Origin of the sequence: Streptomyces sp. NPDC047315 (assembly GCF_040643215.1) — a bacterium.
GTDB lineage: Bacteria > Actinomycetota > Actinomycetes > Streptomycetales > Streptomycetaceae > Streptomyces.
This window is the reverse complement of record NZ_JBEYTZ010000014.1, coordinates 101756-159117: the sequence shown is the minus strand read 5'-3', so window position 1 is coordinate 159117 and position 57362 is coordinate 101756. Positions and strand designations below refer to the sequence as shown.

The 57362-nt window shown below is 72.0% G+C and carries 51 protein-coding genes (2 of these 51 running past the window's edge); 33 read left to right on the top strand and 18 right to left on the bottom strand.

Annotation, left to right across the window (positions count from 1 at the left end):
* The 9 genes from ABZ842_RS18640 to ABZ842_RS18600 form a co-directional block, all read left to right on the top strand.
* Nucleotides 1-2757 carry the 3' portion of a M14 family zinc carboxypeptidase gene (locus ABZ842_RS18640; RefSeq protein ID WP_361537783.1) on the top strand. Its footprint begins 198 nt before the window's first position, so the window shows 2757 of its 2955 coding nt (coding positions 199-2955); the start codon falls outside the window, past its left edge; its stop codon occupies nucleotides 2755-2757.
* A gap of 201 nt (nucleotides 2758-2958) precedes the next feature.
* Nucleotides 2959-3966, top strand: coding sequence for a type I glyceraldehyde-3-phosphate dehydrogenase (gap, locus tag ABZ842_RS18635; protein WP_361537782.1), 1008 nt, complete (start codon nucleotides 2959-2961; stop codon nucleotides 3964-3966).
* A gap of 160 nt (nucleotides 3967-4126) precedes the next feature.
* Nucleotides 4127-5338, top strand: coding sequence for a phosphoglycerate kinase (locus tag ABZ842_RS18630; protein ID WP_361537781.1), 1212 nt, complete (start codon nucleotides 4127-4129; stop codon nucleotides 5336-5338).
* 8 nt (nucleotides 5339-5346) lie between these two features.
* Nucleotides 5347-6123, top strand: coding sequence for a triose-phosphate isomerase (tpiA, locus tag ABZ842_RS18625; protein WP_361537780.1), 777 nt, complete (start codon nucleotides 5347-5349; stop codon nucleotides 6121-6123).
* Nucleotides 6124-6243: 120 nt separating this feature from the next.
* Nucleotides 6244-6480, top strand: a complete 237-nt coding sequence (gene secG / locus ABZ842_RS18620) for a preprotein translocase subunit SecG (RefSeq protein WP_361537779.1) — start codon at nucleotides 6244-6246, stop codon at nucleotides 6478-6480.
* 145 nt (nucleotides 6481-6625) lie between these two features.
* A complete protein-coding gene (locus ABZ842_RS18615) occupies nucleotides 6626-6961 on the top strand; it encodes an RNA polymerase-binding protein RbpA (protein WP_003957010.1) in 336 nt (111 codons plus the stop codon).
* Nucleotides 6962-7248: 287 nt separating this feature from the next.
* On the top strand, nucleotides 7249-8901 hold the full coding sequence (gene pgi, locus ABZ842_RS18610; protein WP_361537778.1) for a glucose-6-phosphate isomerase: 1653 nt from the start codon (nucleotides 7249-7251) through the stop codon (nucleotides 8899-8901).
* A 4-nt stretch (nucleotides 8902-8905) separates the two neighbouring features.
* Nucleotides 8906-9409, top strand: coding sequence for a PH domain-containing protein (locus ABZ842_RS18605; RefSeq protein ID WP_361537777.1), 504 nt, complete (start codon nucleotides 8906-8908; stop codon nucleotides 9407-9409).
* 107 nt (nucleotides 9410-9516) lie between these two features.
* Nucleotides 9517-11025 (top strand): PH domain-containing protein, encoded by a 1509-nt coding sequence (locus ABZ842_RS18600; RefSeq protein WP_361537823.1) that lies wholly within the window; start codon nucleotides 9517-9519, stop codon nucleotides 11023-11025.
* 429 nt (nucleotides 11026-11454) lie between these two features.
* On the opposite strand, the gene ABZ842_RS18595 is transcribed toward ABZ842_RS18600, so the two are convergent.
* The 6 genes from ABZ842_RS18595 to tkt form a co-directional block, all read right to left on the bottom strand.
* Nucleotides 11455-12225, bottom strand: coding sequence for a class I SAM-dependent methyltransferase (locus ABZ842_RS18595; RefSeq protein ID WP_361537776.1), 771 nt, complete (start codon nucleotides 12223-12225; stop codon nucleotides 11455-11457).
* A 239-nt stretch (nucleotides 12226-12464) separates the two neighbouring features.
* Nucleotides 12465-13247: a 6-phosphogluconolactonase gene (pgl, locus tag ABZ842_RS18590; protein ID WP_361537775.1), complete on the bottom strand. Its 783-nt coding sequence runs from the start codon at nucleotides 13245-13247 to the stop codon at nucleotides 12465-12467.
* The gene (gene opcA, locus ABZ842_RS18585) at nucleotides 13244-14305 is read right to left on the bottom strand and encodes a glucose-6-phosphate dehydrogenase assembly protein OpcA (RefSeq protein ID WP_361537774.1); all 1062 of its coding nucleotides are present in this window, start codon (nucleotides 14303-14305) and stop codon (nucleotides 13244-13246) included. Before opcA ends, pgl begins: the two co-directional genes overlap by 4 nt.
* Nucleotides 14302-15831 (bottom strand): glucose-6-phosphate dehydrogenase, encoded by a 1530-nt coding sequence (zwf, locus tag ABZ842_RS18580; protein ID WP_361537773.1) that lies wholly within the window; start codon nucleotides 15829-15831, stop codon nucleotides 14302-14304. The genes opcA and zwf overlap by 4 nt, the downstream gene beginning before the upstream one ends.
* A gap of 4 nt (nucleotides 15832-15835) precedes the next feature.
* Nucleotides 15836-16957: a transaldolase gene (gene tal, locus ABZ842_RS18575; protein WP_361537772.1), complete on the bottom strand. Its 1122-nt coding sequence runs from the start codon at nucleotides 16955-16957 to the stop codon at nucleotides 15836-15838.
* Nucleotides 16958-16992: 35 nt separating this feature from the next.
* Entirely contained in the window at nucleotides 16993-19080 is a 2088-nt protein-coding gene (gene tkt / locus ABZ842_RS18570) for a transketolase (RefSeq protein WP_361537771.1), read from the bottom strand.
* Nucleotides 19081-19503: 423 nt separating this feature from the next.
* On the opposite strand from tkt, the gene ABZ842_RS18565 reads away from it, so the two are divergent.
* Entirely contained in the window at nucleotides 19504-20421 is a 918-nt protein-coding gene (locus ABZ842_RS18565; RefSeq protein WP_361537770.1) for a heme o synthase, read from the top strand.
* A gap of 190 nt (nucleotides 20422-20611) precedes the next feature.
* Nucleotides 20612-20929, top strand: a complete 318-nt coding sequence (locus tag ABZ842_RS18560; RefSeq protein WP_361537769.1) for a hypothetical protein — start codon at nucleotides 20612-20614, stop codon at nucleotides 20927-20929.
* 148 nt (nucleotides 20930-21077) lie between these two features.
* Here the strand turns inward: ABZ842_RS18560 and ABZ842_RS18555 are convergent, their stop codons facing one another.
* The 4 genes from ABZ842_RS18555 to ABZ842_RS18540 all read right to left on the bottom strand — a co-directional run bounded on the left by ABZ842_RS18555 (nucleotide 21078) and on the right by ABZ842_RS18540 (nucleotide 25525).
* Nucleotides 21078-22049, bottom strand: a complete 972-nt coding sequence (locus ABZ842_RS18555) for a COX15/CtaA family protein (protein WP_361537768.1) — start codon at nucleotides 22047-22049, stop codon at nucleotides 21078-21080.
* 67 nt (nucleotides 22050-22116) lie between these two features.
* Complete coding sequence (locus ABZ842_RS18550; protein WP_361537767.1) at nucleotides 22117-23283, bottom strand: hypothetical protein; 1167 nt, start codon at nucleotides 23281-23283, stop codon at nucleotides 22117-22119.
* Between the two features lie 542 nt (nucleotides 23284-23825).
* Nucleotides 23826-24602: an ABC transporter permease gene (locus ABZ842_RS18545; protein ID WP_361537766.1), complete on the bottom strand. Its 777-nt coding sequence runs from the start codon at nucleotides 24600-24602 to the stop codon at nucleotides 23826-23828.
* Nucleotides 24602-25525 carry an ABC transporter ATP-binding protein gene (locus ABZ842_RS18540; RefSeq protein WP_361537765.1) on the bottom strand — a complete coding sequence of 308 codons (924 nt, stop codon included), beginning with the start codon at nucleotides 25523-25525 and terminating at the stop codon, nucleotides 24602-24604. The genes ABZ842_RS18545 and ABZ842_RS18540 overlap by 1 nt, the downstream gene beginning before the upstream one ends.
* Nucleotides 25526-25716: 191 nt before the next feature.
* Here ABZ842_RS18540 and ABZ842_RS18535 point away from each other — a divergent pair, with 191 nt between their 5' ends.
* From ABZ842_RS18535 to dapD, 11 genes are all read left to right on the top strand, one after another.
* Nucleotides 25717-26514: an ArsR family transcriptional regulator gene (locus ABZ842_RS18535; protein WP_361537764.1), complete on the top strand. Its 798-nt coding sequence runs from the start codon at nucleotides 25717-25719 to the stop codon at nucleotides 26512-26514.
* A complete protein-coding gene (gene sufB, locus ABZ842_RS18530; RefSeq protein ID WP_361537763.1) occupies nucleotides 26511-27932 on the top strand; it encodes a Fe-S cluster assembly protein SufB in 1422 nt (473 codons plus the stop codon). Before ABZ842_RS18535 ends, sufB begins: the two co-directional genes overlap by 4 nt.
* Before the next feature lie 94 nt (nucleotides 27933-28026).
* Entirely contained in the window at nucleotides 28027-29208 is a 1182-nt protein-coding gene (sufD, locus tag ABZ842_RS18525; protein ID WP_361537762.1) for a Fe-S cluster assembly protein SufD, read from the top strand.
* Nucleotides 29205-29522: a non-heme iron oxygenase ferredoxin subunit gene (locus ABZ842_RS18520; RefSeq protein WP_361537761.1), complete on the top strand. Its 318-nt coding sequence runs from the start codon at nucleotides 29205-29207 to the stop codon at nucleotides 29520-29522. The genes sufD and ABZ842_RS18520 overlap by 4 nt, the downstream gene beginning before the upstream one ends.
* A 7-nt stretch (nucleotides 29523-29529) precedes the next feature.
* A complete protein-coding gene (sufC, locus tag ABZ842_RS18515; protein WP_361537760.1) occupies nucleotides 29530-30294 on the top strand; it encodes a Fe-S cluster assembly ATPase SufC in 765 nt (254 codons plus the stop codon).
* 55 nt (nucleotides 30295-30349) lie between these two features.
* Nucleotides 30350-31609, top strand: a complete 1260-nt coding sequence (locus tag ABZ842_RS18510; RefSeq protein WP_361537759.1) for a cysteine desulfurase — start codon at nucleotides 30350-30352, stop codon at nucleotides 31607-31609.
* A 12-nt stretch (nucleotides 31610-31621) separates the two neighbouring features.
* A complete protein-coding gene (sufU, locus tag ABZ842_RS18505; RefSeq protein WP_361537758.1) occupies nucleotides 31622-32089 on the top strand; it encodes a Fe-S cluster assembly sulfur transfer protein SufU in 468 nt (155 codons plus the stop codon).
* A 20-nt stretch (nucleotides 32090-32109) separates the two neighbouring features.
* Nucleotides 32110-32448, top strand: a complete 339-nt coding sequence (locus tag ABZ842_RS18500) for a metal-sulfur cluster assembly factor (RefSeq protein ID WP_361537757.1) — start codon at nucleotides 32110-32112, stop codon at nucleotides 32446-32448.
* 150 nt (nucleotides 32449-32598) lie between these two features.
* Nucleotides 32599-32919 carry a multidrug efflux SMR transporter gene (locus tag ABZ842_RS18495; RefSeq protein ID WP_361537756.1) on the top strand — a complete coding sequence of 107 codons (321 nt, stop codon included), beginning with the start codon at nucleotides 32599-32601 and terminating at the stop codon, nucleotides 32917-32919.
* Nucleotides 32919-33506 carry a TetR family transcriptional regulator gene (locus tag ABZ842_RS18490; protein ID WP_361537755.1) on the top strand — a complete coding sequence of 196 codons (588 nt, stop codon included), beginning with the start codon at nucleotides 32919-32921 and terminating at the stop codon, nucleotides 33504-33506. The genes ABZ842_RS18495 and ABZ842_RS18490 overlap by 1 nt, the downstream gene beginning before the upstream one ends.
* 9 nt (nucleotides 33507-33515) lie before the next feature.
* Nucleotides 33516-34505: a 2,3,4,5-tetrahydropyridine-2,6-dicarboxylate N-succinyltransferase gene (gene dapD, locus ABZ842_RS18485; RefSeq protein ID WP_361537754.1), complete on the top strand. Its 990-nt coding sequence runs from the start codon at nucleotides 33516-33518 to the stop codon at nucleotides 34503-34505.
* 58 nt (nucleotides 34506-34563) lie between these two features.
* Here the strand turns inward: dapD and dapA are convergent, their stop codons facing one another.
* Nucleotides 34564-35445, bottom strand: coding sequence for a 4-hydroxy-tetrahydrodipicolinate synthase (dapA, locus tag ABZ842_RS18480; RefSeq protein ID WP_361537753.1), 882 nt, complete (start codon nucleotides 35443-35445; stop codon nucleotides 34564-34566).
* 200 nt (nucleotides 35446-35645) lie between these two features.
* Here dapA and ABZ842_RS18475 point away from each other — a divergent pair, with 200 nt between their 5' ends.
* The gene (locus ABZ842_RS18475) at nucleotides 35646-36398 is read left to right on the top strand and encodes an antibiotic biosynthesis monooxygenase (protein ID WP_361537752.1); all 753 of its coding nucleotides are present in this window, start codon (nucleotides 35646-35648) and stop codon (nucleotides 36396-36398) included.
* Between the two features lie 67 nt (nucleotides 36399-36465).
* Here ABZ842_RS18475 and ABZ842_RS18470 read toward each other — a convergent pair whose 3' ends face one another.
* The gene (locus ABZ842_RS18470) at nucleotides 36466-38337 is read right to left on the bottom strand and encodes an endonuclease/exonuclease/phosphatase family protein (RefSeq protein WP_361537751.1); all 1872 of its coding nucleotides are present in this window, start codon (nucleotides 38335-38337) and stop codon (nucleotides 36466-36468) included.
* 374 nt (nucleotides 38338-38711) lie between these two features.
* Here ABZ842_RS18470 and ABZ842_RS18465 point away from each other — a divergent pair, with 374 nt between their 5' ends.
* From ABZ842_RS18465 to ABZ842_RS18450, 4 genes are all read left to right on the top strand, one after another.
* On the top strand, nucleotides 38712-40187 hold the full coding sequence (locus tag ABZ842_RS18465) for a hypothetical protein (RefSeq protein WP_361537750.1): 1476 nt from the start codon (nucleotides 38712-38714) through the stop codon (nucleotides 40185-40187).
* A gap of 501 nt (nucleotides 40188-40688) precedes the next feature.
* Nucleotides 40689-42284, top strand: coding sequence for a TROVE domain-containing protein (locus ABZ842_RS18460; RefSeq protein ID WP_361537749.1), 1596 nt, complete (start codon nucleotides 40689-40691; stop codon nucleotides 42282-42284).
* 136 nt (nucleotides 42285-42420) lie between these two features.
* Nucleotides 42421-43074 (top strand): GntR family transcriptional regulator, encoded by a 654-nt coding sequence (locus tag ABZ842_RS18455; protein WP_361537748.1) that lies wholly within the window; start codon nucleotides 42421-42423, stop codon nucleotides 43072-43074.
* Nucleotides 43075-43124: 50 nt separating this feature from the next.
* Nucleotides 43125-44141: a 1-aminocyclopropane-1-carboxylate deaminase gene (locus tag ABZ842_RS18450; RefSeq protein ID WP_361537747.1), complete on the top strand. Its 1017-nt coding sequence runs from the start codon at nucleotides 43125-43127 to the stop codon at nucleotides 44139-44141.
* 9 nt (nucleotides 44142-44150) lie between these two features.
* Here ABZ842_RS18450 and ABZ842_RS18445 read toward each other — a convergent pair whose 3' ends face one another.
* The gene (locus tag ABZ842_RS18445) at nucleotides 44151-44831 is read right to left on the bottom strand and encodes a GNAT family N-acetyltransferase (RefSeq protein WP_361537746.1); all 681 of its coding nucleotides are present in this window, start codon (nucleotides 44829-44831) and stop codon (nucleotides 44151-44153) included.
* A gap of 209 nt (nucleotides 44832-45040) precedes the next feature.
* Here ABZ842_RS18445 and ABZ842_RS18440 point away from each other — a divergent pair, with 209 nt between their 5' ends.
* Complete coding sequence (locus tag ABZ842_RS18440; protein ID WP_361537745.1) at nucleotides 45041-45424, top strand: hypothetical protein; 384 nt, start codon at nucleotides 45041-45043, stop codon at nucleotides 45422-45424.
* 113 nt (nucleotides 45425-45537) lie between these two features.
* Here the strand turns inward: ABZ842_RS18440 and ABZ842_RS18435 are convergent, their stop codons facing one another.
* On the bottom strand, nucleotides 45538-46752 hold the full coding sequence (locus ABZ842_RS18435; protein WP_361537822.1) for a TerD family protein: 1215 nt from the start codon (nucleotides 46750-46752) through the stop codon (nucleotides 45538-45540).
* Between the two features lie 109 nt (nucleotides 46753-46861).
* Complete coding sequence (locus ABZ842_RS18430; protein ID WP_361537744.1) at nucleotides 46862-47686, bottom strand: NAD(P)-dependent oxidoreductase; 825 nt, start codon at nucleotides 47684-47686, stop codon at nucleotides 46862-46864.
* A 345-nt stretch (nucleotides 47687-48031) separates the two neighbouring features.
* Here ABZ842_RS18430 and ABZ842_RS18425 point away from each other — a divergent pair, with 345 nt between their 5' ends.
* Together ABZ842_RS18425 and ABZ842_RS18420 are read left to right on the top strand one after the other, a co-directional pair.
* The gene (locus tag ABZ842_RS18425) at nucleotides 48032-49054 is read left to right on the top strand and encodes a 5-dehydro-4-deoxyglucarate dehydratase (RefSeq protein ID WP_361537743.1); all 1023 of its coding nucleotides are present in this window, start codon (nucleotides 48032-48034) and stop codon (nucleotides 49052-49054) included.
* A complete protein-coding gene (locus ABZ842_RS18420) occupies nucleotides 49051-50214 on the top strand; it encodes a hypothetical protein (RefSeq protein ID WP_361537742.1) in 1164 nt (387 codons plus the stop codon). Before ABZ842_RS18425 ends, ABZ842_RS18420 begins: the two co-directional genes overlap by 4 nt.
* 67 nt (nucleotides 50215-50281) lie before the next feature.
* Here the strand turns inward: ABZ842_RS18420 and ABZ842_RS18415 are convergent, their stop codons facing one another.
* A complete protein-coding gene (locus tag ABZ842_RS18415) occupies nucleotides 50282-51481 on the bottom strand; it encodes an MFS transporter (protein ID WP_361537741.1) in 1200 nt (399 codons plus the stop codon).
* A 221-nt stretch (nucleotides 51482-51702) separates the two neighbouring features.
* Here ABZ842_RS18415 and ABZ842_RS18410 point away from each other — a divergent pair, with 221 nt between their 5' ends.
* From ABZ842_RS18410 to araD, 3 genes are all read left to right on the top strand, one after another.
* Entirely contained in the window at nucleotides 51703-52368 is a 666-nt protein-coding gene (locus ABZ842_RS18410) for a GntR family transcriptional regulator (protein ID WP_361537740.1), read from the top strand.
* A gap of 77 nt (nucleotides 52369-52445) precedes the next feature.
* Nucleotides 52446-53390, top strand: a complete 945-nt coding sequence (locus ABZ842_RS18405) for a dihydrodipicolinate synthase family protein (protein WP_361537739.1) — start codon at nucleotides 52446-52448, stop codon at nucleotides 53388-53390.
* Nucleotides 53387-55135: an L-arabinonate dehydratase gene (gene araD, locus ABZ842_RS18400; RefSeq protein WP_361537738.1), complete on the top strand. Its 1749-nt coding sequence runs from the start codon at nucleotides 53387-53389 to the stop codon at nucleotides 55133-55135. Before ABZ842_RS18405 ends, araD begins: the two co-directional genes overlap by 4 nt.
* Before the next feature lie 22 nt (nucleotides 55136-55157).
* On the opposite strand, the gene ABZ842_RS18395 is transcribed toward araD, so the two are convergent.
* The gene (locus ABZ842_RS18395) at nucleotides 55158-56606 is read right to left on the bottom strand and encodes a penicillin-binding transpeptidase domain-containing protein (protein ID WP_361537737.1); all 1449 of its coding nucleotides are present in this window, start codon (nucleotides 56604-56606) and stop codon (nucleotides 55158-55160) included.
* 159 nt (nucleotides 56607-56765) lie between these two features.
* Nucleotides 56766-57362, bottom strand: the 3' portion of a protein-coding gene (locus tag ABZ842_RS18390) for a response regulator transcription factor (protein ID WP_361537821.1). Its footprint extends 51 nt past the window's final position; the window shows 597 of its 648 coding nt (coding positions 52-648); the start codon falls outside the window, past its right edge; it ends in the stop codon at nucleotides 56766-56768.

Below are 57362 nucleotides of genomic sequence, written 5' to 3'. Positions count from 1 at the left end.
CGGATACCCGACGAGGGCACCGCCACGGTGGAGCTGTACCTCACCGACCGGCAGGCCGGTGAGCTGAAGGAAGCGGGCGTCGGCGTCAAGGAGCACACCGTCTCCGCCGCCGCCCGCAAGCGCACGGCCGCCGCGGGCGACGGGGTCTTCCGCCCGTACGGCGGCGACGGCGGCCTGAAGGGCGAGATCCTGGCCACCGCCGCGGCCAACCCCGAGCTCACCAAGGCCATCAGCATCGGCAAGACGGTCAAGGGCCAGGACATCCTCGCGCTCAAGATCAGCAAGGGCGCGAAGAAGACCCGCGACGGCGCCAAGCCCGCCACGCTCTACCTGTCCAACCAGCACGCCCGCGAGTGGATCACCCCGGAGATGAACCGGCGGCTGATGCACCACTACCTCGACAACTACGGCAAGGACCGGCGCATCACCCGGCTCGTGGACACCACCGAGCTGTGGTTCGTGCTCTCCGCCAACCCGGACGGCTACGACCACACCTTCACCGGCACCGCCGAGCGGCAGTGGCGCAAGAACATGCGCGACAACAACGGCGACGGCACCATATCCGCCGGCGACGGCGTCGACCTCAACCGGAACTTCCCGTACAAGTGGGGGTACGACAACGAGGGTTCGTCCCCCGACACCTTCGACGAGACCTACCGCGGCCCCGGACCCGGCTCCGAGCCCGAGACCCGCGCCATCGACGCCTTCCAAAAGCGCATCGGCTTCGAGTACGGCATCAACTACCACTCCGCGGCCGAACTGATCCTCTACGGCGTCGGCTGGCAGGTGGCCACCGGCACCCCCGACGACGTCGCGTACGCGGCGCTCGCCGGCACCCCCGCCAACCCCGCGATCCCCGGCTACCGCCCGCAGGTCTCGTCCGAGCTCTACATCACCAACGGCGAGGCGGACGGCCACGCGGCGAACGTCAACGGCATGTTGATGTTCACCCCCGAGATGTCGACCTGCGCCACCGCGTCCAGGGTCGACCCGAACGACGCCTGGAACGCCGCGGACTGCGCCTCCGTCTTCACCTTCCCGGACGACGAGAAGCTGATCCAGCAGGAGTTCGCCAAGAACGTGCCCTTCGCGCTCTCCGTCGCGGAGTCCTCGATCACCCCGGACCGGCCCGTCTCCTCGCTGGGGCTGGAGGCCGCGGACTTCACGCCCGACCCGTTCACCGTCTCGTACGCCCGCGGCGGCGACCAGGAGGTCTCCGTCGTCGCCCGCAAGTCCCTGCGCGACAAGGAGCTGAAGTACCGCGTCAACGGCGGCCGGGTCCAGTCCGAGGACCTGGAGCCGTGGAAGGGCGGCGAGACCTTCGGCGGCGACGACAACGTCCGCTTCGACGAGTACCGCGCCGAGGTCGAGGACGGCGGGGTCGGCGACCGCGTCGAGGTGTGGTTCACCGGCCGTACGCGGCAGGGCGAACGGGTCTCCAGCGAGCCCTTCACCTACACCGTCGCCGAACGGCCGCGCGCCGACGTGCTGGTGGTCGCCGAAGAGGGCGGCACCGCCCCGGCCGGCAACGTCGATGCCTACACCACCGCACTCGCCGACAACAAGAAGCGCTCCGCGGTCTGGGACGTCGCCACCCGCGGCGTGCCGCACCCGCTCGGTGTCCTCAGCCACTTCAAAACCGCCGTCTGGTACACCGGCGCAGCCGCCCCGTCCTGGGGCGTCACCCAGGCCGTGCGCGCCTTCGTCAACGAGGGCGGGAAGGTGATCACCGCCGGTGAGCGCGCCGGCGGCGACGTCGACCTCGGCGGCGCGGTCAGCGACGACTTCGCCCAGTACTACCTCGGTGCCTCCGGGCGAGCGTCCCTCGGTGGGGTGAACTCCTTCGCCGGGGCGGGCAGCCTCGCCGGCGCCGGCGCCCGGCTCGGCGACGCGCCCGGCAACCCGCTGGACGCGGCCGGTGCGTACACCGTCACCTCCGACTCGCTGCCGCCGGCGCAGTTCCCGCAGTTCCGCAGCGCGGCGGCGGGCGACTACCCGGGCGTACGGATGCCGTTCTCGCCGTACGAGGGCCAGTGGTACGCGGTGGCGGCGCACCGCAACGCCTCGTGGATGCGCCTCGGCCGCACCGTGGACCTCGGCGGCACCACCGCGGCCCAGCAGCCGCGGCTGGACATGCAGCTGAGCTTCAACACCGAACCCGGCTTCGACAACGCGATCGTCGAGGTCCGCACCGTCGGGCAGGACGACTGGACGACGCTCCCGGACCGCAACGGCGGCACCACGACCACCGTGCCCACCCAGTGCGACCGGGCCTTCTACGTCAACCAGCACCCCTTCCTGCGCCACTACCTCACCGTCGGCTCCAACGGCTGCACCGCGACGGGCAGTACGGGCGCCTGGCACGCCTTCACCGGGGCGTCCGACGGCTGGCGGGCCGCGTCCTTCGACCTGAGCGCCTACGCGGGCAAGCAGATCGAGGTCCACGTCTCGTACGTCACCGACCCCAGTGACGGCGGACGCGGCGTCTTCGTGGACGACACCCGGCTGGTCACCGGCGCGGGCGGAACGGGGGACGGCGGCTTCGAGACCACCCTCGGCCCGTGGGTCGCCGGCGGCTCGCCGGACGGCAGCCCGGCGCCGCGCGGCCAGTGGCAGCGCAGCCAGGACCTGTTCCCCTCGGCCAGCTCCGTGACCACCCGGGACAGCGTGCTGCTGGGCTTCGGAGTGGAGCACGCGACCGGCCGGGACGACCGTAAAAAGCTCATCGGAGCGGCACTGGGCGCACTTGGGCGCTAACGCATCGTAGCTGTTTGTGACCCTTTCGCCAGGGCTTGCGGCGGTCCGTACTCCCTACCGGGTGGTATGGACCGCCGTGGTCGCGTACCGGCCCTCCGATGTCACTTCGCGGCGTCCCGAGAGGTAGGGTCGTAAGCGGTCGGGGACATCCCAATACAGCTCGCCGGCATCGAGTCGGCGTACCAACGAGGAGATCGGTTCGTGACGATCCGCGTAGGCATCAACGGCTTTGGCCGCATCGGTCGTAACTACTTCCGCGCGCTGCTGGAGCAGGGTGCAGACATCGAGATCGTGGCTGTCAACGACCTGGGTGACACTGCGACCACGGCCCACCTGCTGAAGTACGACACCATCCTCGGCCGCCTCAAGGCCGAGGTGTCCCACACCGCCGACACGATCACCGTCGGTGGCCACACCATCAAGGTCCTCTCCGAGCGGAACCCGGCGGACATCCCCTGGGGCGACCTGGGCGTCGACATCGTCATCGAGTCGACCGGCATCTTCACCAAGAAGGCCGACGCCGAGAAGCACATCGCCGGCGGCGCCAAGAAGGTCCTCATCTCGGCTCCGGCCAGCGGCGAGGACATCACCATCGTCATGGGCGTCAACCAGGACAAGTACGACCCGGCGCAGCACCACGTCATCTCCAACGCCTCCTGCACCACCAACTGCGTGGCGCCGATGGCCAAGGTGCTCGACGAGAACTTCGGCATCGTCCGCGGTCTGATGACGACGGTCCACGCCTACACCAACGACCAGCGGATCCTGGACTTCCCGCACAAGGACCTGCGCCGCGCCCGCGCCGCCGCGGAGAACATCATCCCGACGACGACCGGCGCCGCCAAGGCCACCGCCCTGGTCCTGCCGCAGCTCAAGGGCAAGCTGGACGGCATCGCGATGCGCGTCCCGGTCCCCACCGGCTCCGCCACCGACCTGGTCGTCGAGCTCTCCCGCGAGGTCACCAAGGACGAGGTGAACGCCGCGTTCAAGAAGGCCGCCGAGGGCGAGCTCCAGGGCATCGTCGCCTACACCGAGGACCCCATCGTCTCCTCGGACATCGTCAGCGACCCGGCGTCCTGCACCTTCGACTCCTCCCTGACCATGGTCCAGGAGGGCAACTCGGTGAAGATCCTCGGCTGGTACGACAACGAGTGGGGTTACTCCAACCGCCTCGTGGACCTCACGGTCTTCGTCGGCAACCAGCTCTGAAAGCTCCGAACGCTCTGACGGCCCCGCCCGGCTCGGCCCCGCACAGCCCAGCACAGCAAGGCCATCAGAGCACCACGATGTGAGCGAACGGGCTCGGGCAGCGCAAGGTCGCGCGGCCCGGGCCCGGTCGCACGTCCAGCCCTCCCGAGGAGTTCTCAGCATGAAGACGATCGACCAGCTGCTGGCCGATGGGGTAGCCGGCAAGCGGGTATTCGTCCGCGCCGACCTCAACGTGCCGCTCGACGGCACCGCCATCACCGACGACGGCCGCATCCGCGCCGTCGTGCCGACGGTCGCCAAGCTCGCCGATGCGGGTGCGCGCGTGATCGTGGCCTCGCACCTGGGCCGCCCCAAGGGCGCCCCGGACCCGGCCTTCTCCCTGGCCCCGGCCGCCGCCCGGCTCGGCGAACTGCTGGGCCGGGAGGTCGCCTTCGCCACCGACACCGTCGGCGAGTCCGCGAAGTCCGTCGTCGCCGGGCTGGCCGACGGACAGGTCGCGGTGGTCGAGAACCTGCGCTTCAACCCCGGCGAGACCAGCAAGGACGACGCGGAGCGGGGCGCCTTCGCCGACCGGCTCGCCGACCTCGCAGACCTGTACGTGGGCGACGGCTTCGGCGCCGTCCACCGCAAGCACGCCTCGGTGTACGACCTGCCCGCCCGGCTGCCCCACGCGGCCGGGTACCTGATCGCCACCGAGGTCGGGGTCCTGAAGAAGCTCACCGAGGAGGTCCGGCGTCCGTACGCCGTCGTTCTCGGCGGCGCCAAGGTCTCCGACAAACTCGGAGTCATCGAGAACCTGCTGGAGAAGGCCGACCGGATCCTGATCGGCGGCGGCATGGCGTACACCTTCCTCAAGGCCGAAGGCCACGAGGTGGGCACCTCGCTGCTCCAGGAGGACCAGGTCCCGGTCGTCCAGGACTACCTCGCACGGGCGAAGGACAAGGGGGTGGAGTTCGTGCTCCCGGTCGACGTCCTGGTGGCCCCCGGGTTCCCGGACCTCAAGACCAAGGCCCCGGCCCACCCCACCACCGTCGCCGCGGACGCCATCCCGGCCGACCAGGAGGGGCTGGACATCGGCCCCGAGACCCGCAAGCTGTACGCAGCCAAGCTCGCCGACGCCGAGACCGTCTTCTGGAACGGCCCCATGGGCGTCTTCGAGCACCCCGACTACGCCGAGGGCACCAGGGCCGTCGCCCAGGCGCTCGTCGACTCCCCGGCGTTCTCCGTGGTCGGTGGCGGGGACTCCGCCGCCGCCGTGCGGACGCTGGGCTTCGACGAGAAGGCATTCGGCCACATTTCGACCGGCGGCGGCGCCAGCCTCGAATACCTCGAAGGCAAGACGCTTCCCGGCCTCGCCGCACTGGAGGACTGATCAACCACATGAGCAACCGCACCCCGCTGATGGCGGGCAACTGGAAGATGAACCTCAACCACCTCGAGGCCATCGCACACGTCCAGAAGCTCGCCTTCGCACTCGCCGACAAGGACTACGACGCCGTGGAGGTCGCGGTCCTGCCGCCCTTCACCGACCTGCGCTCCGTGCAGACCCTGGTCGACGGCGACAAGCTGAAGATCAAGTACGGCGCCCAGGACATCTCGGCGCACGACTCCGGCGCCTACACCGGTGAGATCTCCGGCACCATGCTCGCCAAGCTGAAGTGCGCGTACGTCGCCGTCGGTCACTCCGAGCGGCGCCAGTACCACGCCGAGACGGACGAGATCTGCAACGCCAAGGTGAAGGCCGCGTTCCGGCACGGCATCACCCCCATCCTCTGCATCGGGGAGCCGCTGGAGGTCCGCAAGGCCGGCCAGCAGGTGGCGCACACGCTGGGCCAGCTCGACGGCGGACTGAAGGACGTCCCCGCCGAGCAGGCCGAGCAGATCGTCATCGCGTACGAGCCCGTCTGGGCCATCGGCACCGGCGAGGTCGCCACCCCCGAGGACGCGCAGGAGGTCTGCGCAGCCATCCGCGGCCGGCTCGCCGAGCTGTACTCCCAGGAGCTGGCGGGCAAGGTCCGCATCCAGTACGGCGGCTCCGTGAAGTCCGGGAACGTGGCCGCGATCATGTCGCAGCCCGACGTGGACGGCGCCCTGGTGGGCGGGGCCGCGCTGGACACCGACGAGTTCGTCAAGATCGTTCGCTTCCGCGACCAGTGAGTATGCGGTAGCGCCGATCCGTCGTACCCTTGCGGGGACCCGGGGCCGCTCGCGGCCGGGGTCCCCGCAGTCGGTAGTCACCCAGTCACCTCAAGATTTGCCAGGAAGTAGGGTCCAGCCGTGGTTATGGGGTTCTCGATTGCCCTGATCGTCTTCAGCCTGCTGCTGATGCTGCTGGTGCTGATGCACAAGGGGAAGGGCGGCGGCCTCTCCGACATGTTCGGCGGCGGCATGCAGTCCTCCGTCGGCGGCTCGTCGGTCGCCGAGCGCAACCTCGACCGCATCACGCTCATCGTCGGCGTGCTGTGGTTCGCCTGCATCGTCGCCCTCGGCCTGCTGATGAAGCTGAGCGACTGACGTCGCAGGACTCCGTCCGACGCCTCCGTGCGGGGCGGGGGTAACTCCAACGACTGGACGGGCGTTGGGCCTTACGTAGACTGGGGCACCGCGGCGCAGCCGCTGTGAGACGCTGTGCAGCACCATCACGCAGGGAGTTACGACCGTGGCAAGTGGCAACGCGATCCGGGGAAGCCGGGTCGGGGCGGGGCCGATGGGCGAGGCCGAGCGCGGCGAGTCCGCGCCGCGCCTGCGCATCTCCTTCTGGTGCTCGAACGGGCACGAGACGCAGCCGAGCTTCGCCAGTGACGCACAGGTCCCCGACACGTGGGACTGTCCGCGCTGCGGGTTCCCGGCCGGCCAGGACCGGGACAATCCACCGGACCCGCCGCGCACGGAGCCGTACAAGACGCACCTGGCGTACGTACGGGAGCGGCGCAGCGACGCGGACGGCGAAGCGATCCTCGCCGAGGCCCTTGCCAAACTGCGGGGCGAGATCTAAAGGCGACATCCGGCCGGGACACCGAGAGGTGCCCGGCCGGACGCATGTACCGGCCCTTCCCGGACGGTGCGGCTCCGATTGCGGTCGGTCCGGCCCGGCGGACTATTTGCCGGGCCTGCTCGGTTGGCCACAGTGCCCGGTTGTCAGTGCCGTCGCTTACGGTTCTGAGTCAGGTGAACACGGAGCGTGCGCAGCGCCTCCGCGGACACCTCCCGGTCCGCCTGATCATTTAGGTTGGGGGCGGTGGGGCGCCAGTCAGGCACGAGACGAAGCGAGCTGATGTCCGAGTGAACGCAACGGGCCGTACCCGGCTCAACCAGACCCCCGAGTGGATCGCGCTCGGCAAGCACCGCGAGCAGTTGGGGCAGACCCATCTGCGGGAGCTGTTCGCCGCCGATCCGGAGCGCGGCGCCTCCCACGTACTGCGCGTCGGTGACCTCCACATCGACTACTCCAAGCACCTGGTGACCGACGAGACCCTGGCTCTGCTGCGCGAGTTGGCCGTGGCCACCGACGTGGCCGGGCTGCGGGACGCGATGTTCCGCGGCGAGAAGATCAACGTCACCGAGGACCGCGCCGTCCTGCACACCGCGCTGCGCGCCCCCCGCACCGCCGTCGTCGAGGTCGACGGCGAGGACGTGGTCCCCCAGGTGCACGCGGTGCTCGACCAGATGGCCGCCTTCGCCGAGCAGGTCCGTGCCGGTGCCTGGACCGGGCACACCGGCAAGCCCGTGAAGAACGTGGTCAACATCGGCATCGGCGGCTCCGACCTCGGCCCTGCGATGGCGTACGAGGTCCTGCGCACCTTCACCGCGCGCGACCTGACGTTCCGTTTCGTGTCGAACGTCGACGGCGCCGACCTCCACGAGGCGGTGCGCGACCTGGACGCGGCGGAGACGCTGTTCGTCGTCGCCTCCAAGACCTTCACCACGATCGAGACCATCACCAACGCCACCTCCGCCCGCAACTGGCTGCTCTCGGAGCTGAACGCCGGTCAGGAAGCCGTCGCCCGGCACTTCGTGGCCCTGTCGACCAACGCCGAGAAGGTCGCCGACTTCGGCATCGACACGGCGAACATGTTCGAGTTCTGGGACTGGGTCGGCGGGCGCTACTCGTACGACTCCGCCATCGGCCTCTCCCTGATGATCGCCATCGGCCCGGAGCGCTTCCGGGAGATGCTCGACGGCTTCCACCTCGTCGACGAGCACTTCCGCACCGCGCCCTTCGAGGAGAACGCGCCGCTGCTGCTCGGTCTGCTCGGCATCTGGTACGGCGCGTTCTTCGACGCCCAGTCGCACGCCGTCCTGCCGTACTCGCACTACCTGAGCAAGTTCACCGCCTACCTCCAGCAGCTCGACATGGAGTCGAACGGCAAGTCGGTGGACCGCGACGGGCAGCCGGTGCAGTGGCAGACCGGGCCCGTGGTGTGGGGCACGCCCGGCACCAACGGCCAGCACGCCTACTACCAGCTGATCCACCAGGGCACCAAGGTCATCCCCGCGGACTTCATCGGCTTCGCCCGCCCCTCCGCCGACCTGCCGCCCGGGCTGGTCGCCCAGCACGACCTGCTGATGGCGAACTTCCTCGCCCAGACGCAGGCCCTCGCCTTCGGCAAGACCCCGGACGAGGTGCGCGCGGAGGGAGTGCCGCCGGAGCTGGTCCCGCACAAGACCTTCCGGGGCAACCACCCCACGACCACCGTCCTCGCGGACGAGCTCACCCCCTCCGTGCTCGGCCAGTTGATCGCGCTGTACGAGCACAAGGTCTTCGTTCAGGGCGCCGTGTGGCACATCGACTCCTTCGACCAGTGGGGCGTGGAGCTCGGCAAGGTCCTCGCGAAGAAGATCGAGCCGGTGCTGACCGACGGAGTGGGCGGCGAGGGGCTCGACAGCTCGACGGCCGCGCTCGCGGCGAAGTACCGGACACTACGGGGGCGTTGACCGGATGACCACGGGGGACGCGGCGGTGCGACTGCGACCGCCGAGGAACGCACTCGACCGCCGGGCCGTCGGCTGGTGGCTGACGCAGTGGCTGATCGCCGCGGTGGCGTTCGGCACCGTGCTGGGCCTCCTCGGCCTGTGGATCACCCCGGCGCGCACCTGGCTGTGGGCGTCCGCTGCCGCACTCAGCGGACTCTCCCTGCTCTGCGCCGCCGTCTTCCCCCTCTGGTGGTTCCGGGTGCACCGCTGGGAGGTCACCGACGAGGCGGTGTACGTCCGCACCGGCTCCATCTGGCAGGAGTGGCGCATCGCGCCGATGTCCCGCATCCAGACCGTCGACACCGTCCGGGGCCCCCTGGAGCGCTCCTTCAAGCTGGCCACGGTCACGGTCACCACGGCCTCCTCCCAAGGGCCCGTGCGGATCGTCGGCCTCGACCACGAGGTGGCGGCCGGGCTCGTCGCGGAGCTGACGCGGGTCACCCAGGCGACCCCCGGGGACGCGACGTGAACGCGGGGGCCCCGCGGACGGAGGAAGCTGGCGACGAGACGGGCGGCGGGGTCCCCGCAGCGCCGGCCGCGGCGGAGGGGGAGTGGCGGCAGCTCCACAAGCGGGTCCTGCTGGTCACCGCCGCCGTCGTCGCCGGCATCGCGGGCGGCATCTGCCTGCCCGTGCTGCTGGGGCTCTCCTCCGGCGCCTGGTTCGGCAACGGCCCCCGCCGTGGCATCGGGCTCGTCCTGCTGCTGACCGCCGCGGTCCTGCTCGTCCTCGGCTCCGTCGCCGTCCAGTACGCCACCTGGCGCCGTACGCGCTACCGCATCGGCCCCGACCGCGTCGACCTCCACTCCGGCCTGCTCTTCGTGAAGCGGCGCTCCCTGGCGCGCGAGCGGATCCGCAGCGTCGACCTCACCGCGAATCCGCTGCTGCGCGTCCTCGGCCTGGTCAAGGTCCGCATCGGGACGGGGGAGAGCAGCGGCAGCGGCGAGTCCTCGCTGGTGCTGGACCCGGTCGGCCGGGCGGAGGGCGAACGGCTGCGCGCCGAACTGCTCGACCGCCCCGTCGACGTTCCCGACGCGGTCACGGAAGGCGCCCTCGCCGTCCTCGACCCCTCCTGGATCCGCTACGCCCCCACGTCCTTCGTCGCCCCCGCGCTCGGCGTCGCGGCGGCCGGCGCCGTGATGCAGGTCAGCGACTTCTTCGGGTTCCAGGGCGACGTCATCGAATGGACCGGCGACCGCTTCCACGACACTTCCATAGCCGTCATGGTCGGGACGCTGGTCCTCGCCGCGCTCGTCGTCGGTGCGATCGGCGCGCTCGGACTGTGGGTCGAGATGTGGTGGGGCTACCGCCTGGACCGGGAGCCCGGCGGGGTGCTGCGGGTGCGGCGCGGTCTGTTCACCACCCGCTCCATATCCGTCGAGGAGCGCAGGTTGCGCGGGGTCGAGCTGGTGGAGCCGCTGGGCGTACGGCCCTTCGGCGCGGCCCGGGTGGACGCCGTCGCCACCGGCATCGCCGACGGCGAGGAGGGCGACCACGCCGACCTCCAGGTGCTGCTGCCGCCCGCGCCGCGCGCGGTGGCCGACTCCGTCGTGGGGCTGGTCCTCCGGGAGCCCCGCACCCCGATGGACGCCCCGCTGACCCCGCATCCGCGCGCCGCCCGCACCCGCCGGTTGCGCTGGGCCCTGTCGTGGGCCGCGGCGCCGGCGGCGGTCCTGGTCGCCCTCGGCCTCTGGCTCACGCCCGTCCTGCTGTACGTCGCGGCGGGGTACGCGGCGGTGGCGTTCCCGGTCGCGGTGCTCTTCGCGCTCGACGCGTACCGCAGCCTCGGCCACGCGCTGAGCGGCGGCTACCTCGTGATGCGCTCGGGCACCGTGGCCCGCCGTACGGTCGCCTTGCAGCGCGGCGGGATCATCGGGTGGACGATCACGCAGTCGGTGTTCCAGCGGCGGTCGGGGCTGGTGACGCTGACGGCGACGACGGCGGCGGGTGCGGGTGGCTACGCGGTCCCCGACGCGTCCGGGCCCGCCGCGCTCACCCTCGCGTCGGACGCGGTCCCGGGCCTCCTGGCTCCGTTCCTGGAGCCGCCCTCCCCAGGGCCTGGGGCCGGCGAAGAGAGCCCGCGCTAGTCTCTGCGGGGTGCCCCGACGATCCCGCCGTTTCCCTGCGGAAGCGTTGTCCAGTGCGGACCGTGGGTGGTTGATCGCGCAGTTCCTCCCCCTACGCCCAGGGGCGCGGGGGGACCCCCAGCGCCCCTAAACCCCCGTCCGTCTGCAGACGCGTTGGTCCCCGCGCACTGCCACAGCCTCAGGTCGAACGACGACCTCAGGCACATCAGGGGCGCGGGGAACTGCGCGACAAGCCCACCACCATCCGCAGAGACCAACGCAACCCGCAGGGATACGGCGCGTATGTCCAGGGGCGCGGAACTGCGCGAGCAACCACCCACGGTCCGCAGAGGCCAACGTACCCGCGGAGCCGCGGCGAGTACGTCAGGGCGCTGAGGGGCGCCCGCGCTCTTGGGGCCAGGACACAGAGGCCAACGCACCCCGCAGGGCTCAGCGGAGGGCCACCAGGACGCTGTCGTCGCCGCATTGCCAGACAGTGGTGACCGTGCGGAAGCCCGCCGACTTCAGCAGGTCCGCCTGCTCGTCCAGCGTCAGGTCCAACGGAGGCGCGAACGCGCGCTCGGCGATCGCGCGTTGTTCTCGCTCGCGCGCCAACTCCGCGAGCTCCGGCGCCGCGAGGAACGCCTTCCACCAGGAGTCCCAGTCCTCCCGGTCCGCCTTCCCGGCACGCTCGGCGCGGGCGTCGCGCACCCGGCGTGCCAGGGCGCGGGACTCCGGGGAGCCCTCGGGCATCCGGTTGTTGGCGTCGACGAAGACGCCGCCCGGCCGGATCCTGGCCGCCAGCATTCCGTACAGCGCCGCCAGGTCCTCCGCCTCCAGCCAGTGCAGGGCGGTGGAGGAGACCGCCGCGTCCCAGGGCTCGCCCGGGGCGACCCGGTCCGGCCAGTCGGGGGAGTTGAGGTCGTCGAGCAGGAGGCGCGCGCCCGTGCCGGCGACGTTCTCCTCGCCCAGGCCCAGCATCATCGGGTCCGCGTCGACGCCCACGACCTCGGCGTCGGGCAGGGCGCGGGCGAGGCGGACGGTGAGCGAGCCCGTACCGCACCCCAGGTCGACGATCCGGGGGCGTTCGGGCGAGGCCCGCTCCAGGGACCACCGGGTCACGTCGAGGATCACCTGGAACCGTTCCTCACGGTCCGGGCTGTAGCGCTCCTGCTGTTCGTCCCAGCGCTTGAGCCATGTGCGGGCCGTCTCACCGAGCATGGGTGGTCCCCTCCCGAGCGTCCGTCGAAGAAGCTGCCCCACGTTAGCCGCACCACCTCGCCCCCCGGCAAGATCGCCTCCCCGGGCTCCGGGGCCCCGCGCGGGCCTTTGGCTGATCTTCGTGCCAGGAAGGTGCAGTTCAGGACAGTGCGGGCAACGCGAAGGGCCCGGGTGCCGTCGTGGCACCCGGGCCCTTCGCGGGTGGTGAACCGTGCGTCGGTCTCGAACCGCGCGACGCGTTACGCCGCGGCCGGCGGGTACAGCTCCCGCGGCAACTGCGCAGCCGCCGCCGAGTCCAGCAGCCACAGCGTGCGGGCCCGCCCGCGGGCGCCCGCGGCCGGGGCCTGGACCTCGCCCGCGCCCGACAGCGCGATCGCCGCCGCGTTCGCCTTGTCCTCGCCCGCCGCGAGCAACCAGACCTCCCGCGCCGCCCGGATCGCGGGCAGCGTCAGTGAGATCCTGGTCGGCGGCGGCTTCGGCGCCCCGTGCACCCCGACCACCGTGCGCTCGGTCTCCCGGACCGCGGGGTGCTCCGGGAAGAGCGACGCCACGTGCGTGTCCGGGCCGACGCCGAGCATCAGGACGTCGAAGGTCGGCACCGGCCCGTGGTCCTCCGGCCCGGCAGCCGCGGCCAGCGCGGTGGCGTACGCGGCGGCAGCCGCCTCCACGTCGCTGCCGTACGGGCCGTCGGACGCCGGCATCGGGTGCACCCGCGCCGGGTCGAGGGGCACCTGGTCCAGCAGGGCGGCCCGCGCCTGGGTGACGTTGCGCTCCGGGTCCCCCTCGGGGAGGAACCTCTCGTCGCCCCACCACAGGTCCAGCCGGTGCCAGTCGACCGCGTCGCGGGCCGGCGCGGACCCGAGCGCGGCCAACAGGCCGTTGCCGTTGCGCCCACCCGTCAGCACCACCGAAGCGGTGCCCCGGGCGGCCTGGGCGTCCACGATCTTCGTGATCAGCCGGGCCGCCGCGGCCTGGGCCATCAGCTCCTTGTCGCGGTGGACGACGAGCTGCGGTGCGCTCACTTCGCCGCCGCCTTCCGCGCGGCGGCCTTCTTGCCCGTCGCCGCCTTGGGGGCCGGCGCGGGGTCCTCGGCCGTCGCGGCGGGGGAGGCCGCGGCAGGAGCCACGGCCGCCGCCGCGGAGCTGCCGGGCTCGCCGTCACCGAGCCGGTCCACCCCGTACCGCAGGGCGGAGGCGTAGGTGTCGTCCGGGTCCAGCCGCCGCAGCTCCTCCGCGATCAGCTCGGAGGTCTCCCGCCGCTTGAGCGCGACCGCACGGTCCGGCTGGCCCTGGATGGAGAGGTTCGCCAGCGAACCGTCCGCCCGGTCGAGCACGATCCGACCGCAGTCGGTCTCCATCCGCACGGCCGTGAGACCGGGGCCCTGCGACAGGGTGCGCCGCACCGGCACGCCCAGCCGGTCCGCGAGCCACATCGCGAGCAGCTCCACGCTCGGGTTGAACTCCTCGCCCTCCACCTCGACCGCCGTGACCTCGCAGACCACCTGGTCGAGCGCGGCGGCCAGCATGGAGCGCCACGGGGTGATCCGGGTCCAGGACAGGTCCGTGTCGCCGGGGGTGTACGCCTCGGCGCGGGACTTCAGCTCCTGGATGGGCTGCTCGGCGGCGTAGGTGTCGGTGACCCGGCGCTGGGCCAACGCGCCCAGCGGGTCCTTCGCCGGGTCCAGCGGGGCGTTCACCGGCCACCACACCACGACGGGCGCGTCGGGCAGCAGCAGCGGCAGCACCACCGACTGGGCGTGCTCCGTCACCTCCCCGTACAGCCGCAGGACGACCGTTTCGCCGGTGCCCGCGTCCGCGCCGACCCGCACCTCCGCGTCCAGCCGGGTCTGCGCCCGGTCACGGGGGGTGCGGGAGACCCGCTTGATGACCACGAGGGTGCGGGAGGGGTGCTCCCGCGACGCCTCGTTCGCCGCCTTCAGCGCGTCGTAGGCGTTCTCCTCGTCCGTGACGATCACGAGGGTCAGGACCATGCCGACGGCCGGGGTGCCGATCGCCCGGCGGCCCTGCACCAGCGCCTTGTTGATCTTGCTGGAGGTGGTGTCCGTAAGGTCGATCTTCATGGCCGGCGCCAGCTCCGTCCGTCTCGTGCGAGCATTTCGTCCGCCTCGACCGGCCCCCAGGTGCCCGACGAGTACTGCGCCGGCTTGCCGTGGGTGTCCCAGTACTGCTCGATCGGGTCGAGGATCTTCCAGGACAGCTCGACCTCCTCGACCCGCGGGAAGAGGTTGGAGTCGCCGAGGAGGACGTCGAGGATGAGCCGTTCGTACGCCTCCGGGCTGGACTCCGTGAAGGACTCGCCGTAGGCGAAGTCCATCGACACGTCCCGCACCTCCATCGAGGTGCCCGGCACCTTGGAGCCGAACCGCATCGTCACGCCCTCGTCCGGCTGGACCCGGATGACCAGGGCGTTCTGCCCCAGCTCCTCGGTCGCGGTGTGGTCGAAGGGGGAGTGCGGGGCCCGCTGGAAGACCACCGCGATCTCGGTGACCCGGCGGCCCAGCCGCTTGCCCGTGCGCAGGTAGAACGGCACGCCCGCCCAGCGCCGGTTGTCGATCTCCAGCTTTATGGCCGCGAAGGTGTCGGTCTTGGAGTCGGGGTCGATGCCGTCCTCCTGGAGGTAGCCGACCGCCTTCTCGCCGCCCTGCCACCCCTCGGCGTACTGGCCGCGCACCGTGTCCGCGCCCAGGTCCCGCGGCAGCTTCACCGCGCCGAGCACCTTCGTCTTCTCCGCCGCCAGCGCGTCCGCGTCGAAGGAGGCGGGCTCCTCCATCGCGGTCAGCGCCAGGAGTTGCAGCAGGTGGTTCTGGATGACGTCACGGGCGGCGCCGATGCCGTCGTAGTACCCGGCCCGGCCGCCGATGCCGATGTCCTCGGCCATCGTGATCTGCACGTGGTCGACGTACGACCGGTTCCAGATCGGCTCGAAGAGGGTGTTCGCGAAGCGGAGCGCCAGGATGTTCTGGACGGTCTCCTTACCGAGGTAGTGGTCGATCCGGAAGACCTCGTTCGGCGGGAAGACCTCGTGCACCACCTTGTTGAGCTCCATGGCGGACGCGAGGTCGTGGCCGAAGGGCTTCTCGATGACCGCCCGGCGCCAGGAGCTCTCCTTCTGGTCCGCCAGCCCGTGCTTCTTGAGCTGCTGGACGACCTTGGGGAAGAACTTCGGCGGCACGGACAGGTAGAAGGCGAAGTTGCCCCCGGTGCCCTGCGCCTGGTCCAGCTCGGCGATCGTCTTCTTCAACGTCTCGAAGGCGTCGTCGTCGTCGAAGTCGCCCTGGACGAAGCGCATGCCCTGGTTGAGCTGCTGCCAGACCTCCTCGCGGAAGGGGGTCCTGGCGTGCTCCTTGACCGCGTCGTGGACCTCCTGCGCGAAGTCCTCGTCCTGCCACTCCCGGCGGGCGAACCCGACCAGGGAGAAGCCCGGCGGCAGCAGCCCCCGGTTCGCCAGGTCGTAGATCGCGGGCATCAGCTTCTTGCGGGACAGGTCGCCCGTGACGCCGAAGATGACCAGGCCCGACGGCCCCGCGATGCGCGGGAGCCGTCGGTCGGCGGGGTCACGAAGCGGATTGGCCTCGGAACCGGACACGGTCTCAGCCCTTCGCCGGAGCGAGGCGCGCCAGCGCCGCCTCGGTCGACTTGAGCAGGTCGTTCCAGGACGCCTCGAACTTCTCGACGCCCTCGTCCTCCAGCAGCTGGACGACCTCGTCGTACGAGATCCCCAGCTCCGCCACGGCGGCCAGCTCGGCGCGCGAGCGGTCGTACGTGCCGCGGATGGTGTCGCCGCTGATGGAGCCGCGGGCCGCGGTGGCCTCCAAGGTGGCCTCCGGCATGGTGTTCACCGTGCCCGGGGCGACCAGCTCGTCCACGTACAGGGTGTCCTTGTACGCCGGGTCCTTCACACCGGTCGAGGCCCACAGCGGACGCTGCTTGTTGGCCTGCGCACGGTCCAGGGGCGCCCACCGCTCGGAGGAGAAGACCTCCTCGTACGCCTCGTAGGCGAGCCGGGCGTTCGCCACGGCGGCCTTGCCGCGCGCGGCCTTCGCCTCCGGCGTGCCGATCTCGTCCAGCCGCTTGTCGATCTCGGTGTCCACCCGGGACACGAAGAACGAAGCCACCGAGTGGATCTTGGACAGGTCCAGGCCGCGCTCCTTGGCCTTCTCCAGACCGGCCAGGTACGCGTCCATCACCTCGCGGTAGCGCTCCAGCGAGAAGATCAGCGTGACGTTGACGCTGATGCCCAGGCCGATCGTCTCGGTGATCGCCGGCAGGCCCGCCCGGGTCGCCGGGATCTTGATCAGGGTGTTGGGCCGGTCCACCAGCCAGGCCAGCTGCTTGGCCTCGGCGATCGTGGCCTCGGTCTCGTGCGCCAGCCGCGGGTCCACCTCGATGGAGACCCGGCCGTCCTGGCCGCCCGTGGCCTCGAAGACCGGACGCAGGACGTCCGCGGCGTCCCGCACGTCAGCCGTCGTGATCATGCGCAGGGCCTCGTCCACGGTCACCTTGCGCGCGGCCAGCTCCCGCAGCTGCTGCTCGTACCCGTCGCCGCCGCTGATCGCCTTCTGGAAGATCGACGGATTGGTCGTCACACCCACCACGTGCTGCTCGCCGATCAACTCCGCGAGGTTCCCGGAGGTGATGCGCTTGCGGGACAGGTCGTCCAGCCAAATGGCGACGCCTTCGTCGGTCAGGCGCCCCAGTGCGTCGTCTGTCATGAGTGTTCAATCTCCTACTTCGTCATGTACCCGCGTCAGCGCCGGGAGGCGTCGAGAGATTCCCGCGCGGCGGCGGCGACCGCGTCAGCGGTGAATCCGAACTCGCGGAAGAGCAACTTGCCGTCCGCCGAGGCACCGAAGTGCTCCAGCGAGACGATGCGGCCCGCGTCGCCGACGTACCGGTGCCAGGTCAGCCCGATCCCGGCCTCCACGGCCACGCGCGCCTTCACGGACGGCGGCAGCACCGCGTCCTTGTACCCCTGGTCCTGCTCCTCGAACCATTCCACCGACGGCATCGAGACCACCCGCGTCGGCACCCCGGCCGCCTGCAGCTGCTCCCGCGCCCCGACGGCGAGCTGGACCTCGGAGCCCGTGGCGATGAGCACGACCTCCGGGGCGCCGCCCTCGGCCTCGAACATCACGTAACCGCCGCGGGCCGCATCCTCGTTGCGCTCGTACGTCGGCACGCCCTGGCGGGTCAGCGCCAGACCGTGCGGCGCGCCCACGCCGAACTCCTTGGTGTAGCGCTTGAGGATCTCGCGCCAGGCGATCACGGTCTCGTTGGCGTCCGCGGGACGGACCACGTTCAGCCCCGGGATCGCGCGCAGCGCCGCCAGGTGCTCCACCGGCTGGTGCGTCGGACCGTCCTCGCCCAGACCGATCGAGTCGTGCGTCCACACGTACGTCACCGGAAGGTGCATCAGCGCGGACAGCCGCACCGCGTTGCGCATGTAGTCCGAGAAGACCAGGAACGTGCCGCCGTAGATGCGGGTGTTGCCGTGCAGCGCGATGCCGTTCATCTCCGCGGCCATCGAGTGCTCGCGGATGCCGTAGTGGATCGTGCGGCCGTACGGGTCGGCCTCCGGCAGCGGGTTGTCCGCCGGCAGGAAGGACGACGTCTTGTCGATCGTGGTGTTGTTCGAGCCCGCGAGGTCGGCGGAGCCGCCCCACAGCTCGGGCACGACCGCGCCGAGGGCCTGGAGCACCTTGCCGGAGGCGGCGCGGGTGGCGACGCCCTTGCCGGTCTCGAAGTCCGGCAGCGCGTCCTCCCAGCCGGCCGGCAGCTCGCCCGCGCTGATCCGGTCGAACTCGGCGGCGCGCTCGGCGTTGGCCGTGCGCCAGGCGGCGAAGCCCTTCTCCCACTCGCCGCGCGCCTCACGGCCGCGGTCCAGCGCCTCCCGGGTGTGCCCGATGACCGCGTCGGAGACCTCGAAGTGCAGCTCCGGGTCGAAGCCGAGGACCCGCTTGGTGGCCGCGACCTCCTCCTCGCCGAGCGCCGAGCCGTGCGCCGCCTCGGTGTTCTGCGCGTGCGGGGCGGGCCAGGCGATGATCGAACGCATCGCGATGAAGGAGGGGCGCTCGGTCTCGGCCTGCGCCGCCCTCAGCGCCGCGTACAGCGCGTGCGGGTCCAGGTCGCCGTTCTCCTTCGGCGCCACCCGCTGGACGTGCCAGCCGTACGCCTCGTACCGCTTGAGGGTGTCCTCGGAGACGGCGGTCTCGGTGTCGCCCTCGATGGAGATGTGGTTGTCGTCCCAGAGCAGCACCAGATTGCCCAGCTTCTGGTGGCCCGCGAGCGAGGACGCCTCCGCGCTGATGCCCTCCTGGAGGCAGCCGTCACCGGCGATCGCCCAGATGGTGTGGTCGAAGGGGGAGGTGCCCGGGGCGGCGTCCGGGTCGAACAGGCCGCGGTCGTAGCGGGCGGCCATCGCCATGCCGACCGCGTTCGCCACGCCCTGCCCCAGCGGGCCGGTGGTCGTCTCGACGCCGACCGTGTGCCCGTACTCGGGGTGGCCGGGGGTCTTCGAGCCCCAGGTGCGGAACGCCTTGAGGTCGTCCAGCTCCAGGCCGTACCCGGCCAGGTACAGCTGGACGTACAGGGTCAGCGACGAGTGCCCGGCGGACAGCACGAACCGGTCGCGGCCGGTCCAGTCGGCGTCGGCGGGGTCGTGCCGCATGAGCTTCTGGAACAGGACGTACGCGGCGGGCGCGAGGCTCATGGCCGTACCGGGGTGGCCGTTGCCGACCTTCTGTACGGCGTCCATGGCCAAGACGCGAGCGGTGTCGACGGCCCGCTGGTCCAGATCGGTCCACTGAAGGTCTGTGGTGGTCGGCTTGGTGCTCACCCTGCGTCAGGGCTCCTCTCCACATGTCGCCACATGTGTCTTCGCTTGAGGGTCTTCACATGTCGCATGTCGTATCCGGTGACGACGGAAGCACCGGGCGTCGTCGAGCCTACCCCTGGCGCGCCATGCGCCATTTCGATTCGATTCGTCGGGGCCCGGGCACCGACCGCGGCCACAGTGCCAGCCTGCCGCCAACGGGTGGACTTCGCCTCCCGACGGCCCCGCGCACGCCCCTCCAACACGACCCACCCCCGTGCGAGGCGAGTGAGGGGCAACCTCTAGAGTGGCGTGGTACGCGCAAGTTCCCCCGGGCCTTCATCAGTCCTGTCCTGCGCCCGGGACTTGCTGGAATCTCTTTCAGGGGTGTGCGTGACGGCCGTCGATTCCCGTCCAGCGGGTGGGGGCACCGCCCATTCCGGGGCCGTGGGGAAATCCAGCGGGGGCTCCGGCGCCCGGCCGCTCGGCGCCCGCGTCATGGCCTTCGTGGCGCTGACCAAGCCGCGGATCATCGAACTGCTGCTCATCACCACAGTGCCGGTGATGTTCCTCGCCGCGCAAGGGGTGCCGGACCTGATGCTGGTCCTGGCGACCTGCATCGGCGGATACCTCTCCGCCGGCGGCGCCAACGCGCTCAACATGTACATCGACCGCGACATCGACGCGCTGATGGACCGCACGTCGCAGCGTCCGCTGGTCACCGGCATGGTCTCGCCGCGCGAGGGCCTGGTCTTCGGCCTGGTGCTCGCCGTGGTCTCCACGGCCTGGTTCGGGCTGCTGGTCAACTGGCTCTCCGCCTGGCTCTCGCTCGGCGCGCTGCTGTTCTACGTGGTCGTCTACACGATGATCCTCAAGCGCCGCACCTCGCAGAACATCGTCTGGGGCGGCATCGCCGGCTGCATGCCGGTGCTGATCGGCTGGTCCGCCGTCACCAACTCGATGTCGTGGGCCGCCGTCATCCTCTTCCTCGTCATCTTCTTCTGGACCCCGCCGCACTACTGGCCGCTGTCCATGCGGGTGCGCGAGGACTACGCCCGCGTCGGCGTGCCGATGCTGCCGGTCATCGCCTCCAACAAGGTCGTCGCCCGGCAGATCGTGCTCTACAGCTGGGTGATGGTCGCGGTCTCCCTGCTGCTCACCCCGCTGGGGTACACCGGCTGGTTCTACACGGCCGTCGCGTTGGCGGCCGGCGGCTGGTGGCTGTGGGAGGCCCATGCGCTCCAGTCGCGCGCCAAGTCCGGCGTGACGGGCGCGAAGCTCAAGGAGATGCGCCTCTTCCACTGGTCCATCACCTATGTGTCGCTGGTCTTCGTGGCCGTCGCGGTGGACCCCTTCCTGCGCTGACGACCGCCCGTCCCTTCGAGACGGTGCTTCGAGCCGGTGTGCGCCTGATGCGCGCACCGGCTCTTCGCCGTCCGTGCGCCTGATGCGCGCACCGGCTCTTCGCCGTCCGTGCGCGGCGGGTCGGCCAGTGGCCCACGCCACGCACGGACGCCATGGTCAGCGCCCGTTACCCGTACGTAGCATCGTGACCATGGCAGACACCAAGCACGCGGACCGCAAGGCCGCCAAGCTCGCCCGGGAGATCACCGCCTTCGCCAAGGCGCACGGCGGCGCGGAGGGGCAACTCGCCTACATCGGCCAGATGGGCACCCGCATCGTCCTCGTCGGCGACGACGGCGCCTGGGGCGACCTGGTCGCGCCCACTCACGCCGTGGCCACCGAGGCGGCCGAGAAGGCCGGGCTCACCCTCCACGACTCCTTCGACGGCGAGTTCGCGGCGAAGGTGCGCACCGGGCCGTACGAGTGGAGCCGGATGGCCGGCATCCAGGTCGGCGGTCGCGCGGGCTGAACCCCGCCAGGTCCTGCCGTACGGACGCACGTACGCACCTGCGCACGTACGCGCACCTGTGCACCTGCGCACGCGTACGACACCGGGCCGGCACCCATCCGTGTGGTGGGTGCCGGCCCGGTGTCGTTGCGTTCTGCGGGCGCCGGCGTCAGATCCGGGCGAGCGCGGGATCGGTCTGCGCGGGGATCGACGCGGCGGCCTCGGTCGGCCGCTCCCGCGTGCTGAGCACCAGCCGCAGCACCGCGACCCACAGCAGCGACGACCCCAGCATGTGCACCCCGACCAGCACTTCGGGCACGCCCGTGAAGTACTGGAGGTAGCCGATGGCACCCTGGAGCAGCAGGACGACCAGCAGGTCCCGGGCCCTGGCCCGGACGTCGCTCGGGGCGTCCACCACCCGCAGCACCAGCCACATCGCCACCGCCAGCGCACAGATCACCCATGCGGACGCAGCGTGCAGCTGCGCCGCGTTGACCCAGTCCCACGGCATGCGCGGCACGTCGCTGCTGTCGCCCGCGTGCTTGCCGGCACCGGTGACGCCGGTGCCCAGCACGATCGCGGCGCCGGCGACGACGACGATCGCCCAGGACAGCCGGCGCACCGGCAGCGGCACCCGCGGGCGCCGGGGCGCGTCGCCCTCGCCCGCCCGGTGCCAGGTGATCACGGCGATGGTGAGCAGCAGGTTCGCGGCGACGAAGTGGCCGGCGACGATCCACGGGTTCAGCGCCATCCACACGGTGATGCCGCCGAGCACGGCGTTCAGCACGACCACCCAGAACTGCGCCCAGCCCAGTCGGGTCAGGGAGCGGCGGCGGGGCTTGGCGGAGCGCGCGGCGATGATGGTCCAGCCGACGGCCGCGGACAGCACGTACGTCAGCATGCGGTTGCCGAACTCGATCGCGCCGTGCAGCCCCTGCTCGGGGGTGGCGAAGAGGCTGTCGTCCGTGCACTTGGGCCAGGTGTCGCAGCCCAGGCCCGATCCGGTGAGCCGGACCGCGCCTCCGGTGACGATGATGACCACGGTCATCACGACGGCGGAGAGGGCTGCGCGCCGGACGACGCCCGGGGCGGGAGTCCAGCGCCGGGCGATGAGAGCAAGGGGTGTTTGCACGGACTCCATCGTAGGCGGGGCCTTGTGCAAGTTTTCACGAGGGGGGTGTGACGTCGTGCACCGTGTCGACCGCGGGTCAGGCGCCGCCGCCCGGCGCGTGGGCGTGCCGGAAGCGGGCCCCGTCGAGGTGGTCCTCGTCCTCCCACCACACCGCGAGCCGCCAGTGGACCGGGGCCGGCGGCCGGTCGGGGGCGGTCAGGAAGGCGTCCGCCAGGTCCGCCCCGACGGCCGCGGCGGACCGGTCGGTGACCGCGGTAGTGCCGCGCCAGGGGTACGCCATCGGGGTCCAGGGCGCGCCGTCCGCGTCCCGGGTGTCGAACCGCCACACCGCGCGCCAGGAGCGCGCCCGCAGGACGCGTCGGACCTCGGGGAGTTCCAGGCGCAGCCCGTCGGCGATCGCCGCGGCCTCGACGCCGTCGATCCGGGCGGCCAGCACCGCGAGCGGCAGCAGGCGGTGCGGCAGCAGGTCATCGGCGCGCAGCCGGGTCAGCCCGTCGGGGAACGGGCAGCGGCGCAGGCGGCGCTCCAACTGGTCGCCCAGGTGCTCCAGGAGCGCGGTGTGCAGCCCGTCCCGCCCGAGTTTGAGGTCTCCCGCCGCGGTGTCGCCGACGGCCCGCGGGCCGTCCCGGTCGTCCGCCCACAGCGCGCCCAGCCCCCGCTCGGCCCGTACGGCCCACGCGGCGGCCTCCACCGGGTCGCCCAGCTCCTCCAGGCGGTCGCCGAGGAAGGCGTACGACTGCGCCAGGCCCTCCCGGTTGCCCGGCTCGGTCGGGTCCAGGCCGGACCAGACGGCGACGGCGCGACGGGTGGCGGCGAGCGCCGCGAGGCCGTCGGCGCGCGCGGTGCTCGGCGGGCGGCTGCCGGGGCCCTGGAAGGCGTACCGCGGCAGTCCGAGTTCGTCGCTGAGCGGATGCGCCAGATAGATCGCCTGGCTGGTGAGGGCCCTGGCGTACCAGCGGGCGTGCTCCGGGTCGTGCCGGGCCGGCCCCGCGCCGTGCCGGAGCGCCTCGCCGACCGCGCTCAGCGCGGGCGTCCGGCGCCCTGCTTCGAAGTGGTGGCGGGCCAGCTCCGCGTAGCGCAGGCCCAGCCGGGCGGCGACGGGCGGGTCCCCGTCGGCGTGCGGGGCGAGCGCGTCGATCAGCCGCACGAGGGTGCGGTGCCGCTCGGCGGACGTCAGTCCGATGCCGGTGCCTCCGCCCGTCGACCACTCCGCGTCCAGTCGCAGCGCGGCAGTTCGCTCCATCGCAGCCCTCCCACTGCCGATCCGCGCGCAGCCCCGGGCGCCGGCTCGGCAGCCCTCATACTGACGCCCCCGTCAGAACGAGGGAACCCCGACGACGGGTTCCCCTGGCGAACGACGCGATCTCGCCGCGCCGGCGCCTGCGGCCCGTCTGTGGTTGTTCGCGCTCCCCGCGCCCCTGACATTCTCGCCGTTGCACGGAGGGCGGCTTGGTCTCCGCGGCGCGTCTGTGGCTGGTCGCGCAGTTCCCCGCGCCCCTGACAGTCTCGCCGTTGCACGGAAGGTGGCTTGGTCTCCGCGGCCTAGTGGTGGGTTTGTCGCGCAGTTCCGCCCCCTGTGCCCTCCGGGCACGGGGGGACCCCCAGCGCCCCTGATTCGCTTCCCCCGTCATTTCTCTGCGGGGTGCAGCACAGGCTTTTAGGGGCGCGGGGAACTGCGCGACAAGCCACAGACGCGCGGCAGACGCCAACGTTGCTCCGCCAGCACGGTGCTATCGCGCACCCCGCAACCGCGCACCGCGCGCCCCGCAGGCAGAGGGCCGTGGGTTACTCCCAGCGGAAGAAGCGCGCCGCCGCGCCGAGGGCGAGGGTCGACCAGCCGGTCAGGACGGCCAGCTCGCGCCACGGCACGGACGCGCCGTGCTGGAGCACGTCCCGCAGCCCGTCCGAGAGCGCGGTGATCGGCAGCAGCTCCAGCACCGCGGTGACGCCGTCGGGAAAGCGGTCCAGCGGCACGATGACCCCGCCGCCGACCAGGAGCAGCAGGAACACCAGGTTGGCCGCGGCGAGTGTCGCCTCGGCGCGCAGCGTGCCGGCCATCAGCAGCCCGAGCCCGCTGAACGCGGCCGTGCCCAGCGCGAGCAGCGCGAGGACGGAGACCAGGCCCGCGGCGCCGCCCCGCGGCGACCAGCCGAGCCCCAGCGCGATCGCGGTCAGCAGCGCGATCTGCAACAGCTCCACGGCCAGGACGGACAGCGTCTTGGCGCACATCAGCGCCCACCGCGGGATCGGGGACGCACCGAGCCGCTTGAGCACCCCGTACCGGCGCTCGAAGCCCGTCGCGATGGCCTGCCCGGTGAACGCGGTCGACATCACCGCGAGCGCCAGCACGCCCGGCGCGAGGAAGTCGACGGCCTCCCCTTCTCCGGTGTCGATGATGTCGACACCGGAGAACAGCACCAGCAGGAGGGAGGGGATGACGACGGTGAGCAGCAGCTGCTCGCCGTTGCGCAGCAGCATCTTCGTCTCGAACGCGGCTTGCGCGGCGATCATCCGGCCGAGCGGGGCGGCGCCGGGGCGGGGGGTGTACGTACCGGTGCTCATCAGCGCAGCTCCCTGCCCGTCAGCTCCAAGAAGACGTCCTCAAGGGTGTGGCGCTCGACCGCGATGCCGTCCGGCATGACGCCGTGCTGGGCGCACCAGGTGGTGACCGTCGCCAGCATCTGCGGGCCCACGTCGCCCGATATCCGGTACGTGCCCGGCAGCAGCTCCGACGCCTGCGCACCGTCCGGGAGCGCTTTCAGCAGCGAGCCGACGTCGAGCCCGGGGCGGCCGGTGAAGCGCAGGGTGTTCTCCGCGCCGCCGCGGCAGAGCTGGTCGGGGCTGCCCTGGGCGATCACCCGGCCCGCGTCGATGATCGCGACGTCGTCCGCGAGCTCCTCGGCCTCGTCCATGAAGTGCGTCGTCAAGACGGTGCTGACGCCGTCGGCGCGCAGCTCGCGCACCAGCTGCCAGGTGGCGCGGCGGGCCTGCGGGTCGAGCCCGGCGGTGGGCTCGTCCAAGAAGACCAGCTCGGGGCGGCCGACGACGGCCATGGCGAGCGAGAGGCGCTGCTGCTGGCCGCCGGAGAGCCGCCGGTAGGTCGTCCGGCCGCAGTCGCCGAGGCCGAGCCGTTCGACCAGCGCGTCCACGTCCAGCGGATCGGCGTGCAGCTTGGCCACGTGCCGCAGCATCTCGTCCGCGCGCGCTCCGGAGTAGACGCCGCCGGACTGGAGCATCACTCCGACGCGGGGACGCAGCCGGGCGGATTCGGCGACGGGGTCGAGGCCGAGGACCCGCACGGTGCCGGCGTCCGGCCGGCGGTAGCCCTCGCAGGTCTCGATGGTGGTGGTCTTGCCGGCTCCGTTGGGGCCGAGGACGGCGGTGACCTGCCCTCGGGGGACGTGGAGGTCGAGGCCGTTCACGGCCGTCTTGGATCCGTACCGCTTCACCAGGCCCTGGATCCGGACGGCGGGCTCGCTCTGCATGCCGGGAAGTCTAGGCGGGCCCGTCCTGACCCCCGTACGCCCGCCCCCTCGGCGGCCGTGAACACCCTCCCCGGCCTGCGGGAACCGCCGGAGACCCACTCCGAATTAGGTAACCCTAAGTGATGAACGGCACCGGGGTCGGCCCCGGACGGCGGTTGTCAGCCCTCGCGGAATTACGCAACAATGGCGTTGTGAAAAACGTCGGCGAGACTCCGCGGGAGGAGCTGGCGACCGGGACGCGGTTCGAGCAGAAGTGGGACCACTCGACGCGCAACCGAGTCGCGCGCTCCATCCTGGACCACGGCCCCTCGACCGTCGCCGACCTCGCCGGTCGCCTCGGTCTCACCCAGGCCGCGGTCCGTCGCCACCTCGACATCCTCGTCTCCGAGCAGGTCGTCGAGGCCCGTGAGAAGCGGGTCTACGGTGCGCGCACCCGCGGCAGGCCCGCCAAGGTCTTCGCCCTGACCGACTGCGGCCGGGACGCCTTCGACCAGTCGTACGACACGCTCGCCGTGGACGCGCTGCGCTGGATCGAGCAGCACGCCGGGGGAGAGGCGGCCGTCGCCGCCTTCGCCCGGGCCCGCATCGGCGCCCAGGCCGAGCCGTACCGCAGGGCCGTCGCCGCTGCCGCCCCCGACCGGCGCACCCAAGCGCTGGCGGAGGCCCTGAGCGCCGACGGGTACGCTGCTACGGCGCGCAGCGCCCCGGGCCTCCAGCCCGGCGAGCAGCTCTGTCAGCACCACTGCCCGGTGGCCCACGTCGCCGAGCAGTTCCCGCAGCTGTGCGAGGCGGAGACCGAGATCTTCTCCGAGCTCCTCGGGACCCACGTGCAGCGGCTGGCCACCATCGCCCACGGCGACGGGGTGTGCACGACGTTCATCCCGCGGGGCGGCACCAGGCCGTCCGGGGTGTCCGACGACGCCGGTGCACCGTCCACCACATCCACATCATCAGCATCCGAAAGCACAGCCGGGAGGAACCCCGAATGACTCTCCCCACGGAGACTGCCCACCCCGAACTGGAGGGTCTGGGTACGTACGAATTCGGCTGGGCCGACTCCGACGCCGCCGGCGCCACGGCCAAGCGCGGCCTCTCCGAGGACGTCGTCCGCGACATCTCCGGGAAGAAGAACGAGCCGGAGTGGATGCTGAAGCTGCGTCTCAAGGGCCTGCGGCTGTTCGACCGGAAGCCCATGCCGAACTGGGGCTCCGACCTCTCCGGCATCGACTTCGACAACATCAAGTACTTCGTTCGCTCCACCGAGGGCCAGGCGACCTCCTGGGAGGAGCTGCCCGAGGACATCAAGAACACCTACGACCGGCTGGGCATCCCCGAGGCGGAGAAGCAGCGCCTGGTCGCCGGTGTCGCCGCGCAGTACGAGTCCGAGGTCGTCTACCACCAGATCCGCGAGGACCTGGAGGCGCAGGGCGTCATCTTCGTCGACACCGACACCGCGCTGAAGGAGCACGAGGAGCTCTTCAAGGAGTACTTCGGCACGGTCATCCCGGTCGGCGACAACAAGTTCGCCTCGCTGAACACCGCGGTGTGGTCCGGCGGCTCGTTCATCTACGTGCCCAAGGGGGTGCAGGTCGACATCCCGCTCCAGGCCTACTTCCGGATCAACACCGAGAACATGGGCCAGTTCGAGCGGACGCTGATCATCGTCGACGAGGACGCCTACGTCCACTACGTCGAGGGCTGCACCGCCCCGATCTACTCCTCCGACTCCCTGCACAGCGCCGTCGTGGAGATCATCGTCAAGAAGGGCGGCCGGTGCCGCTACACGACGATCCAGAACTGGTCGAACAACGTCTACAACCTGGTCACCAAGCGCGCCGTGGCCTACGAGGGCGCGACCATGGAGTGGGTCGACGGCAACATCGGCTCCAAGGTCACGATGAAGTACCCCGCCGTGTACCTGATGGGCGAGCACGCCAAGGGCGAGACGCTCTCCATCGCCTTCGCCGGTGAGGGCCAGCACCAGGACGCCGGCGCCAAGATGGTCCACATGGCGCCCAACACCTCCTCGAACATCGTCTCCAAGTCGGTGGCGCGGGGCGGCGGCCGGACCTCCTACCGCGGTCTGATCGAGATCGGCGAGGGCGCCCCCGGCGCCAAGTCGAACGTGCTGTGCGACGCGCTGCTCGTCGACACGATCTCCCGCTCCGACACGTACCCCTACGTGGACGTGCGCGAGGACGACGTCTCCATGGGCCACGAGGCCACGGTCTCCAAGGTCTCCGAGGACCAGCTCTTCTACCTGATGAGCCGCGGCATGACCGAGTTCGAGGCGATGGCCATGATCGTGCGCGGCTTCGTCGAGCCGATCGCCAAGGAGCTGCCGATGGAGTACGCCCTGGAGCTCAACCGGCTGATCGAGCTGCAGATGGAGGGTTCGGTCGGCTGACCCGCCGCCCCCTCCCCGGGGCGGGTGAGCCCACCCGCCCCGCGCAGCACTGACTTCTTGACCCCACAGGCAGAGAGAGAGCACGACGACAGCCATGGCTGAGGCTCAGAACATTCCGGCGGGCTCCACCACCGCCGGCGCGATCGCGGTGGCCGCCGAGTCGACCGTAGCCACTCGCATGAGTGCGCCCCCGTCGTTCGACGTGGCCGACTTCCCGGTCCCGCACGGCCGCGAGGAGGAGTGGCGCTTCACCCCGCTGGAGCGGCTGGCCGGGCTGCACGACGGCACCGCCGTCGCCAGCGGCGGCGTGAAGGTCGCCGTCGACGCCCCCGAGGGCGTCACGGTGGAGACCGTCGGCCGGGACGACGCCCGGCTCGGCCGGGCGGGCACCCCGGTGGACCGCGTGGCCGCCCAGGCGTACTCCTCCTTCGAGCAGGCGTCCGTGGTCACCGTGCCCAAGGAGACCCAGCTCAGCGAGCCGATCCGGATCGCCGTGCACGGCGAGGGCGGCGTCGCCTACGTCCACCAGGTCATCGAGCTCGGCGCGTTCGCCGAGGCCGTCGTGGTCATCGACCACACCGGTGACGCCGTGCTCTCCGGCAACGTCGACTACCTGCTGGGCGACGGCGCCAAGCTGACCGTGGTGTCCGTCCAGGACTGGGACGACAAGGCCGTCCACGTCGCCCAGCACAACGCGCTGGTCGGCCGGGACGCCTCCTTCAAGTCGGTCGTGGTCACCTTCGGCGGCGACCTGGTGCGGCTGCACCCCCGCGTCACCTACGCGGCCACCGGCGGCGAGGCCGAGCTCTTCGGCCTGTACTTCACGGACCACGGGCAGCACCAGGAGCACCGCCTCCTGGTCGACCACAACTCCCCGCACAACAAGTCCAACGTCGTCTACAAGGGCGCGCTCCAGGGCGACGACGCGCACGCGGTGTGGATCGGCGACGTCCTCATCCGCGCCGCCGCCGAGGGCACCGACACCTACGAGATGAACCGGAACCTCGTCCTCACGGACGGCGCCCGGGTCGACTCGGTGCCGAACCTGGAGATCGAGACGGGCGAGATCGTCGGGGCCGGCCACGCATCGGCCACCGGCCGGTTCGACGACGAGCAGCTGTTCTACCTGATGGCCCGCGGCATCCCGGAGCAGGAGGCCCGTCGCCTCGTGGTCCGCGGCTTCTTCGCGGAGCTGGTCCAGCAGATCGGCCTCCCGGACGTCGAGGAGCGGCTGATCGCGAAGATCGAGGAAGAGTTGGAGGCGTCGGTCGCATGAGCTTCGTCCGTGCCTGTGGGCTGAGCGAGCTGGAGGAGGACACCCCGAAGCGGGTGGAACTCGACGGCACGCCGGTCTCCGTCGTGCGCACCGAGGGCGAGGTCTTCGCGATCCACGACATCTGCTCCCACGCGAACGTCTCGCTCTCCGAGGGCGAGGTGGAGGACTGTCAGATCGAGTGCTGGCTGCACGGCTCCAGCTTCGACCTCCGCACCGGCAAGCCGTCCGGACTGCCCGCGACGCGCCCCGTCCCCGTATACCCCGTAAAGATCGAAGGGGACGATGTGCTCGTCTCCCTCACCCAGGAGTCCTGAGCTACCCATGGCAACGCTTGAAATCCGCGACCTGCACGTCTCCGTCGAAGCCGAAAACGGCTCCCGCGAGATCCTCAAGGGCGTCGACCTGACCGTGAAGCAGGGCGAGACCCACGCCATCATGGGCCCCAACGGCTCCGGCAAGTCCACCCTCGCCTACTCCCTCGCCGGCCACCCCAAGTACACGATCACCGGCGGCGAGGTCACCCTCGACGGCGAGGACGTGCTGGAGATGTCCGTCGACGAGCGCGCCCGCGCCGGCCTCTTCCTCGCCATGCAGTACCCGGTCGAGGTTCCCGGCGTCTCCGTCTCCAACTTCCTGCGCACCTCCGCCACCGCGATCCGCGGCGAGGCGCCCAAGCTGCGCACCTGGGTGAAGGAGGTCAAGGAGACCATGGAGCGGCTCCAGATGGACCCCGCCTTCGCCGAGCGCAACGTGAACGAGGGCTTCTCCGGCGGCGAGAAGAAGCGCCACGAGATCCTCCAGCTGGAGCTGCTCAAGCCGAAGATCGCGATCCTCGACGAGACCGACTCCGGCCTGGACGTCGACGCCCTGCGCGTGGTCTCCGAGGGCGTCAACCGCGTCCGCGAGAGCGGTGAGGTCGGCACCCTGCTGATCACCCACTACACCCGCATCCTGCGCTACATCAAGCCCGACCACGTCCACGTCTTCGCGGGCGGTCGGATCGCCGAGTCCGGCGGCCCCGAGCTCGCGGACAAGCTGGAGGCGGAGGGCTACGAGGCGTACGTGAAGGGCGGCGCGTCCGCGTGATGCGAAACCTTCCGCCGCGTCCAGCGGGCGGAGTACCTGAGAGAAGGGGAAGGGTGTGACACCACAGCTGCCGGGTCTCCTCGACACCGAGGCGATCCGCAAGGACTTCCCGATCCTCGACCGGGTGATCCACGACGGCAAGAAGCTCGTCTACCTCGACAGCGCGGCCAGCTCCCAGCGCCCCCGCCAGGTCATCGAGGCGATGAGCGAGTACTACGAGCGCCACCACGCCAATGTGCACCGCGGCGTGCACGTGCTCGCCGAAGAGGCCACCGCCCTCTACGAGGACGCCCGCACCAAGGTCGCCGAGTTCATCAACGCGCCCAGCCGCGACGAGGTGGTCTTCACCAAGAACGCCTCCGAGTCGCTGAACCTCGTGGCGAACATGCTCGGCTGGGCCGACGAGCCGTACCGGGTCGACCGGGACACCGAGATCGTCATCACCGAGATGGAGCACCACTCCAACATCGTGCCGTGGCAGCTGCTCGCGCAGCGCACCGGCGCGAAGCTGAAGTGGTTCGGCCTCACCGACGACGGCCACCTCGACCTGAGCGCCATCGACGAGGTCATCACCGAGAAGACGAAGATCGTCTCCTTCGTGCTGGTCTCCAACATCCTGGGCACGATCAACCCGGTCGAGGCCATCGTGCGCCGCGCCCAGGAGGTCGGCGCCCTGGTGCTGATCGACGCCTCCCAGGCCGCCCCGCACGCCCCGCTGGACGTGCAGGCGCTCGGTGCCGACTTCGTCGCCTTCACCGGCCACAAGATGTGCGGCCCGACGGGCATCGGCGTGCTGTGGGGCCGCCAGGAGCTGCTGGAGGACCTGCCGCCGTTCCTGGGCGGCGGCGAGATGATCGAGACCGTCTCGATGCACTCCTCCACCTACGCCCCGGCGCCGCACAAGTTCGAGGCGGGCACGCCGCCGATCGCCCAGGCCGTCGGCCTCGGCGCTGCGGTGGACTACCTCAACGCCATCGGCATGGAGAAGATCGCCGCTCATGAGCACGCGATCACCGAGTACGCCCTGAAGCGGCTGCTGGAGGTCCCGGACCTGCGGATCATCGGCCCGGTCACGGCCGAGGACCGCGGTGCCGCGATCTCCTTCACGCTCGGTGACATCCACCCCCACGACGTGGGTCAGGTGCTGGACGAACAGGGCATCGCGGTGCGCGTCGGCCACCACTGCGCGCGGCCCGTCTGCCTGCGGTACGGAATTCCCGCGACCACGCGAGCGTCGTTCTATCTGTACTCCACGCCCGGCGAGGTGGACGCCCTGGTCGACGGGCTGGAGCACGTCCGTCAATTCTTCGGGTAGAGCGGAGCCCCAGTGAAGCTTGATTCGATGTACCAGGACGTCATCCTCGACCACTACAAGAACCCGCACGGGCGGGGTCTGCGGGACGGCGACGCCGAGGTGCACCACGTGAACCCCACCTGCGGCGACGAGATCACGCTGCGGGTGAAGTACGAAGGCACCCGCGTCGCGGACGTCTCGTACGAGGGACAGGGCTGTTCCATCAGCCAGGCCAGCGTGTCCGTGCTGAACGAACTGCTGGTCGGCAAGGAGCTGGCCGAGGCGCAGAAGATCCAGGGCACCTTCCTGGAGCTGATGCAGTCCAAGGGCCGGATCGAGCCCGACGACGCCATGGAGGAGGTGCTGGAGGACGCGGTCGCCTTCGCCGGCGTCTCCAAGTACCCGGCCCGGGTGAAGTGCGCGCTACTCGGCTGGATGGCGTGGAAGGACGCGACCGCCCAGGCGCTGGGCGGCGGATCCGGCGTTCCCGAGAGCGCCTGAGAGGACCTAAGGACAAAGGCATGACCGAGAACGCAGCAGCCGCACTCAAGCCGGCCAGCGAGGAAGAGATCCGGGAGGCGCTGTACGACGTCGTCGACCCCGAGCTGGGCATCGACGTCGTCAACCTCGGCCTGATCTACGGCATCCACGTCGACGACTCCAACGTCGCCACGCTGGACATGACCCTGACCTCCGCGGCGTGTCCGCTCACCGACGTGATCGAGGACCAGGCCCAGTCGGCGACGGAGGGGCTGGTCAACGAGCTGAAGATCAACTGGGTCTGGATGCCGCCGTGGGGTCCGGACAAGATCACGGACGACGGGCGCGAGCAGCTGCGCGCCCTCGGGTTCAACGTCTGAGCGTGCTGAACGCCTGAGCCCGCCGCCCCTTCGCGGCAGAGGTCCTGTACGGCCGTGCCCACCGGTTCACCCCGGTGGGCACGGCCGTACGTGCGTCCTGGCGGGCCTCGTTGTGTACGGCCGTACGCAACGTTGTGTACAGTCGTACGCATGGGATACGGACTGCTCGCCGGCGCCATAGCCGCGGAAGTGCTCGCCACCACGGCCATGAAGTACAGCGAGGGCTTCAGTAAGCTCTGGCCCTCGCTGATCACCGTCGTCGGCTACGTGATCGCCTTCTCCCTGCTCGCCCAGACGCTGAAGACCCTCTCCATCGGCACCGCGTACGCGATCTGGGCGGGCGTCGGTACGGCCGCCGTCGCCGCCATCGGCATGGTGTTCATGAACGAGTCCGCCAGCCTCGCCAAGTTCGCCGGCATCGGCCTGGTCATCGCCGGCGTCGTGGTGCTGAACGTGGGCGGGGCCCACTGATGGCCCGCCGCTACGACCCCGAGCGGCGCCAGCGCATCATCGACGCCGCGATCCGGGTCGTGCGCCGTGACGGCATCGGCGGGCTGAGCCACCGCTCCGTCGCCGCCGAGGCCGACGTGCCGCTCGGCTCCACCACGTACCACTTCGCCTCGCTCGACGAACTGCTGGTGGACGCCCTGCGCCAGACCAACGCGGCGTTCTCCGAGGCCGTGTTCCGCAGCGTGGACCGAGTCGAGCTGCGTCGCGACCTCGCCGCCGAGTTGGCGCGGACCCTGGGGCAGTGGCTGGCCGGCGACCGCGGCACCAACGAGCTGGAGTACGAGCTGTACCTGGCGGCGCTCCGCAAGCCGGCGCTGCGCCCGGTCGCCCAGGAGTGGGTGGCCAGCGTCACCGAAGCGCTGGCCCGCCACGTGGACCCGGCCACCGCGGACGCGGTGGTGGCCCTGATGGACGGCATCAGCCTCCAGGTGCTGCTGACGGACCGGGAGTACGACGAGGAGTACGCCCGCACCATGCTGGGCCGGTTGCTGACCGGTGCCCCGGACGCGAGTGAGACGGGTTCGCCCGCGGGCCCGGTCGCCGGTTAGGTTCTCCTCATGACCGATAGCACCCCTCCCCGCACCACCGGCGCCGTCGCGGCCGGGCTCGCCACCATCGCCGCCGACGGCTCCGTCCTCGACACCTGGTTCCCGGCGCCCGAGCTGACCGCCGAGCCCGGCCCGGCCGGCACCGAGCGCCTCGACGCCGACCGCGCCGTCACGCTCCTGGGCACCGGGGCCGCGAAGGCGCTCGGCGTGGACGCCCGCCGCGGCGTCGAGGTCGTCGCCGTCCGCACGGTCATCTCCTCGCTCGACGCGAAGCCGCTTGACGCCCACGACGCCTACCTGCGGCTGCACCTGCTGTCGCACCGGCTGGTCAAGCCGCACGGGCAGAGCCTCGACGGGCTCTTCGGCCTGCTGGCCAACGTCGCCTGGACCTCGCTCGGCCCCGTCGCCGTCGACGACGTCGAGAAGGTGCGGCTCAACGCCCGCGCCGAGGGCCTGCACCTCCAGGTCACCAGCATCGACAAGTTCCCGCGGATGACGGACTACGTCGCCCCCAAGGGCGTGCGGATCGCCGACGCCGACCGCGTCCGCCTCGGTGCGCACCTGGCCGAGGGCACCACCGTGATGCACGAGGGCTTCGTCAACTTCAACGCAGGCACGCTCGGCACGTCGATGGTCGAGGGCCGCATCTCGGCCGGCGTGGTCGTCGGAAACGGCTCCGACATCGGCGGCGGCGCCTCCACCATGGGCACCCTGTCCGGCGGCGGCAACGTCATCATCTCCATCGGCGAGCGCTGCCTGATCGGCGCCGAGGCCGGCGTCGGCATCGCGCTCGGCGACGAGTGCGTGGTGGAGGCCGGTCTGTACGTCACGGCCGGCACGCGCATCACCATGCCGGACGGCGAGATCGTCAAGGCGCGGGAGCTCTCCGGGGCGAGCAACATCCTCTTCCGGCGCAACTCCGTCACCGGAGCGGTGGAAGCCCGCCCGAACAATGCGGTGTGGGGCGGCCTGAACGAGGTCCTGCACTCCCACAACTGACGGCACTTCTTGTCCGTCGTCCGGCCGGGGTCGCGTCCAGCGCCCCGGCCGGACGCGTTCACACCGCCACGAGCGCGTCCCGCGCCGCGCGCAGGGCCGCCGTCGCCGCCTCGTCCGCGCCTTGGAGCGGAGCCCGGACCGGGCCCGCCGCCAGCAGCGCCTTGGCCGTCACCGCCCCCGGCAACTCGGCGCACATCATCAGCTCCGTCAGCGGCAGCAGCGCCCGGTGCAGCCGGGCGGCCTCCGCCGTGTCGCCCCCGTCGAAGGCGTCGAGGACCGCGCGCACCGCGCGGGGCGCGGCGTTGGCGACGGTGCTGATGCAGCCGACCCCGCCGATCGCGTACAGCGGCAGGTGCAACTCGTCGCAGCCCGAGTAGTACGCGAGGTCGGACCCGCCGATCACCTTGGCCGCGCCCAACAGGTCGTACGAGCAGTCCTTCACGGCCACCACGCGCGGGTGTTCGGCCAGCCGCAGCAGCGTGTCGGGCGCGATGCGGACCCCGGTGCGGCCGGGGATGTCGTACACCACCAGCGGAACGCCGACCGCTTCCGCGACGGCCCTCAGGTGCGCCTCGACGGCCGCCTGCGGGGGCCGGCTGTAGTAGGGGGCGACGACCAGCAGGCCGTCGGCGCCGGCGGACTCGGCGGCCCGGGCGAGGTCGACCGTGTGCCGGGTGTCCGCGCTGCCGACGCCCGCGACGAGCGGGACCCCGTCGCCGACGGCGCCGCGCACGGCCCGTACCAGCGCGGTCTTCTCGGCGTCGGAGGTGGTCGGGGACTCGCCGGTGGTCCCGTTCAGGACCAGGCCGTCGCAGCCTTCGGCGACCAGGCCGTGGGCGAGGCGCGCCGCGGCGTCGAGGTCCAGCGCACCGTCGGCGGTGAACGGCGTCACCATCGCGCAGAGGACCCGGCCGAAGGGGCGGGGGCGGGGAGTGGTCATGCCTCGCAGTCTGCGGCGGCGGCACGATGCAGGTCCACTTAGATCTGCTTCGAGTGAAGCGTTAGATGTACTGAAGTGTGTGTGGCGTGTGCGCTGAAATGTGCCGGAGCGGGCGCCAGTTGACCTCAACTCCGCTTGACGTTCCACGATGGTGATCGACGGCGGGCCGGGGCGGTCCGCCGAAACGGAGGGGAGTCACCATGCCCGTGCACGCGAACGAGGTCGTCGTCCGGCCCGACGCCCGGCCCGACATCGCCCGGGACGGCGTCGGCCTGGTCAAGGTCTCCACCTGGGACGTCGGCACCCCCGAGCGCCAGCGGGCCGCGATCGAGGCCATCGGCGCGGCGTGGCGCAAGCGGAGCTGGCCGGACCTGGGGCTGCTGTCGTACACGGTCCACGTCGGCAACGACGGCCGCACCCTGCTGCACTACTCCCAGTGGACCGGGGAGGACGCCTACCAGCAGTTCTTCTCGGAGGGTTTCCGGGACGAGCGGAACGCGGAGATCGACGCCGCGGTGCCCGGCATCCGGCGGCTGGGGCTCCACTCGTACGAGCTGTACCGCGGCGGTCGCGGCAACCCCGGGGACCTTCGGGTCCCCGGGTGCGTGGTGATCGTCGAGGTGGAGTTCGACGGGCCCGACCGGGATCGGCAGCGGGACTGGGTGGACGGCGTGTTTGACGCCCTGGCGAGCGACCCCGGGCCCGCCGACGGCGAGCCGGGGCCGCACGCCGCCGGAATCTCCGGCTGGTTCCACGTGAGCACCGACGGCACCCGGGTGCTCAACTACGCCGAGTGGACGGACGCCACCTCCCACGTCACCGCGCTCGCCGCGCCCGGCGAGGGCATCGGCTCCCCGACCGACGCGTGGGACCGGGTGCACTCCTACCCCGGGGTGGGCGAGTCGCGGGTGAACCGCTACACGCCCGGGCTGAGCTTGAGCCCGGGCGCGTGAGCGCTGTGCCGCGAGCGGCGCCGTGCCGTGAGCCGGGTCGTGAGTGGCGCGCCGTCCGCCCGTCGCGTCACGGCTTGAAGCGCACCACCTGGGGGTCGTGGTCGCTGTTCTGCTCCGAGAACTCCGCGTTGATGTGGACGCTGTCGTAGTCGAAGCGGCCGATGCCGGGGCTGGTCAGGATCTGGTCCAGCACCTGGCTGTTGCCCTGGAAGACGTACGAGTAGCGGTCCGCGCGCGGCAGCGACTTCACCGCCGGGTACAACGCGCCGCCGGCGGTGAGCGCCTTCGTCGTCGCCGAGAACTCGAAGTCGTTGATGTCGCCCACGACCAGTACGTCGGCCTTGCGGTCCACCGCGAGGACGTCCTTGACGAAGGCGTTCACCGCCTGCGCCTGGGCCAGCCGCTTGACTTCGGACGAGCGGTTCGGCGGCTGGCGGTGCGAGGTCAGCGACTCGTCGCCGCCCTTGGAACCGAAGTGGTTGGCGATCACGAAGACCTTCTTGCCGCGGAAGGAGAACTCGCCGGCGAGCGGCTTGCGGCTGGACTCCCAGGCGGCGTCGGCGGGTGCGACGCGGCCCGGCGAGTGGGTGAGGGCCGCGGTGCGCCCCTCGCGCACGACGCCCGTCGCCGTGGTGGCGCCGGCGCCGGGGCGGTCGGTGAAGGAGACCCGCTCCGGGTTGAAGAGGAAGACCTGACGGATGTTGCCGCCGGGCTCGCCCCCGTCCTTGTTGTTCTCCGGGTCGACGCCGCGCCAGTCGTAGGCGGGGCCGCCGGCCGCCTTGATCGCGTCGATGAACTTGCGCACCGTCTGGTCGGCTGCGACGGTGCCGTCGTTCTTCGCACCCGTGTTGTCCTGGATTTCCTCCAGGGCGAGCACGTCAGGCGACGCCAGGTTCTCCACCACGGCCCGGCCGAGCGCGTCGAACTTCTCCTGCGGGTCGCCCGGGTCGAGGTTCTCGACGTTGTACGTGGCCACCGAGAGCTCGTTCTTCGTCTGCGGCCGGGTCCGCTCCCGCTCCAGGCCGCGGTCGACGACGGTGCCGAGGCCGCGGGCCGCGAGGGTGTAGCCGCCGAACTGGTTGAAGTCCAGCGGCCCCTCGGTGGTGCCCTTGAGCACGTCGCCGACGTTCGCCTTCGGGAACGGTTGCTCGGCGAGCGGAACGAGGGACTGCACCTTGAGCCGGCCGGTGTTCTGCGACTCGTACGAGCCGTAGCGCGCCCCGCCGCGCGCGGTCGGGTTCTCCTGCGGCTTCACCGTCACCCACAGCTCGGAGTACGGGTCGCTGGCGCCCACGATCCGGGAGGTGCCGATGCGGACGTTGGTGCCCTCCAGGGACTCGTAGTAGTCCAGGGCGTAGCGGCGCGGGTCCAGGCGCAGGCCGTTGACGCTGCCGCCGGCCGCGGGGTCGCCGGCGGGGGCGTACGCGCCGGGCACGGTCCACGCGGCGACGGTCACCGGCTCGGGGAGGGCGTTGCCGGCGGAGACCACGGTGACCGCCGGGCGGGTGATCTGGGTCAGGGACTGGTTTCCGGACGACGTGCCGCCGGGGACGAACTCGGCCACCGTGCCGGAGACCAGGACGGAGTCCCCGGCCTTCACGGTGGGCGTGGAGCCGGAGCCGGTGAAGACGAAGACGCCCTCGCTGGTGGCGGGGTTGCCGTCGCCGCCCGGGTCCTGGAACCAGAAGCCGCGGGAGGAGCCGTAGGTCCGTACGCCGGTGACGATGCCGGGGACGTCGGCGACCGGCTGGCCGGCGAGCGGGGAGACGCGGGTGGTGCCCTGGATGTCGTGGATCCTGACCCCCGGCTCAGCGGCGGCGGAGGCGGGGGCGGATCCGGCCAGCAGACCGGCGGCGAGTGCGGCGGCGGTCAGGACGGCGACGGCGGCCGGTCTCGGTATCGCCGGGGCGGACGCGGAGGAGGACGCGGTGGAGGACATCGAAGCTCCGGGAGTCGGGTGAGGGGCGGGGAGTGCGGTGGAGGAGCGCGGCCACAACGGTGCACGCGTGCCCACACGGCTCTACGCGCGTCAATCTCCGGTCTGGGCAGGGCACTTGTCAAGGGCGTCCGGATGTACGCGGAGCGGCGGGCGGATGACGGCGGCGCGCGGGCGGCGCACGGCCCGCCGTGGCTGGTGAGGGGCGCCGTCGAGGGCGTACGGCACGGCCGTCGTTCCCCCGGGGTCGGTGCTTCGCCGTCTTCGCGGCCGGGAACCGTCCTGACGCCGCGGAAAGCCGGGGAAAGCGTCTACGCTGGGGAACCGTGCCCCGGGGCCATGCCCGGATCCGAACCCGCCCCGAGGAGAAGCAGCCGATGCCCCAGGACCGTCCCTCCATGCCGCCCGTGCGGCTGCACTCCGACGCGGAGCTGGCGCGGGACGCGCTCGCCACGACCCTGCTCTCCCGGGCCGTGCGGCTCGCCCGCTGGGCCGGGGCCGAGACCCGGGTGGGCGCCGGCGGCGAGCTGGTCGAGGAGCAGCTGTCCGCCGCCGCGGAGCAGATCGGCCTTCCGCAGGACGACGAGGGGCGGGCGTACGCGAGCGAGGCGTGGCGGGCGGCCGTGGACGCCGGGCTGGTGGCCGTGCACGACCCCGAGGGGGATGGCGCGGACGGCGACGACGCGTACGGGACGGTGACCGCGGGCGAGAACCTTCCCCTGATCGCCTCCGGCAGCCCGCAGGACGTCCTCGCCGTCTGGCTGGAGATCCTGGAAGCCGCCCACGCCGACGCCATCGCCCCCCTCCTGGACGACATCACCGACGTGATCGGCGAGGACGGCGAGATCGACTACGCCGCACTCGACTGGGACCCCGAGGCGGAGGCCGAGTTCCTCGACGGCGTCCTCGGCAATCTGTACCTGCTCACCGTCACGGACGGCGGCGCCGGCAACGAGCCCGTGCCGCTGCCCGCGCTCGCCGCCTCGATGATCGTCCCCGACGACATGGGCGAGCCCACGGACGACGTGCTCGAACAGGTCTCGACGGCGATGGTCCGGCTCGACGACCAGTTCCGGCTCCTGGAGTCCGTCGGACTGGTCGACTTCCGGCCCGTCGACGAAGAGCTGATGGCGGAGGTCGGCGCGGACACCGCCGAGCCCGGCGAGCCGGTGGGCGACGAGGACGTCTCCCGGTACGGCCTGGTGCGGCTGACCCCGCTCGGGCTGTACGGGGTGCGCACCCGGATGCTGGAGGCCGGACTCGACGTCCCCGCGGTGGGCGACCTGGCCGCCAAGGGCGCCGACGTCCTCCTCGACGGGCTGGCGCACTACCCCGAGTCGGCGGCGCGCGCCGAGACCGAGCTGTGGCTCGGCCGCCACGAGCCCGCCGCCGCGGCACACGAGCTGCTCGCGGCGGCGCGCGGCGCGGACGAGGGCGCCCCGCTGCGCCGGCTACGCTGTCAGCAGGCGCTGACGCTGATCGGCCCCGAGGGCGAGCCGGAGGTGCGCGCCGTGCTCGACGACGCCGAGTTGGGCGGGCTCGCCCGGGTCTGGCTCGCCGAGCGCCGGGCGACCGACGTGCCGCCGCCGTCCGAGGCGATGATCTTCTGGCTCTCCGTCGACACGATCGCCGCCCAACTGGACGCCGGCGGCGAACTGGCCGAGCTCCAGGGCCTCGTACAGGACCTCGTCGGGCAGCACAGCGGCTTCTTCGACGCGGTCTGGCGGGTGGACCACCCCGCGACGGCCGAGGTGCTGGAGGCGATGGGCCGGCTCCACCCGGACCGGCGCATCGCGAAGGAGGCGCGTCGGGCGGCGTTCCGCGCCAAGTCGCGCGCGCCCCGGGGCGCCTGACGTCCCCCGGGCTCTTACACAGGCCGCGAATAAATACGTGGTGGCTCTCTCCACCGGCGTCCTAAAGTGATGTTCGTGCCCAGGTGCGCAGGCAGGACTTACTTCCACTCTTAATGGGGCGGTTGTGGGTTCGAGTCCCGCCATCGGCTTTCGAGCCGGTGTAGCTCAATTGGTAGAGCACCAAATGTCAGTCCAGCCGCTGTGATCTCTGGGCACGCTTTTTCCTTGCTTTGACATCTTTGCTTTGACTGCATTGCTTTGACGCACCTCCCGGTGCGCTGATCTCGGGAGGTACGGCGTACGAGACGTGCCCGGTGCGCCGGGTACGGATACTTCTACGGACCGGGAGAGAGCGGGTTCGAGTCCCGCCCGGCCTCGCAAGGGGCCGGCGGTGGAAGGGAAACCACGCCCGGGGTGAACTAGCTGTCTCTCCGTGCTCGATCCGATCTCTGGCACGTCCCGTACGCCGTACCTCCCCGTGAATTCGGGGGGATTCATTCCATGGCCCGCTTCAACAAGCGCCTTTTCAAGAAGCCCGTTTCTCCGGTGCGTTCCACCGGCCGTACGCTCCGCACCCACCAGGGCGGACGCGGCGTCGAGCGCGACCCGAAGTCCGAGCTCTTCCTGCTCGCCGTCGCCAACTTCGTCTCCCAGGACACCTTCTACGAGTCCGGGGGCGCGCGGGACGGCCGCTTCCGCACCCTCGTGCGGCAACTCGCCGTCGAGGACCCGCAGTGGACCGCCGGCCTCCTCGGCTGGCTGCGCAGCGAGGGCAACATGCGGACCGCCTCCCTCGTCGGCGCCGCCGAGTACGTGCACGCCCGGCTGGCCGCCGCGGCGAGCGAAGGCCCGTCGAACCGCAGCGTGATCGCCTCCGTGCTGCGCCGCCCCGACGAGCCCGGCGAACTGCTCGGGTACTGGCACGCCCACTACGGCCGCGCCCTGCCCAAGCCCGTCAAGCGGGGAGTGAGCGACGCGGTGGCGCGGATGTGGAGCGAGAAGGCGCTGCTGAAGTACGACACCGGCACCAAGGACTTCCGCTTCGGCGACGTCCTCAACCTCGTGCACGCCACGCCCGCGCCGGACAAGCCCTGGCAGGGCGAGCTGTTCCGGTACGCGCTCGACCGGCGCCACCACCCCGAGGAGGCGAGCGTCCCCGAGGCGCTGCCCGTCGTCGCGGCGCACCGCGCGCTGATGGCGCTGCCCGTCGCCGAGCGTCGCGCGCGGATCACCGCGCCCGACGGCGCCGAACGGCTCGCCGCGGCCGGAATGACCTGGGAGGCCCTCGCCGGCTGGCTCCAGGGGCCGATGGACGCCGCGGCCTGGGAGGCCGTGATCCCCTCCATGGGGACGATGGCGCTGGTGCGGAACCTGCGGAACTTCGACGAGGCGGGCGTGTCGGACGAGGTGGCCGCGCGGGTCGCCGCGCGGATCTCGGACCCGGCGGAGGTCGCGCGCTCGCGGCAGTTCCCCTTCCGCTACCTCGCCGCGTACCAGCACGCGCCGTCGCTGCGCTGGGCGTACGCCCTGGAGAAGGCGCTCGGCCACTCGCTGGCCCGGGTGCCCGAGCTGCCGGGGCGCACGCTGATCCTGGTCGACCGCTCCGGGTCGATGTTCTGGTCGATGCTGTCCAAGCGCTCCGAGCTGAACAGGGCGGACGCGGCTGCCGTGTTCGGCACCGCGCTGGCGATGCGGGCCGAACGCGCCGACCTCGTGCAGTTCGGCAGCGACAGCGCGGCGGTGGACTTCCGCCGCGGCGAGTCGGTGCTCAAGGTGCTGGAACGGTTCGGCAACCTCGGCGGCACCGCCACCACCGAGGCGGTGCGCCGCCACTACCGCAAGCACGACCGGGTGCTGATCGTGACGGACGAGCAGGCCGACCCGCACCACGGGGGCGACCCGACCGAACAGGTCCCGGCGCGGGTGCCCGTGTACACCTGGAACCTGCAGGGGTACCGGGCGGGGCACGCCCCGTCGGGCGTCCCGAACCGGCACACCTTCGGCGGTCTGTCGGACGCGGCGTTCCGCATGGTGACGCTGCTGGAGCGGGGGCGCAGCGCGGACTGGCCGTGGGTCGACGGCGCGGCTGCGGCCTGACCGCTTGACTGTTTGACCACGCCCCGGCGGCCCGAACGACTCGGGGCCGTCGGGGCGTTGGTGCGTGATGTGCGGGTACGCCGGGGAGTGTCGGAGGGGCTGACATCTAACATGTCAGTCGTCTAGCATCCCGGTCATGTCGACGCTGCGGCCCGTGGGGCGAACCCTGTTGCGCGACACCGCGTACGTCGCCCTGCGCGACGCCATCGTCTGCGGTGAGCTGGCGCCTGGCGAGCCCGTGCGGGACGTCGAACTCGCCGCGCGCCTCGGCCTGTCCCGGGCGCCGGTGCGCGACGCGCTCGCCCGGCTCGTGGAGGACGGCCTGGTGGAGACCAAGCCCCAGAGCTACACCAGGGTGACCCGGCTCGAACCGCGCGCGGTGCGCGAGGCGGGGGCCGTGGTGGGCGCGATGCACGAATTGGCCACCCGTACCGCCGTACCCCTGCTGTCCACCGCCGACGTCGCCGAGATGCGCGCCGCCAACGACCGCTTCGCCGCGGCCGTCGGATCCGGTGCGACAGGCGACGCCCTGAGCGCCGACGACGCGCTGCACGACGTACTGGTACGGGTGTGCGGCAACCGCGCGGTGGCGGCGACCATCGCCCGCTACACCCCGCTGATCCGACGGCTGGAGTGGCGACTGTTCGCCACCCGGGGCGCGTTGGAGTCGGCGGGGACGCACGAGCGGCTGATCGCCGCGTGCGAGGCGGGCGACGTGGCCGGGGCCACCGGCGTCACCGCGCACATCTGGAGTTCCCTCACCGATCTGACCGCCGACCCGACTGACTGACTCACTAACCGACTGACTGACTGACGAAGCCCCCGCTGAAGGAGTCGAACATGTCGATCGCCGCGTACGAACGCTTCCCGCTGCTCTTCGGCCCCTCCCCGGTGCATCGACTCGACCGGCTGACCGCGCACCTCGGCGGCGCGGAGCTGTGGGCCAAGCGGGAGGACTGCAACTCCCCGATCGCCTACGGCGGGAACAAGACCCGCAAGTTGGAGTACCTGGTCGCGGACGCCCTCGCACAGGGCTGCGACACCCTGGTCTCCATCGGCGGCGTCCAGTCCAACCACACCCGCCAGGTCGCCGCCGTCGCCGCCCGCGTCGGCCTGGACTGCGTCCTGGTGCAGGAGAACTGGGTGGAGTGGAGCGACCCCGGCTACGACAAGGTCGGCAACATCCAGATCAGCCGGCTCGCCGGGGCGGACGTCCGGATGGCTCCGGCCGGCTTCGACATCGGCGTCAGGGAGAGCTGGCAGCAGACGCTCAAGGAGGTGACGGCCAGCGGCCGACGCCCGTACGCGATCCCGGCCGGCGCCTCGGACCACCCCCTCGGCGGGCTCGGCTTCGCCAACTGGGCGTATGAGGTGGCCGAACAGGAACGCGAACTCGGCGTCTTCTTCGACACCGTGGTGGTCTGCTCGGTCACCGGCGGCACCCAGGCCGGCATGCTCTCCGGCTTCGCCGCCCTCCAGCAGTCCGGCGCCCGCCCGCGCCGCGTCCTCGGCGTCGACGCCTCCGCCGCCCCCGAGCGCACCCGCGCCCAGATCGGCCGCATCGCCCGCGCCACCGATGCGCTGATCGGCGTGGAGCGGGAGTTGACGGACGAGTCGATCGAACTGGACGAGCGCTACCACGCGGGCACGTACGGCGTCCCGGACGAGGCGACGCTGTCCGCGATGCGCCTGGCGGCCCGCACCGAGGGGATGGTCACCGACCCGGTGTACGAGGGCAAGTCCATGGCCGCCCTGATCGACCTCGTCACCCGCGGCGAGATCTCACCGGACTCGACGGTGCTCTACGCGCACCTGGGCGGCCAGCCGGCGCTGAACGCGTACAGCGAGCTGAGCTGACGCCCTCCTTCAGGCGGCGGGGGCGACCGGGCCCCGGGCGATCAGGACGTCGGCTGCGCGGTGCCAGCCGAGGGAGGAGTAGAGGTGCTGCCCTTCCTCGCTGGCGATGAGGAGACCGGTGCGGGCGCCCCGGTCCACGGCGGCCTCCGCCAGAGCGCTCATCACGGCGCGGCCGAGACCCCGTCGGCGGTGGGCCGCGTCCGTCTCGATGCGATCGGCGATGGCGTCGGTGCCGACCACGGCGACGGTGCCGCTCGCCGCAACCGCTCCGGAGGGGTCCCGCAGGGTGACGACCGTGACCGCTCCCTCGGTGCGCACCTGCCGTTCGTACGGCGCGGCGGGCGCGTGTCGCGGGTGCTCGGTCAGCTCGGTCGTCATGAACCACTCGGACGCGTGCAGCACCTCCAGCCCGGCGGCGCCGACGGCGGCTTCGACGGTGCGGGGGACCAGGGTGGGCACCGTGAGCCAGGTGGTGCGGCGGGCGGCGGCGACGTCCGCCGCCAGCCGCACCAAGGACTCGGGCTCCTCGTCCGCGCGCAGCGCGAACACCTCGACCGCGCGCCCGGGTTGGTCGCAGTCGGACCGCAGACCGTCCCCGGCGGGCCCGATCGGCTGGGCCTCGGGCAGGGAGCGGGCCACGGTCCAACCGGTCAACCAACGTCGTATCAGCGCTGAGTCGATCTTCGTCATCCGGCGATTAGAGCACGTGTACGACGCCTCGGACGGCACCCGTGAGGAGGATTGCGTCCGGCCCGCGCCGGCTTGAAGCTTCTCCCATGGAAGCCAAGGGCCCGAGGCTGCCGCCGACGTACCCGCCGCGCACCCCTCCACCGCCGAAGCGCCCTCCTGACCTGCCCCGTCCCAGCGAACCGGCGTCCGACGCACGGACCCGACCGCGCATGCAGATCCGCAACCGGAGAGCGGCCACCTTCGGCGTCCCGGCCGAAACCGGCGCCTGGGTCGCGGCGAAGGCGTCCCGTCGTGTGCTGGAGGTCCTCCGGGGTTGGGGCTACCGGCCGGACGACACCTGCGTGACCGCCGCGGTGACGCTCCTCGTGCGGGCTGCCGTCGCGGACGGCGGCCGGCGAGTGAGCGTCCACGTAGCGGACGAAGACGAGGACGGGGTGGCGGTGATCGCGGTCCTCAGCCACTGCCCCGCCGCCGCCGACGACCCGACGTTCCTCTACGAGCTCGGCGCAGCAAAGAACGTGCTCTCCTGCGGCACCGACGCGGCCCCGGACGGCCGCCGCGTCTGGGCCCTCCTCACCCTGCCCCCACGGTGACGGACGCGTCCGCTGGCACTGGACCGCGACCGTCGGCGATCGTGCTGCCAGGCCGAGCAAAATGCCCGCTTCCCACGGCTTGCCGTGGGAAGCGGGCATGAGCTGCTGCTTTACTACAGGGCCTGCGCCGCGGGCTTCACCATGCCGCGGACCGTGCGGGACTTCACGAAGTCGCCCATGGCGGTCATCTCCCACTCGCCGGAGTACTGGCGGATGAGCTTGGCCATCATCACGCCCGTCTGCGGCTCGGCGCTCGTCAGGTCAAAACGGACGAGTTCTTCGCCGGTGGCCGCGTCCATCAGACGGCAGTAGGCCTTGGCGACCTCGGTGAACTTCTGGCCGGAGAAGGAGTTCACCGTGAAGACCAGGCCGGTGGCGTCGGCGGGGAGGCGGCCGAGGTCGACCGTGATGACCTCGTCGTCGCCCGCGCCCTCGCCGGTGAGGTTGTCGCCGGAGTGCTTGATGGCGCCGTTCAGGATGGCGAGCTTGCCGAAGTAGCAGCTGTCGAGGTGATTGCGCTGGGGGCCGTAGGCGATCACGGAGGCGTCGAGGTCGATGTCCTTGCCGCGGTACGCCGGCTCCCAGCCGAGGCCCATCTTGACCTGGGAGAGCAGCGGACGGCCGCCCTTGACCAGCGACACCGTCTGGTTCTTCTGGAGGTTCACCCGGCCCTTGTCGAGATTGATCTTGCCGGTGCCGGGCGCGGGGGCGGGCGGAGCCGCCGGAGCAGCCGGAGGAGCGGGGGGAGCCGGGGGAGCGGGCGGGGCCGCCGGGGTGGGGGCGGAGAAGGCGGCCGGGGGCGCGACCGGGGCCGCGGCGGGGGGCGGGGTGGGCTCTTCGTCCACCGAGACGCCGAAGTCGGTCGCGATGCCGGCCAGACCGTTCGCATATCCCTGGCCCACGGCACGGGCCTTCCACGCGCCGTTGCGCAGATAGATCTCCACGACGACCAGGGCCGTCTCGCCGCCGAGCTGGGGCGGGGTGAAGCTGGCGAGCGGAGTGCCGTCGTCGGCGTTGCGCAGGGTGGCCGTGGGCTCGATGCCCTGGAAGGTCTGGCCCGCGGCGTCCGGGCTGGCGGTGACCACGATCTTCTCGATGCCGGCCGGGACGGCGGAGGTGTCGACCACGATGGCGTCCGGCGCGGTGCCGCCGCCGGACCGATAGGTCACGCCGGGGCCCGTCGGCTGGTTGTAGAAGATGAAGTCGTCGTCGGAGCGCACCTTGCCGGCGGCGGTGAGGAGCAGGCCCGACACGTCGAGCCGCACCGGGGCCGCGACGTCCACCGTCACTCGCGCGGTGGGGAGGGGGATGTTCGAGCCAGGGGTCATAACGGTCATGCCAGGAGTAACGACCGGGACCGCTTTGCCGTTCCCTTACTCTTCGCGATTTCGGCTTTTCGCTCTCTTGCCCCCGCCGGCACCGTGGCTTCGGGCCGCCCTACAGCGGCCACTGCGGAGGGTGGGTCACGAAGTGGCCGCCCAAGTACCGGTGGTCCGGGTTGTCCGGGTCCAGCTCGCCCTGCTCGGCGATGAGCTTGGGCGCGAACTGCTCGGAGTCGTCCTGCGGCTCGTACCCCAGCGCCCGCGCGCTCGACAGGTCCCACCACAGCCGGGTGTTCGCCGAGGACCCGTAGACGACGCTGTGGCCCACGTCCGGCGCGGTGAGCGCCGCGTGGAAGAGCCGGGCGCCGTCGCCGGGGCTCATCCAGACCGACAGCATCCGCACCGAGGTGGGCTCCATGAAGCAGGACCCGATGCGCACCGAGACCGTCTCCACCCCGTGCCGGTCGTAGTAGAGCTGCGCCAGGTCCTCGCCGAAGCACTTCGACAGGCCGTAGTACGTGTCCGGGCGACGCGGGGTGTCGATGGGGATCAGGGCGTCCTGGGCGACGGGCGGACCGCCCGCGGGACGCGGCGTGAAGCCGACGGCGTGGTTGCTGGAGGCGAAGACGACGCGCGGCACCCCGGCCTCCCGGACGGCCTCGTACAGGTGGTACGTCCCCTCGATGTTGGCGCGGAGGATCTTCTCGAAGGGCGCTTCCAGGGAGATCGCGGCCAGGTGGAGCACCGCGTCGACGCCCGTCACCGCCGCGCGCAGCGCCGCCCGGTCGGCGAGGTCGGCCGTGATGGCGTCGGGCTCGCCCTCGATGGGGGTGACGTCGAAGAGCCGGAGCTCGTAGCCGTACGCGGGAAGGAGCCCCCGCATCAGCGTGCCGAGTCCGCCTGCGGCGCCGGTGAGCAGGACCGTGCGGGGAGCGGGCATGGACGGGTCTCCTCGTCGTGCTGCGTCTCGTCGTGCTGCGTCGTGCCGGGTGGTGTCGGGTCCGGGTGGTGCCGGGTCGGACTGGGCCGTACCGCTTCGTTGCGCGTCCTACTGACTCGTACCGTAGACATCCGTAAACGCCATTCACATGTATGGACACGCTAGGGAGCGGCCCGAACACCCGTCAAGTGTTGCGCGTGGGCGCCGCTTCCGCCCCTGGGTTGCGCTTTTCCGTCTTGACCGGCCCTGGAGGGCTGCCCTAGCGTGACGACGTTCAGGGATATGGACATCGATCAGAATGGTGCACGGGGCGTGGAGGCCCGGTGCACGGTTCAGGGAGCGCCCGTGACCACAGCCCCGCTCGCCGCCCGGCTCACCCGGGTCCAAGGACCGCTCTTCTTCCCCGTCACGGCATACGGACCGGACGGCACGCTCGACCTCGACGTCTACCGGACCCACGTGCGGCGGGGCGTGGCCGCGGGCGCCGCCGCCGTCTTCGCCTGCTGCGGCACCGGGGAGTTCCACGCCCTGACGCCCGAGGAGTTCGCCCGGTGCGTGGCCGCCGCGGTGAGCGCGACCGCCGGCGCCGTCCCCGTCGTCGCGGGCGCCGGCTACGGCACGGCCCTCGCCGTCGAGTACGCCCGGCTGGCCGCCGACGCGGGCGCGGACGGGCTCCTCGCCCTGCCCCCGTACCTCGTCGTCGCCGACCAGGCGGGGCTGCGCCGCCACTACGCCGAACTGGCCGCAGCCACCGACCTCGACGTCATCGTCTACCAGCGGGACAACGCCGTCTTCAGCCCCGAGACGGTGCTCGCCCTCGCCCGCACCGACGGCGTCGTCGGACTCAAGGACGGGTACGGCGACCTCGACCTGATGCAGCGCACCATCAGCGCCGTGCGGCACGGCGCGCCGGACCGCGACTTCCTCTACTTCAACGGGCTGCCCACCGCCGAACTCACCGGCCTCGCCTACCGGGGCGTCGGCATCACCCTCTACTCCTCCGCCGTGTTCTCCTTCGCGCCCGACATCGCCGGCGCCTTCCACCGGGCCCTGACGCGGGGCGACGAGCGGACCGTTGAGGTGCTGCTCGACGCCTTCTACGCGCCGCTGGTCGAACTCCGCAACGCCGGCCGCGGCTACGCGGTCTCGCTGGTGAAGGCGGGCGTACGGCTCGAAGGGCTGGACGTCGGCCCGGTCAGGCCCCCGCTGAGCGAGCCCGCCGCCGCCCACGTCAGCGCCCTGGCCGAGCTGATCGAACGCGGCCGGGAAGCCCTCGCGGACCTCGCAGCCGAAGCGGGCGGGGCCCCCGGAGACGCCGTGGACACCGGGTCGGGGGCCCGCGGCGTCACCGTGGGGGAGCGCGCGTGAGGACGTCCGCCTTCCTCTACCCCTGGGACGTCAACGGCGACCCGGACGCCCCCTCGCGCACCGTCGACCTCGGCGTCCAGCAGGTCACCCTGGCCGCCGCCTACCACTCCACCCGGGCGCTCACCCCCCGCCACCCGCGCCACCGGATCGTCACCGCCCGCCACTCCGCCGTGTTGTACGAACCGGACCCCGCGCACTGGGCGGGGCACCGGATCCGGCCGAACCCGGCGGGGGAGTGGGCGCCCGGCAGGGCGTACGAACGGGCCGCCGAAGCCCTCGCCGCCACCGGCCTCGCCGTGCACACCTGGGTCGTGCTCGCCCACAACTCCCGGCTCGGCTTCGAACACCCCGACGGGTGCGTGATCAACGCGTACGGCGACCGCTACACCTGGGCCCCCTGCATCGCCCGACCGGAAGTGCGCACCTTCCTGACCGTGCTCGCCGCCGAAGCCGCCGTCCGCCCCGGCGCCGCCGGCACCGAGTTGGAGTCCTGCGGCTGGTACGGCCTCGCCCATCTGCACGCCCACGACAAGATCGCCGGAGTGGTCCTCGGGGACACCGCCCAGTACCTGATGTCCCTCTGCTTCTGCGCGTCCTGCTTCGAGGGGTACGCCCGACAGGACCTGGATCCCTACCGGCTGGCGGCGTCCGTGCGGGCGGCGCTCGAAACGGCCTGGCGCGGCGACACCTCGCCGCAGGTCGGCATAGAACAGCTCCTCGGCGCCGAACTCACCGCCGCGACGCTCGACTTCCGCACCCGCACCGCGCGCTCCTTCCAGGAGGAGGTGGTCGCGGCGGTGCGCGCCGCGGCGCCGGACGGCTTCCAGGTGCTGCTGCACGCCGACCCCGTGGCGTACCACTGCGGGGCCAACGTCGGGGTCGACCCCGCGCACGTCCTCTCGGTCGCGGACGGCGTGGTGGTGCCCTGCACCGACGGGCCGCAGTTGCTGAAGCCCTTCGTCGACCTGCGCAGGGCGGGCTCCGTCATCGCCGCCAACGTCACCGTCGTCAGCGGTATGGGCGGCCGGCCGCAGACGCTCGCCGAGGACTTGGCGAGGGCGGAGGAGGCCGGGGCGACGCAGGCGCGGCTGTACCACGCCGGCCTGGCGTCGGACGCGGACCTGGCGCACGTCGCGGCGGCGCTCGCGCAGGCCGAGTGAGCGCGGTTCACAGGACCTGAATGCGGTTCACAGGACCCAAACGCAGGCCGCGACGCCTGAACGCGGTTCACGACGCCTCCCGTTGCCGCCGCAGCAGCACCAGCGCCGTCACGACCCCCGCCGCCCCCAGCGCCGCCAGCGTCACCCGGACGTCCGCCACCGCGACGAGCCCGGCGCCCAGCGCCAGCGCGATCGCGTTCGGCGCGTACATCACCGTGCTCGCGGTCGCCGCGGTGCGGCCCAGGGCGTCGGCCGGGGCGTGCTGCTGCACCGTCGTCATCGCGGCGATCAGGACGCACGGCAGCCCGAAGCCCACGCCGACGCTGCACACCAGGGCCAGGGCGTCGTACGGCAGCGCCCGCGCCGCCGCGGCCAGCGCGAAGAGCGCGATGCCCGCGGCGGCGAACCCCCGCGCCGACAGCCGGCGCAGCAGCGGGCCCGCCACCAGCCCGACCAGGACGGAACCCAGGCCCTGCGCCGCGTACAGCACGCCGACGAAGGAGGGGGAGCGGTCGAGCACCGCGTCGACGACCGCGAAGACCAGGGCGCCGTTGACGCCCGCCAGGAACATCGTCACCCCGCCCGCGAGCACCAGCGGGCGCATCGCCGCCGACCGCCTGATCTGCCGTACGCCCTCCGCCGCCCCGCTGCGCCAACCGGCGCCCGGCCCCCGCGCCGGACGCGGTTCGCGCACCCGCAGCAGTACGCACACCCAGGCCGCGAGCAGGAAGGACGCGATGTCGACGAGGACCACCGGCGCCGCCCCGAACCGGGCGAAGAGCCCGGCGCCCACCAGCGGCGCCAGCATCTTCGTGCCCTCCTTGGCCGTCAGTCGCAGCCCGTTGAAGTCGCCCAGCAGCCGGCCGTCCACCACGGTGGCCACCAAGGCGGTCTCCGCGGCGTCGTGGACCTGCGCGCAGAGCCCGTACAGGGCCAGCGCCAAGAACAGCAGCCACACCCGGTCCGCCGAGTCCACCGCCAGCAGCGGCACCAGGACCCCCGCGGCCGTCAGGTTCGTCGCGACCAGCAGCGGCCGACGACGCACCCGATCGGCGATCGCACCCAGCAGCGGCGCGGCCAGCACCGGTGCCCACATCGCGAAGGCGGTGAGCGCCGCGAGGCTGTTCGAGCCCGTCAGCTCCTTCACCCAGACGCCGGCGACCAGCCACAGCGCGGTCGTGCCGAAGCCCGAGACGACCACCCCGCCCAAGTACAGCCCGGCGTTGCGGTCCCGCAGCACCGCAAAGCCCGCCCAGCCCCTGTCCACCCGTCGTCCCCCGCCCCGTCGCCCTGCACCCTGCCGCGAGCCAGCGTGGCGACTAAGGACCCCCCGAGGGATCGGGCGACTTCCCTAACCGCGACCCCCGACGCGACCTCAGATACATCCGACGTAGGCCCAACTGCCCTCTGGCGACGGTGTCTTGACGGCTTCCGCGGCCCCGCCTAGCGTCATACGTCATATCTCATATATGAGACGAGAGCGGCCCGATGACGACCTCCACCCCGGTCCCCATCCCCTCCTCCCGCACGCAGTACGTGCTCGACGCCGTCCGGCACGCCGTGCTCACCGGTGACCTCCGCCCCGGACAGGCCCTGGTGGAGAGCGAACTCGCCGCCCGCTTCGGGGTCTCCAAGACCCCCGTGCGCGAAGCCCTCAAGACGCTGGCCGGCACCGGTCTCGTCGTGATCAGCCAGTACAAGGGCGTCACGGTGCGGACCGTGGACGCCGCGATGGCACACGAGGTGTACGACGTACGACTGTTGCTGGAGCCCGAAGCCCTGCGCCGTACGGTCCAACGCGCCGGGCCGCCGGCCGCGGCAGCCGTCTGGGCGAGCGCCGCCGCCGCGCTGGACCGGGCCGACGCCGCCGAGGACGCGGCCGAGCGCTCGCTCGCCAACCGCGACTTCCACGGCTCGCTCTACCGCTCCTGCGGCAATCCGCTGCTGGTGCGGATCCTCGACGACCTGCGCGACCAGGCTGCGCTCGTCACCTCGGCGGCGTGGGCCGCCGCGCCGTCGTGGGCGGCGGAGGCGGCCGAACACCGCGAGATCCTGCGGCGGGCGGTGGACGGCGACGGGCCGGGCGCCGCCCGCGCCCTCCACGACCACGTCGCCGGATTCGTCCACCGGGCCTTCCCCACGAAGACCCCGTAAGTCCCGTAAACCCTGCCAGCCCCGTAGACCCCGTGAGGCACGTCAGCCACGTCCGCCCCGTCCGAGGGAGCCGAACGATGACCACAGCACGGACCCGACAGACAGCAGACCGGACCGACGGGGCGACCGAACGACAGCGGCGGGCCGTCGCCGACGTCGTGGCCATCCCCGTCACCCCCTTCGCCGCCGACGGCACCGTCGACGAACCCTCCCAACGCACCGTGCTGCGACGGCTCGTCGACGCCGGCATCACCACCCTCACCCCCAACGGCAACACCGGCGAGTTCTACGCCCTCACCCCCGACGAGCGCCGCCGCGCCGTGGAGGTCACCGTCGAGGAGGCCGGCGACCGCGCCGTCGTCGTCGCCGGCGTGGGCCACGAGGTCCCCACCGCCGTCGCCGCCGCCCGCCACGCCGCCGCCGCCGGAGCCCGGCTGGTGATGGTCCACCAGCCCGTCCACCCCTACGTCGAACGCGGCGGCTGGGTCGACTACCACCGGGCCGTCGCCGACGCCGTGCCGGAGCTGGGCGTCGTCCCCTACGTGCGCGACCCGCGGCTGCCCGGCGCCGCCCTCGGCGAACTGGGCACCCGCTGCCCCAACGTGATCGGGGTGAAGTACGCCGTCCCCGACGCCGTCGCCTTCGCCGCCTTCGCCCGCGACGCCGGCCTGGACCGCTTCGTGTGGATCGCCGGGCTCGCCGAACTGCACGCCCCCTCCTACTGGGCCGGCGGCGCCACCGGCTTCACCTCCGGCCTGGTGAACGTCGCCCCCGCACTCTCCCTCGCGCTGCGCGACGCCCTGCGCGAGGGCCGGTACGCGGACGCCATGGCCGTGTGGGAACGGGTGCGCCCCTTCGAGGAGCTGCGCGCCGCCGACCGCTCCGCGCACAACGTCAGCGTCGTCAAGGAGGCCCTGGCCCACCTCGGGCTGGCCCGGCGCGACGTGCGCCCGCCCAGCCGCACCCTGCCCGCCGACCGGCGCGCCGCCGTCGCGGCGCTCGTCGCGGGGTGGCCCGTATGACCGCGGAACCCGGGGAGCGGCCCCGCCAGCCGCGCCCCGAAGACCTCCGCAGCCACCAGTGGTACGGCACCGACGGGCTGCGGTCCTTCAGCCACCGGGCCCGCACCCGCCAGCTCGGCTACCTCCCCGAGGAGCACCTCGGGAAGCCGGTCGTCGCGATCCTGAACACCTGGTCCGACATCAACCCCTGCCACATGCACCTGCGCGAGCGCGCCCAGGCGGTCAAGCGGGGGGTGTGGCAGGCCGGCGGCTTCCCGCTGGAGTTCCCCGTCGCCACCCTCTCGGAGACGTTTCAGAAGCCGACCCCGATGCTCTACCGCAATCTGCTGGCGATGGAGACCGAGGAGCTGCTGCGCTCCTATCCCGTCGACGGCGCGGTGCTGCTGGGCGGCTGCGACAAGTCCACGCCGGCGCTGTTGATGGGGGCGGCGTCCGTGGACCTGCCGGCGGTCTTCGTCCCGGCCGGGCCCATGCTCCCGGGCCACTGGCGGGGCACCGTGCTCGGCTCCGGCACCGACATGTGGAAGTACTGGGACGACCGGCGCGCCGGGCTGATCGGCGACGCGGAACTCGCCGAGCTGGAGAACGGCCTGGCCCGCTCGCCCGGCACCTGCATGACCATGGGCACCGCGGCCACCATGACCGCCGCCGCCGAAACGCTGGGCATGACCCTGCCCGGCGCCTCGTCCGTCCCCGCCGTGGACTCCGGCCACGAACGGATGGCCGCGGCCTCCGGCCGGCGGATCGTCGACCTGGTGCGGACGGGGCTGCGGCCGTCGGCGATCCTCACCCGGGCCGCGTTCCAGGACGCCGTCGCCACCGTGCTGGCGCTCGGCGGCTCCACCAACGCCGTCATCCATCTGATCGCGCTGGCCGGGCGCTGCGGCGTGGAGCTGACCCTGGACGACTTCGACCGCGTCGCCCGCACCGTCCCGGTGCTGGCGGACGTGCGGCCCGGGGGCCGGTTCCTGATGGAGGACTTCCACTTCGCCGGCGGGCTGCCCGGCTTCCTGACCCGGCTGCTGGACGTGCTGCACCTGGACCGGCCCACGGTGGCCCACCCCACGCTGCGCGAACAGCTCGCGGGCGCGCTCGTGCACGATCCCGAGGTGATACGGGAGCGGGACCGGCCGCTCGCCGACGAAGGCGGGCTCGCGGTCCTCACCGGCAACCTCTGCCCGGACGGTGCCGTCATCAAGCACATCGCCGCCGACCCCCGACTGCTGCGGCACACCGGCCCCGCCGTCGTCTTCCCCGACTACCGCACCCTCCAGCGGACCATCGACGACCCCGCGCTCGGCATCACCGCCGACCACGTCCTGGTGCTCCAGAACGCCGGCCCCCGCGGCGGCCCCGGAATGCCCGAGTACGGCATGCTGCCGCTGCCGGACCACCTCCTGAAGCAGGGCGTACGGGACATGGTGCGGATCTCCGACGCCCGGATGAGCGGTACCAGCTACGGCACCTGCGTGCTGCACGTGGCCCCCGAGTCGTACGTCGGCGGGCCGCTCGCCCTGGTCCGCAACGGCGACCCGATCACCCTCGACGTACCCGCGCGCACCCTGCGCCTGGAGGTCTCCGACGCCGAGCTGACCCGGCGGGCGGCGCGCTGGACGCCGCCGCCCGCCCACCACACCCGGGGGTACGGCGCCCTCTACGGCGAGCAGATCACCCAGGCGGACACCGGGTGCGACTTCGCCTTCCTCGCCCGCAAGGGCGACACCCCCGATCCGTACGCGGGCTGACCCCGGCGCACGGACCGGGCGGTCACTTCAACGCGGCGGCCATCACCTTCTGGGCCACCGGCGCGGCCAGGCCGTTGCCGCTGACCTCGGAGCGGGGGCCGCCCGCGTCCTCGATCACCACCGCCACGGCGACCTCCTTGCCGCTGTCCTGGTCCTTGGCGTACGAGGTGAACCAGGCGTACGGCTTGCCCTTGTTGTCCACGCCCTGCTGGGCCGTGCCCGTCTTGCCGCCCACCTCGGCGCCGCCGACCCGGGCATTGGAGCCGGTGCCGTCCTCGACGACGGTGACCATCGCACTGCGCAACTGCTCCGCGGTCTTCTCGGAGACGATGCGCTCGCCGGGCGCGCCGTCGTACGCCTGCAGCTCCGTCCCCGACGAGTCGATGACCTGCTTCACCATGTGCGGGTCCATCAGGACGCCGTCGTTGGCGATCGCCGACGACACCATCGCCATCTGCAACGGGGTGGCCGTCACCTCGAACTGGCCGATGCCGGTGAGCGCGGTCTGCGGCTTGTCCGGCGCCGCGGGGTACACGCTCTCGTACGCCCGCACCGGGACGTCCCGCTCCTCGTCGTTGAAGCCGAACTTCTCCGCCATCGCCCGCAGCTTGTCGTCGCCCAGGTCCTCCGCCATCTTGCCGAAGACGTTGTTGCACGACCAGCGCAGCGCGGTGCGGATCGACGCGTCCTCGCAGGGCGCGCTGGGGATGTCGTTCGGCAGCACGTGGGTGCTGTTCGGCAGGACGTACGGCATCGGGCTCGCGGTCTTGTCGTCGACCGAGTCGTACAGCCCGTCCTCCAGCGCCGCGGCGGCCACGACCAGCTTGAACGTCGACCCCGGCGCCAGCGGCTGGCGCAGCGCACGGTTGACCATCGGTTTGTCCGGGTCGTCCAGCAGCTTCTGCCACTCCTTTCCGTCGGAGGTGCCGGCGATCGTCGACGGGTCGTACGACGGCGTGCTGACCAGCCCGAGGATCTTCCCCGTCGACGGCTCGATGGCGACGGCCGCGCCCTTGGTGTCGCCCAGCGCCTTGAACGCCGCGAGCTGCACCTCGGGGTCGATCGTCGTCAGCACGTCACCGGGCGCCAGCTGCTTGCCGGTGAGCGCCTCCACCGGGTCCTTGAGCCGGTCGTCGGTGCCGTCGAGCACGTCGCTGTAGATGCCCTCCAGCTGTGTCGAGCCGTACGCCTGCGAGCTGTATCCCGTCACGGCCGAGTACAGCTCGCCGTCGGTGTACGTCCGCTTGTACGCCAGGTCGCTGCCGGTGGTGCGGGTGGAGCCGGTGACCGGGGCGCCGGCCACGACGATGTCACCCAGCGGCTGTGCGTACTGGTCGATGACCTTGCGTCGGTTCTTGTCGTTGTCCGCGAGCGCCTTGGCGTCGTACGTCTGTACCCAGGTGGCCCGTACCAGCAGGGCCAGCACCAGCAGCAGACAGAAGACGGCGCTGTGTCTGATCGTCCTGTTCATCCCACCTGAGGACGACCGGCGTCCGTCGGCGGGTTCCCCATCACCTCCCATTCCGGAGATTCTCAGAGTTTCTTCAGACGGCGCCCGCGCACCACGGCGCCAGGGCTTCCGCTCACCACGGTGCCGGTGCTTCCGCTCGTCACGGCGGGCAGCGCCCGGTCACCGGGGCGACACGAAGCCCGCCTCGTACGCCGCGATCACCGCTTGGGTGCGGTCCCGGGTGCCCGTCTTCGCGAGCACCGCCGCCACGTGGCTCTTCACCGTCGCCGGTCCCACCTCCATCTCACGGGCCATCTCCCTGTTCGTCAGGCCGCTCGCCATCAGGCGCAGCACGTCCGCCTCCCGCTCGGTCAGCCGCGCCACCCAGGCCGGGGGAGCGGCGGACGGCCCCGGGCCGTACGCCCGGGCCAGCGCCCGCACGGCCGACGGGAACACCAGCGCATCGCCCTGGGCGACCAGCCGGACCGTCTGCACCAAGTGGTCCGCGTCCGCCCGCTTGAGCAGGAAGCCCGCCGCACCCGCGCGCAGCGCGTCGTACACATACGCGTCGTTCTCAAACGTCGTCACCACCAGGATCCGCGGCGGTGCGTCCAGTGCGGCGAGGATGCGCTCCGTCGCCCGGATGCCGTCCAGCTCCGGCATCCGCACGTCCATCAGCACGACGTCCGGCCGCAACTCGCACACCACGGACACGGCTTCCTCGCCGGTCCTGGCCTCTCCGATCACCTCCAGGTCGGGCTCCGCTTCCAGGATCAC

Bases quoted from the DNA above. Each gene is read 5' to 3' on its own strand.
- ABZ842_RS18490 (WP_361537755.1), top strand. From the start codon at position 32,919: ATGGCCCGCCGCTACGACCCCGAGCGGCGCCAGCGCATCATCGACGCC.
- dapD (WP_361537754.1), top strand. From the start codon at position 33,516: ATGACCGATAGCACCCCTCCCCGCACCACCGGCGCCGTCGCGGCCGGG.
- ABZ842_RS18540 (WP_361537765.1), bottom strand. From the start codon at position 25,525: ATGCAGAGCGAGCCCGCCGTCCGGATCCAGGGCCTGGTGAAGCGGTAC.
- araD (WP_361537738.1), top strand. From the start codon at position 53,387: ATGACCGCGGAACCCGGGGAGCGGCCCCGCCAGCCGCGCCCCGAAGAC.
- ABZ842_RS18430 (WP_361537744.1), bottom strand. From the start codon at position 47,686: ATGCCCGCTCCCCGCACGGTCCTGCTCACCGGCGCCGCAGGCGGACTC.
- dapA (WP_361537753.1), bottom strand. From the start codon at position 35,445: ATGACCACTCCCCGCCCCCGCCCCTTCGGCCGGGTCCTCTGCGCGATG.
- ABZ842_RS18500 (WP_361537757.1), top strand. From the start codon at position 32,110: ATGACCGAGAACGCAGCAGCCGCACTCAAGCCGGCCAGCGAGGAAGAG.
- ABZ842_RS18560 (WP_361537769.1), top strand. From the start codon at position 20,612: ATGGCAGACACCAAGCACGCGGACCGCAAGGCCGCCAAGCTCGCCCGG.
- ABZ842_RS18435 (WP_361537822.1), bottom strand. From the start codon at position 46,752: ATGACCCCTGGCTCGAACATCCCCCTCCCCACCGCGCGAGTGACGGTG.
- sufB (WP_361537763.1), top strand. From the start codon at position 26,511: ATGACTCTCCCCACGGAGACTGCCCACCCCGAACTGGAGGGTCTGGGT.
- ABZ842_RS18455 (WP_361537748.1), top strand. From the start codon at position 42,421: ATGTCGACGCTGCGGCCCGTGGGGCGAACCCTGTTGCGCGACACCGCG.
- ABZ842_RS18470 (WP_361537751.1), bottom strand. From the start codon at position 38,337: ATGTCCTCCACCGCGTCCTCCTCCGCGTCCGCCCCGGCGATACCGAGA.
- ABZ842_RS18465 (WP_361537750.1), top strand. From the start codon at position 38,712: ATGCCCCAGGACCGTCCCTCCATGCCGCCCGTGCGGCTGCACTCCGAC.
- ABZ842_RS18555 (WP_361537768.1), bottom strand. From the start codon at position 22,049: ATGGAGTCCGTGCAAACACCCCTTGCTCTCATCGCCCGGCGCTGGACT.
- ABZ842_RS18440 (WP_361537745.1), top strand. From the start codon at position 45,041: ATGCAGATCCGCAACCGGAGAGCGGCCACCTTCGGCGTCCCGGCCGAA.
- ABZ842_RS18605 (WP_361537777.1), top strand. From the start codon at position 8,906: ATGACCACGGGGGACGCGGCGGTGCGACTGCGACCGCCGAGGAACGCA.
- sufC (WP_361537760.1), top strand. From the start codon at position 29,530: ATGGCAACGCTTGAAATCCGCGACCTGCACGTCTCCGTCGAAGCCGAA.
- tpiA (WP_361537780.1), top strand. From the start codon at position 5,347: ATGAGCAACCGCACCCCGCTGATGGCGGGCAACTGGAAGATGAACCTC.
- ABZ842_RS18450 (WP_361537747.1), top strand. From the start codon at position 43,125: ATGTCGATCGCCGCGTACGAACGCTTCCCGCTGCTCTTCGGCCCCTCC.
- ABZ842_RS18595 (WP_361537776.1), bottom strand. From the start codon at position 12,225: ATGCTCGGTGAGACGGCCCGCACATGGCTCAAGCGCTGGGACGAACAG.
- ABZ842_RS18520 (WP_361537761.1), top strand. From the start codon at position 29,205: ATGAGCTTCGTCCGTGCCTGTGGGCTGAGCGAGCTGGAGGAGGACACC.
- ABZ842_RS18630 (WP_361537781.1), top strand. From the start codon at position 4,127: ATGAAGACGATCGACCAGCTGCTGGCCGATGGGGTAGCCGGCAAGCGG.
- ABZ842_RS18460 (WP_361537749.1), top strand. From the start codon at position 40,689: ATGGCCCGCTTCAACAAGCGCCTTTTCAAGAAGCCCGTTTCTCCGGTG.
- ABZ842_RS18405 (WP_361537739.1), top strand. From the start codon at position 52,446: ATGACCACAGCACGGACCCGACAGACAGCAGACCGGACCGACGGGGCG.
- ABZ842_RS18475 (WP_361537752.1), top strand. From the start codon at position 35,646: ATGCCCGTGCACGCGAACGAGGTCGTCGTCCGGCCCGACGCCCGGCCC.
- ABZ842_RS18445 (WP_361537746.1), bottom strand. From the start codon at position 44,831: ATGACGAAGATCGACTCAGCGCTGATACGACGTTGGTTGACCGGTTGG.
- tal (WP_361537772.1), bottom strand. From the start codon at position 16,957: ATGACAGACGACGCACTGGGGCGCCTGACCGACGAAGGCGTCGCCATT.
- opcA (WP_361537774.1), bottom strand. From the start codon at position 14,305: ATGAAGATCGACCTTACGGACACCACCTCCAGCAAGATCAACAAGGCG.
- ABZ842_RS18545 (WP_361537766.1), bottom strand. From the start codon at position 24,602: ATGAGCACCGGTACGTACACCCCCCGCCCCGGCGCCGCCCCGCTCGGC.
- sufD (WP_361537762.1), top strand. From the start codon at position 28,027: ATGGCTGAGGCTCAGAACATTCCGGCGGGCTCCACCACCGCCGGCGCG.
- ABZ842_RS18495 (WP_361537756.1), top strand. From the start codon at position 32,599: ATGGGATACGGACTGCTCGCCGGCGCCATAGCCGCGGAAGTGCTCGCC.
- ABZ842_RS18395 (WP_361537737.1), bottom strand. From the start codon at position 56,606: ATGAACAGGACGATCAGACACAGCGCCGTCTTCTGTCTGCTGCTGGTG.
- ABZ842_RS18410 (WP_361537740.1), top strand. From the start codon at position 51,703: ATGACGACCTCCACCCCGGTCCCCATCCCCTCCTCCCGCACGCAGTAC.
- ABZ842_RS18550 (WP_361537767.1), bottom strand. From the start codon at position 23,283: ATGGAGCGAACTGCCGCGCTGCGACTGGACGCGGAGTGGTCGACGGGC.